Origin of the sequence: Mangrovicoccus ximenensis (assembly GCF_003056725.1) — a bacterium.
In the GTDB taxonomy this organism is placed as follows: Bacteria; Pseudomonadota; Alphaproteobacteria; order Rhodobacterales; family Rhodobacteraceae; genus Mangrovicoccus; species Mangrovicoccus ximenensis.
Genome location: NZ_QBKZ01000024.1, coordinates 223306 through 279794 on the forward strand (window position 1 = coordinate 223306; position 56489 = coordinate 279794).

Below are 56489 nucleotides of genomic sequence, written 5' to 3' on the forward strand. Positions count from 1 at the left end.
AGGGCGAGGTGATCTCCAAGCGCTACGAGACAACAGATCAGGCGATCATGCGCTTCTGCGAGCTGGGCCAGGGCCTGGCCGAGGCCGAGGCGGCCGGCGAGTTCGCCCGGCCGGCAGTGCATTTCGTCAACGTCATGGAGGGAATGTCCGCGGCCGCCTTCCGCCGCTACCGCTCGCTGACCACGGCGGACCGCTTCCTGACCTATTTCCGCGAAGCGACGGTGATCGACCATATCGCGTCTCTCAACATGGGATCCCGGCCGGTCTCGCGCTCGACGCTGGACAAGCTCTCGGACCTGCGGGCGATCCCTTGGGTGTTCTCCTGGGCGCAGACCCGGCATAACCTGCCGGGCTGGTTCGGCTTCGGCACGGCGGTGCGCGAGGCGGGTGGTTCGATGGCGCAGCTCGAAGAGATGTACCGCAGCTGGACGACCTTCCGCAGCCTGGTCGACAGCGTGGTGATGGTGCTGGCCAAGGCTGATATCGAGATCGCCGGTGCCTATGCCGAACTGGTCGGGGACAAGGACCTGAAGGCGCGGATCTTCGGGCTGATCCGCGAGGAATGGCAAATCACGACGGAGATGGCAGAGGCCATCACCGGTACGCGTCCCGCCGATACCGATCCGGATTTCATGGCGCGCAAGGCGTATCTGGACCCGCTGCATTTCGGTCAGATCGATCTGCTGTCCCGCATCCGGCAGGACCCGCAGAATGCCGTGCTGCAGGATGCGCTGAAGATCTCCGTCAACGGCATCGCCTCGGGGCTTCAGAGCACCGGCTGACGACGCCTGATCCGGGATGCCGTGCGCCGGAGCGGCCGGGCGGTCGTTTCGGCTGTTCCGGGCGAGGCTCCCTTGTCAGGTTGCTGCATCGCGGGATGCAAGGCTCTGCCAAGTTGACGATCGTTCGGCATGGGCAATGGCTCTGCTCGTGCCGAACCTCGAAGTCTCGTCTTGACCGAAAACTTCCGTTCCCGCAGCCCGTCACCCGCTACGCGGGTGACTGACCTATCGGTTCTCTCCGGTGCCTTCGCTCTGTTGAGGGTGCCCTTGCCGAGCGCGGTGTCACGGTTTCCCGCGAAACGATCCATGGCTGGGCAGGACGCTACTCGAGGGTGGCGCGGCTATCTGCGCCCCTGACCATTCGGAACCGTGCAGGTTGGGCAGGACGGTACCGGTCGCGCGATGGGACCCGCCTGGTTCCCGGGCGGCGACCCCCGAGGCCAGCCCGCAGAGCAGCCCCGCAGCGAACTGGTCGCCCGCGCCGGTCGCATCCAGCGGCACCACCTTGGTGACCGGCACTTCGGCCCGCTCGGTGCCGCGGATCAGCCAGACCGGATCGCCCGAGCGGGTGCAGATCACCGTGCCGCAGACCGCGGCCGCCTCGGCCAGCGCCGCGTCGAGATCCTCGGTCTCGTAGAGCGCGCACCATTCATGGGAATTGCCGATCACGTAATCCATCTGGCCCGCGATCAGCGCCTTGAAATCGGCGCGGTGGCGGTTGACGCAGAACGGGTCCGAAAGCGCGATCCCGGCCTTGCCGCCGCCCTTGTGGCAGAGCTCGGCCGCCTTCAGGAAGGCCGCTTTCCCCGGATCCTTGTCGAAGAGATAGCCCTCGAGGAACAGGAAGCCGCAATCGCCCGCCACGTCCTCGGGGACATGCTCGGGGCCGACCTCGGCGGAGACGCCCAGATAGGTGTTCATCGAGCGCTCGCCATCCGGCGAAACGAAGATCATCGAGCGCGAGGTCGGCAGGTCAGCGGGCGCAGGCGCCACGGCGAAATCGGTGCCGCCATCGGTCATCGACTGCGCATAGCCCTTGCCGAGGCTGTCGTCGCGGACGCGGCCCATGAAGGCGGTCTTCAGCCCCAGCGCGCCGATCCCGGCCAGGGTGTTGGCGACCGAGCCGCCGGGGGCTTCGGTGCGGTCCTTCATCGCGGCATAGAGCAGCTCGGCGCGGTCGCGCTCGACGAGCTGCATGATGCCCTTCTCGATGCCCATCAGGTCGAGGAAATGGTCGTCGACCGGGGACAGGACATCGACAATGGCATTGCCGATCCCGGCGACGGCGTAACGGTGGCTCATGCGGTCTTCTCCTCGAACGCGCAGTATTCCCGGATGATGCAGCGCGCGCAGTCAGGCTTGCGCGCCTTGCAGATGTAGCGCCCATGCAGGATCATCCAGTGATGGGCGTGTTGCTGGTACTCTGCCGGGATGTTGTCCTCAATGGCCCGTTCCACCGCATCGACATCGCGCCCCGGGCAGAGGCCCGACCGGTTGCCGAGCCGGAAGATATGGGTGTCGACCGCCTGGGCGGGGATGTGCCACCACATGTTCAGCACGACATTGGCGGTCTTGCGCCCGACCCCGGGCAGAGATTGCAGCGCCGCGCGCGAACTCGGGACCTCGCCGCCGTACTCCTCGACCAGGATGCGGCTGAGCTTGATGACGTTCTTGGCCTTGTTGCGGTAGAGCCCGATCGTCTTGATATGCTCGACCAGCCCCTCCTCGCCCAGCTCCAGCATCTTCTGCGGGGTGTCGACCTTGGCGAAGAGCGCGCGTGTGGCGCGGTTCACGCCCACATCCGTGGCCTGCGCCGAGAGCGCGACGGCGACCAGAAGCGTATAGGCGTTGACGTGGTCCAGCTCGCCCTTCGGCTCGGGCTCGGACTGGCGGAAGGCCTCGAAGGCCGCGCGGACGGTGTTGTAGTCCGCCTGCGGCGCCATCGGCACGACGGAGGGAGCAGAGGCGGAAACCGTCGCGGCGGTCCTGCGGGGCTTGGCTGGGGTTCTGGCCATGGGTCCTGCTCGAAAACGGTGTCGCCTGCGTTCCTAGCCGCCAGAGCTGCAGGATGCCAGCCCGTCGCAGCGCCGCAGCGGGCGGTTCCTGCCCGGCCCGGGGAAATGGCTTGGCCGATCATGCCATTGCCTGGGCTGGGCCGTGCCCGGTTCTCCGAAACAAGCCAGATGAAATTTGTCCCCATCCGATTTCGCCGTCACGGATTCGCCGCTCGAGCGGCTGAGCCTCCGGCCGGCGGCGCCGCGCTCCTGGACGATTGCGGTCTGCCCGCGTCGGCCGGTGGCGTCCCCGGCCAGTGCCTGACCACCGGGACCGGCGGAAGCTCGGTGATGCGCGTTCCGGCCAGCGTCGTCCCTGCCATGCCACAGCGGCCGCGCTTTCGGGAGGTCGACTTCTCCGTCATTTGCAACAGCCACAATTCCGAGGCGGGACTGGTCCCCGGCCTTGCCTTCAGCGCAGTCGCACCGCCGCGGCGGCGGTGATCGGCAGCTCCTCCGGGAAGATTTGGAGCACTGCCGATATCGAGGCGCTGTCGACCCGCCGGTTTGCCTTGCCCGGCCCCCGAGCACCAACGGCGCTTTCGGCAACGGCAATGACCGCCATGGCACCTGCGGGCGGGTTGCCGACGCCGAGGGAACGCCGGCCGGCAGCAGCTTCGCGATCGACACGCCGGACGGCGCTGGCGGCAGCCTCTTCGATGTCGAAGCGCTTGCCGACGTTTCCTTCCTTGCGACTTGCCCAAAACGCGCCCCGGGCCGGATCAACGGCAGCGGGCCCGATTCCAATGTCCGTGCCCGGCTCTTCGATGCAAGCGGCAATGCCATTGGCGCGGAGACATCCATCCCGGACGGCCGGGTTCTGGACCCGGCTTGCGACGAGGACATGATCAAGCGGATTGCGGCCAGCCCGGAAGACGGCGGTACGAAGACGGTTCCCTGGATGTCCTTGGCGCATTGCGCGCGCTTCCGCGATGCAGAGGGCGGCCTGCCGGACCATCTCCTGCTCGGCGCCTTCACCGGTCCGGAGGCGCGGACCAACGGGAAGGCCGGCGACGTCACCATCGCCGCGCTGAGCGACGCCCCCTATCTGACAGCCCAGACGCAGTTCGATGTCGATGAGGACGGAAACATCGTCATTTCGCGGATCATGGGCCAGCACTTCTCGGCTGATTGTCACCGGGCGGCGGTGCCTGGGCGCTGGCCAAGGGCAGCTATGGCGACCAAGGAGGGCAATATCTTCCCGTACACCAATCCCGAAATCACGGCACTGGCCGATGGCGGCGCCGCGCGGAGCCGCATCGCCCCGATCCACGATGGCGAACCGGCTTTCCTCTTCACCGAGGACGACACCGGAATCACCGGCACTCCCGGGAGATGACGTGATCGAGGGCAACGGCGGAGCCCAGACGGTCTGCGGTCTCGCGGACGACGACCTGATCGCGGCGAGGCTAAAGTCCGGGGCGGGCGCGGCGGCGACACGATCTTCGCCGACAGCGGCGGTGACGTGGTGGCCGGCGATACCGGCGATGGCGACGACCTTTTGATCGACAATGGCAAGACCGGCGTCTCGGGACGAGACACCATCTTTGGCGGGGATGGCGACAGATTCGTCATGGACGGCCAGGGCGCCGACAGGATCCCCGGCGAGGCGGGCAACGGCACCCTGTTCGGCGGCAATGGCCGGGATGTGGAGCGGGGCCGCTGCGAGGCCCGCCGCGCGGGTCCGGGTGCAGGCCATGGCCGCTTCATTGACAATGCCGACGCAGCCCGCCGGGCAGCGGCGCGGGCAACCGCATCATCGAGACAGCGGCGGCAACGACCTGCTGACCGGTGGCGCCGGGGCCGGCCGTTCTCGCGAACATCGCGAACAGCGTGAGGGTTCTGCGACAGCTTGGGGCGGCTGGGCTTCATTGCGGGATCTCCTGCGGCAAACGGAGCCGGATCTATCCGCAAATCCGGCCGCTTGGCCACAGGAGAATGCGCCGCGCGGATCAGAGCGGCAAGGGCGGGGTCAGGCCGCTGGTCTCCAGATCCCAGCGCGCGCTCCAGGCGCCGCCGGTCCGTTCCAGGAGCAGCCAGTTGCGCTCGGCGGCGTAGCGGCGGCGCTGGCCGGGCAGCGGGCGGATGCGGATCGGATGGCCCTCGAGCGGTGCATCGCCGGACGGCCAGCGCCGCCCGTCGGCAGCGACTGGCCGCAAGGACACGGGGATCGGGCTCCGCCGCCCCCTGCGACCGGCATGGACCAAGGGAACGGATCAGGGTCGGGAAGCGGGCCCCGCTGCCCCGCCCTGTCCGGTCCATGCGGGCATGGCCCCCGAATGCCCGGACTGCGGCGGCCTGGCCTGCGCGCCCCACCGGGATAGGCAGCAAGCACCGTGGCAGCGATCCGGCCGGCATGAACGGAGCAGACATGCCGGCCGGAGACAGGATCGAAGACCGCGCAGCCTTGATCCGGAACAGGCCTGGCTTGCCCGCGCAGCTCGCGAGGCCGGAACCCGCGCGGACACCCGGCTCCCGCCGGATCAAGGCGCTGCTCCTGGATCGCGATGGGCTGGACCGCAGCGATGCGGCTGTCGCCACGCAGCGGCCCACCCGCCGCACGGAGGAAGACGCTCCGAAACTGCCGGGAGACCGGAGTTCTGGGGCGGTCCGGCGGCGGCCGACACATGCGACGATGGACGCAGCCGGCCCGGACCTCTTCCGGCACCGCGAAGGCCGGATGCGTCCAGCCGAGAAGTGCCTCCGCCTCCGCCCGGTCCGAAGGCACCAGCGGCGCGCTATGGCCGCCGCGCTGTCCCTGCAGCCGGGGAATGCCACGGGCGATGGTGGTGCGGCAGGCGATCAGCGACGGCCGCTCCTCGACTTTCGCCGCCGCGAGCGCAGCGTCGATCGCACCGATGTCATGGCCGTCGATTTCCGCGACATGCCAGCCCGCGGCGCGGAACCGCGCTGGCACGTCCTCGCTGATCGACAGGGCCGTGTCGCCGTCATCGGTGATGTGGTTGTCGTCCCACAGGAAGGTCAACTTGCCCAGCCGCAGGTGGCCGGCGAGGCTGACCGCCTCCTGGCCGACCCCCTCCTGCAGGCAGCCGTCGCCGACGAAGGCCCAGGTGCGGTGATCGGCAAGCTGCGGAAACTGTGCCGCCAGCCGCGCCTCGGCCACGGCCATGCCGACCGCGCAGGCGATGCCCTGTCCGAGCATCCCGGAGGTGATCTCGATCCCGGCGGCCTGCTCGATCTCCGGATGGCCCGCACAGACAGAGCCGAGCTTGCGGAAGCTCTTCAGCGCCTCGATGCCGAGATGCTCGTAGCCGGAGAGGTGGAGGAGCGCGTAGAGCAGCATCGAGCCGTGGCCGTTCGACAGCACCACCCGGTCGCGGTCGGGCCAGAGCGGGTCGGACGGATCGGCCTTCAGGTGGTTCGCGCAAAGCGTTGCCGCGATTTCGGCCATGCCGAGCGGCACGCCCTGGTGGCCCTCGCCGGCCTCCAGGATGGAGTCGATGGCGAGGAAGCGGATGGCATTGGCCATGGCCTGGATGTCGGGCATGAAGGTCTCCTCCGTCGCGGGCCATCTGGCGCGGCCCGTCCGGTTTCCGTGGTAGACCGGGCCAGGGGCAGGGCGCAAACGACGAAACCTCATTGATTGATGAGCTGGATTCACGCATCTAGGGGCATGATCGGCGGTGTCACCCTTTCCATGCTGCGCACCTTCGAGGCGGCGGCGCGCCATGGCAGCTTCCGCGGGGCGGCGGACGAACTGGGGCTGAGCCCCAGCGCGATCAGCCATTCCGTGCGCCAGCTGGAGGATGCGCTGCGCGTGCGGCTGTTCGAGCGGACCGGGCGCAGGGTACATCCGACGCTGGAGGGGCTGGCGCTTCTGGCGCGGCTGACATCGGCCTTCGCCGAGATCCGCGAGGGGCTGGAGGATGTCGGCCAGCGCGGCGCGACGCTCCTCAGGCTGCATTCGGCACCGAGCTTTGCCGCGCTCTGGCTGGTCCCGCGGCTGAAGGAGTTCACCACCCGCCATCCTGGGATCGAGCTGCGCCTCGCGGCGGACACGCATTACGCGCGCTTCGCCCCGGACGATTTCGACATCGACATCGTCTATGGCCCGATCCGCACCGAAGCCGTTGTTTCCATTCCGCTTGGCGAGGAGGTCGTGACCCCGCTATGCGCGCCGGAACTGGCGGAGCGGCTGCGCAACCCGGAGGATCTGGCGCATCTGCCACTGATCCAGAGCGACCAGAAGCAGGTGCGGTGGGATGATTGGCAGCATGCCAATGGCCTGACCGCGCCGCTGCGCCGTCCGCTGCGCTTCGACCGCAGCTTCCTGGCGCTGTCGGCGGCGGCCGGGGGGCTCGGGGTGGCGCTGGACAGCTTGCGGCTGGCCGAGGCCGATCTTGCCGCCGGGCGGCTGGTCGCGCCCTTCGCCGGCTCGCCCGCCAATATCCGCTATACCGGCCACCATCTTGTGCTGCCGCGCGCCCGGCCGATGCGCAGCCCGGTCCGCGCCTTCGTGACCTGGATTCTCGGGGCGCTCGGCCTGCCCGAGGCCTGACTCCCGGTCCGGCGAAGACTTTTCCGGCTAATGTGAACCCAGCTCACCTGCAGGAAGTCGTGACTTCTCCACTACTTGCCGCGCTGCCGCATCAAGTTGTGAAGCCTAGCTTACAAGGTATTTCAAAAAACTTAAAATACATGCGCCTCCGGGCTTGCTACCCGTTCGGCAACGAGGACGACCAAGCGGTCCCGGGAGGACATCCATGACAGAACAGAGCCGCGTGGCGGCGCTCTCCAACGTGTCGCTGGAGAGGCGGGCCTGGAACATCCGGCGCAAGGCGCTGCTGATGGGCGAAGTGCAGGGGCAGGGCTATATCGGCCAGGCGCTCGGCATCGCGGACGTGCTGGCGGCGAGCTATTTCCATGCGCTCGACTACCGCGCCGAGGATCCCGAATGGGAGGGACGCGACCGGTACCTGCTTTCGATCGGGCACTATGCCATCGCGCTCTATGCCGTGCTGATGGAGGCGGGCATCCTTCCCGAGGAGGAGCTGGAAACCTACGGCATGGATGACAGCCGCATGCCGATGTCGGGCATGGCCTCCTACACGCCGGGGATGGAGATCACCGGCGGCAGCCTCGGCCAGGGGCTGGGCATCGCGGTCGGCATGGCGCTGGGGCTGAAGCGCAAGCGCAACCCGGCCTTCGTCTACAACCTGATGTCAGATGGCGAGCTGGGCGAGGGATCGACTTGGGAGGCGGCGATGTCCGGCGCCCACCACAAGCTCGACAACCTGATCTGCCTCGTCGATTTCAACGACCAGCAGGCGGACGGGAAGTCCACCGAGATGCTGTGCTCGGAGCCGCTGGGCGACAAGTGGGCGGCCTTCGGCTGGCATGTCCAGCGCGTGGACGGCAACGATCTGGCCGCAGTGGTGGAGGCCTTCGACGCCGCGCGCGCCGCCGATCACGTCGGCCCGCGCGTCATCATCTTCGACACCACGATGTGCAAGGGCGTGCCCTTCCTCGAGGCCCGCGAAATCACCCATTTCGTCCGCGTCGAGGCCGACGAGTGGAGCAAGGCCCTGGCCGTTCTGGACGAAGGAAAGCCGGCATGACGATGAATTCCCTCGCCCGCAAGCACGAGCCGCGCAGGGTGATCCCGAAGGAGGAGCGCGCCGCGACCTCTGCCATGATCGCCTCGCTGGCCGCCGAGGGCTATGACACCGTTTCCGCGCCCTTCGGCCATGCGCTGGCCGAGGCGGCGCGCAAGGACGACCGGATCGTCGGGCTGACCGCCGATCTGGGGAAATATACCGACCTGCACATCTTCGCCCAGGCGATGCCCGAACGGTTCTACCAGATGGGCATGGCGGAGCAGGTCCTTGTCTCGGCCGCCGCCGGGATGGCGCGCGAAGGCTTTCTTCCCTTCGCCACGACCTACGCGGTCTTCGCCGCGCGCCGGGCCTATGATTTCATCGCAATGGCCATCGCGGAAGAGAACCTTCCGGTCAAGATCGTCTGTGCCCTCCCCGGCCTGACGACCGGCTACGGTCCGAGCCACCAGGCCACAGAGGACCTGGCGATCTTCCGCGGCCTGCCGAACATGACCATCATCGACCCCTGCGACGCGTGCGACATCGCCGGCATGGTGCCTCAGCTGGTCGCGCATCCGGGTCCGGTCTATTCGCGGCTCCTGCGCGGCAAGGTGCCTTCGGTGCTGACCCGCCACAAGCCGGACTACAAGTTCCAGCTGGGCAAGGCGCAGCTGATCCGGGAAGGGGCCGACGTCCTGGTGGTCTCGACCGGCTTCATGACCATGCGCGCGCTCGATGCAGCCGTGGCGCTGGAGAGGGACGGGATCGGCGTGGCGGTGCTGCATTGCCCGACGATCAAGCCGCTCGACACGGCGACGATCCTCGCGGAGGCCGGCAAGAGCGGGCGGCTCGTCGTGACCGCCGAGAACCACACGAAGGTCGGCGGCCTGGGCGAGGCGGTGGCGGGCACGCTCCTGAGCAATGGCGTGACGCCCAGCTTCCGCATGATCGGCCTGCCGGACGATTTCCTCGAGGCCGGCGCGCTGCCGACGCTGCATGACATGTACGGGCTTTCGGTCGCGAAGGTCGCCGAGCAGATCCGGGGCTGGCTGTGAGCCGCCCCGCCACATCCTGAACACGAGAAGGGAGGAGAAGGTCCGATGGGTCTTCTGAAGGACAAGTATGCCGTGATCACCGGGGCGGCCTCGCCGCGCGGCCTCGGCAAGTCGATGGCGGCGCTCTTTGCCGAGCACGGCGCGACGGTTGCGATCCTCGACCTCGACGCAGGTGCGGCCGAGGCCGCTGCGGCAGAGCTGGGCGGGAACCATGTCGGCATGGCCTGCAACGTCACCGACAAGGCCGCCTGCGAGGCGGTGGCGGCGGCGCTGGTTGAAAAGTGGGGCCGGATCGACATCCTGGTGAACAATGCCGGCATCACCCAGCCGCTGAAGCTCCTGGAAATCGGCCCGTCCAACTACGACGCGGTGATGGACGTCAACCTGCGGGGCACGCTCTACATGTCCCAGGCAGTGATCCCGGGCATGCGCGCGCAGAAGTCCGGCTCCATCGTCAACATCTCGTCGGTCTCGGCGCAGCGCGGCGGCGGCATCTTCGGCGGCCCGCACTATTCGGCGGCCAAGGCCGGCGTGCTCGGCCTGACCAAGGCGACCGCGCGCGAATGCGCCCCGGACAATGTCCGCGCGAACGCGATCTGCCCGGGCTTCATCGCCACCGACATCACCGGCGGCAAGCTGACCCCCGAGATGATGGAGCAGATCCTCTCGGGCATCCCGATGGGCCGCGCGGGCCAGGCTTCGGACGTCGCGGGCTGCGCGCTGTTCCTGGCGTCGGAGCTGGCGGCCTATGTCACCGGCAGCGAGGTTGACGTGAACGGCGGCTCGCTGATCCACTGACCGCGCGGCTGAACAGGTCCTGACGGAGCGGCGGGCAGGGAGGCCGGCCGCCGGGCAGGATCGGCAAGACCCGTCCGCAATGTCGGGCACATGATTTCAAGGAGGAGGAAAATCATGAGACTCTCGATCTGCGCCGCACTTGCGGCAGGCACCATGCTGGCAGGCCCCGTCTCGGCCGACGAGGTGATCTTCGGTCACGGCGCCAACCCGGGCAATCCGCGCTATGTCGCGGCGGAGAAATGGGCGGAGCTCTATGCCGCCTGCTCGGGCGACACCGTCAATCTCGCGCCCTCGGCCACCATGGGCAACGATGTCGAGATGCTGACCTCGGCCAGCGCCGGCATCATGCAGGTCACCGCCAACAGCCAGGGAGCAATGAGCCAGATCGTGCCCGAGATGGGCCTTCTGGGCCTGCCCTTCCTGTTCGAGGATCTGCCGACCGCCTGGAAGGTTCTCGACGGCGATGTCGGCACGATGCTCGACGAGCGGGCGCAGAATGCCGGGCTGAAGATCCTCGGCTTCTGGGACAACGGCATCCGCCACATCACGCATCTGTCGAAGACAGTTCCGGAACCCGCCGACCTCGAGGGCATGAAGATCCGCACGCCGCCGGACCAGATGACGGTCGACATCTTCGAGGCGCTTGGCGCGGCCCCGGCACCGCTCGCGTGGTCAGAGCTGCCGACGGCGCTGCAATCCGGCGTCTTCGACGGGCAGGAGAACCCGCTGACCAACATCTATTCGGCCAAGCTGCACGAGATCACTCCCCATGTCACGCTGACCGGGCACAAGTACGAGTCGACCCCGGTCGTCGCGGGCATGGTCTGGTGGTCCTCGCTCGATCAGGCGCATCAGGACTGCGCGCTTTCGGCCACGGCAGAGGCCGGCAAGCTGCAGCGCGAGCTGAGCCTCGAGGGCGACCAAACGCTGCGCCCGAAAATGGAGGCCGAAGGCGCGACTTTCGCCGAGGCCGACAAGGACGCCTACCGCAGCGCGACGGCTTCGGTCTACGACAAGTACGGCGACGACTACCCCGATCTGGTCGAGGCGCTGAGGAAGGCGACGGGCCGGGAATGATGGCACGGATTGGCCTGCCGACCCATGGACAGGGGCGCGCCCGCGCCCTGTCCCTCCTTGGACTGGCCATCGACGGGCTCGGGCTGAGCGGCAAGATCGTCGCCGCGGCGGCCATCGCCTTCATGTTCGCGGCGCTCCTCGTCAACGTGGTGCTGCGCTATGCCTTTGGCTCCGGCATCGCCTGGGCCTACGAAATCCACGCGATCTTGCTGCCCTGGCTGGTCGCGGGCGGCCTGCTGGTGGCGGCCAGCCAAGGACGCAACATCGCCATCTCGCTCCTGCCGGACCTGCTGGGCGAAGGGCCACGGCGCGGGCTGTTGATCCTGATCGAACTTCTCGTGCTGGTCATCGCCCTCTCGGTGCTCGATTCCAGCCAGCCGATCCTGAAGGCGGCGAAGTTCCAGAAGCTCTCCACTCTCGGCATCAGCCAGATCTGGGGCTATGCCAGCCTCGTCTATGCCTTCGGCGGCATGGCGGCGATCGCCTGCCTCGACCTTCTCCGGCTCCTTCTCGGCCGGGCCGTGAGCCTTCACGCCCCCGAGCAGTCGAGCCTCAGCTGAAAGGACGCGCATCATGACCGCACCGATGATTTGGATCTTCTTCGGGCTGTTGGCGCTGTCGGTGCCGGTGGCCCATGCCATGCTGGGGGGCGTCGCGGCGGCGCTGTGGCTGGCCGACAAGCCAATGGCGGTGATCGCCCAGCGGCTCTATTCGCCAACCCAGAGCTTCCCGATGCTCGCCATTCCGTTCTTCATTCTGGCGGGCAACCTGATGATGTCGGGCCGGTTCGGCATCTATCTGGTCAATATCGCGCGGCTGCTGGTCGGCAACTTCAAGGGCGGGCTCGGCCAGGTGTCGATCATCGGCTCGGTGATGTTCGGCGGCGTCTCGGGCTCGGCAGTGGCGGATGCCTCCGCCCTCGGCAACGCGCTGATCCCGGTGCAGCAGAAGGAGGGCTATCCTTCGGGCCTGGCCGCCGCGATCAACTCGGCGTCCTCGACCGTGTCGGTGCTGATCCCGCCCTCGATCCCGCTGATCCTCTACGGGCTGGTCTCGAACGTCTCGATCGTCGACCTGTTCGTCGCGGGCATCCTGCCGGGGCTGATGCTGGGGATCGGCATGTTTGCCACCGTCTGGGTCGTGGCCAACCGCCGGAACCTGCCGCGCGCGCCGCTGGCCGGGGGCTTCCGTGCCTTCCGCGGACAGATCGTCTCGGCGATCCCGGCGCTGCTGATGCCCGTCTTCGTCATCGGCACGCTGCGCTTCGGCATCGCCACGCCCACCGAGGTCAGCGTCATGGCCGTGGCCTATGCGCTGCTGGTCAGCGGCGCGATATACCGGGATTTGACGCTGAAGGGCTTGTGGGACGCGCTGGCAGGCACGGCCATGATGACGGGCGCGGTGATGATCATCATCATGGCCTCCTCGACAATCCAGTGGGTGCTGACCGCCGAGCAGGTGCCGCAGAACCTGGCCGCCTGGGTGCAGTCCAGCTTCCATGCGGGCTGGATGGTGATCCTGATGCTGAATCTGGTGATGCTGGTCGTCGGCGCCTTCCTCGACCTGCCCGCGGCGGTGCTGCTGCTGGGACCGCTCTTCGTCATCATCGGCAACGCCATCGGGCTCGACCTCGTCCAGCTCGGGTTGATGATGGTGGTCAACCTCGCCGTCGGGCTCTACACGCCGCCGGTCGGCACCACGCTCTTCATCTCGGCTGCGATCGCCCGCTGCGGCATCGGCGAGGTGGTGAAGGCTCTCCTGCCCTTCTACCTGGTGGCCATCGTCATACTGCTGCTGATCTCCTTCGTCCCGGCCCTGACGATCTACTGACGGATCACAGCCCCCAGGACTTGCGGTCGATCAGCTCGGCGGCTGCGCCTTCGCGGAAGGTGCAGCCGTGTCCGGTCAGCGCGGCGCGCGCGGCGCGGTCATGGGCCTCGGCCGCGGCGGCCAGCCAGTCGGCGAAGCGCTTGACGATGCGGCGGCTGAAATGGCGCGGCGGGCAGACCAGCCAGTAGGCCGAGAAGTCGAGCACCGGAAAATCCGGGAAGAACGGGACCAGCTCGCCGCGCTCCATCTCGCCAAGGCAGAGCGAGACGCTTTCGAGGCAGATGCCGCCGCCCTGCTTGGCCATCTCGATCGACATCGACGAGCGGTCGAAGCGCAGCGGATAGGCGACATGCGGCAGCTGGATCCGGTTCGCCGCCAGCCAGAGGTCCCAGCGGAACAGCGTCTTGACGGAGTCGATCAGCCGCGCCCGGCCCAGCTGTTCGGCAGGGTCCGGAGACTGTGCCTGCAGCATCTTCAGGTAGTCCGGGCTGCAGAGTGGCAGCACCAAGTCGTGCATGATGTCGGAATTGCTCAGTCCGCTCCAGGCGCCGAGGCCGTAGCGCAGATCCAGATCGACGGTCTCGGTCTCGAAGGAGGAGAAATCCGGCGTCGCGTCGATGCGGATCGCCCAGTCGGGGTTTTCGGCCGCAAAGGCGCCGACCCTCGGTCCCAGCCAGCGCACGCCGAAACTGGGCGAGACCCGGATGGTCAGCGTGCGCAGGTCGCGCTGGTGGGCGATGGCGCTGCGGGCATTGCGGATCGCGCCGAAGGCCTGCGTGGTGGTCTGGAACAGCCGGTCGCCGTCGAGCGTCAGCACCAGCCGCCGCTTCTCCCGCCGGAAGAGCTTGACCCCCAGCTGGGTCTCCAGCCCGGAGAGCTGCTGGCTGACAGCGGAGGGCGAGACGGCCAGCTCCTCCGCCGCCTTGGTGACGGTGCCGAGCCGGGCGACGGCTTCGAAGTATTCTGTGGCCTTGAGGTTCAGGTCTCGCATGGTCCCACGCTATCCGGCCGCCGGAGCGCGGTCCATGCAAAGGACGATCCCGGGGCTAGAGGGATGACCGGCCTTCCCGCCAAACCGCGGCGATCGTTGCGGGCATAGGTGGAGAGAAGAGCGTCTGATGGGGAGTTGTCACGTTGACCAGCGCTGACTGCCAGGCAGACGATTTGGACATGCCCGTCTCTGATGAAGACCGTGTCCGGCCTCAGCTGCCAGCGCTTCCCGCCCGCCATCGCCCACGCGGCCTGGCTCTGCGTCCGGTTCGATCTCGGCCTGCGCACGGCGGAGGAGATGCTGCCGGAGCGCGGCGTGGACATATCCTATGAAACCATCCGGCGCTGGCCCGCCAAATTCGGCCCGCAGATCGCGCGGAACCTGGGGCGCAGGCAATGTCGTCCCGGCGATGTCTGGCAGCTGGACGACGTCGCGGCGAAAATCGCGGGCAGACCCGTCCGTCTCTGGCACGCCGTCGATCAGCATGGCGGCGTGCGCGACGGGGGCTCCAAGCGAGACGGGACAAGGCGGCCGCGAAACGGCTTCTGGCCGCGCTTTTGAAACGGACCTGGGGCGTCCCGAAGCGGATCGTCGCCGGCAAGCTCCTTGGGCGCGGCGAAGCGCGAGGCTGCACCCGGTCTCGGCCACTGGTCGCAGAAAAGGCTCAGCAACCGGGCCGAGAACAGCCATCTGCCACTCCGGAAGCGGGAGCGCACCGTGCAGGGATGTCGATTGCCCGGTGCCGTGCAACGGTTCGCCTCCGTCCGCTCCGCCATCCGCGATAGCTTCTCCGTTCCGGCACGCCGCCGCACCGCACTGGCCATCCGCTGCCACCGGATGGAAGCCGTCGATGCCTGGAAATCGGCAGCCGGCATCGCCTGAACCGATCTGCCAGACCCTCGTGCCAACGCGCACGAGTTGACGTGGCAACTCCCTCCAAGGTTCGACATCATCGACGGATCCGGCCGTGCCGAACACCTTCCAATCAGGCAGAGCCCGTCAATCCCGGGTTGAAGTCCCCGCCGCAAGCGGATCCGTTGCCTCGACGGCGGCCCGCAGCTCGGCCATGAAGCTCAGGAGCAGCCCTGAATGTGGCACGCCGCGGCGGGTGTACATTACCGCATTGATGTCGCAGGCGGGCAGGAACGGACAGCAGGCCAGCCCCTCGCCGCTGTGGATCGAAGCGGAGTAGGGATCCACGACGGTGACGCCGAGGTGGCGCGCCGCCAGAGCGGTGGCAGTGGCGCAGTAGCGCACCTCGATCCGTGGCGCATAGGCCGCGCCCGCCGCCGCGTAGGCTCCGCGAACCAGCTGGCCCAGATTGGAGGCGGCCTCGAGACCGATCATCGGATATGGTTCCAAATCGCGCGCGCTGACATGCGGCTGACCGGCCAGGGGGCTGTCCTTCGGCACCAGCGCGACCATGCGGCTGCGCTGGAGGATGTCGCTGTTCAGCGCGGCGTGGCGGCCGCGGTCGATGGCCAGCCCGATATCCGCCTGGCCTGTCTGGACCGCGTCGCGCACCTGCTCCAGCCGACGCACGTCGAAGGCGACCGAGACATCCGGGCGGGCATCGAGGAAATTCCGCAGCGCGACCGGCGCGATCGAGTAGCCGAGCGGCGGAGTGGCGATGATCTTCAATCGGCCGGCCATGCCGAGCTTCATGTCGCGGGCCCGCTGCGCGACGCTGCGCATGATGCCGAAGACGGGGCGGATTTCGGCATGGAGCGCCCTTGCCTCGGCGGTGGGCACCAGCCGCCGGCCCGTCCGTTCGAAAAGCGTCAGGCCGAGCTGGGTTTCCAGCTGGCGCAGCCCCGCGGAAACGGCAGGCTGGGAAATGCGCAGCTGCTCGGCGGCCTCCACCGTGGTGGCACAGCGCATCATCGCCGCGAAGATCTCCAGCAGCCGCAGGGAGATCTCGGGCAGGCCGTCGCCGCCGTTCATTGCGGCGGGCCTGCGAGGCCGAGCGCCATGGCCGCGGCCGCCTGAACCGGGTCGATGACCGCAAGCCCGGCATCCTGTTCCAGACGTGCCCGCACCGGCGCCATGCCCGCGCAGCCCAGAACGACCGCTCCGGCCCCGGCGTCTCCCAGCGGCGCGCCGCCGCCGCGAAACAGGCGGCGCGCCGGGCAGCCAGCGAGCGCCTCCTGCGGATGATCCGGGAGGTTTTCGAACCCAGCCACCGGCGCTGCGGCGCCCCGCGCAGTCGCCATTGATGCGCCATCGCCCATCGGGCTCGAACCGATGGCGCCGCGATGGGCTTCTCCGGGCGCCAATGGCGGAGCAGAGCTGCGGGACCGGGGCATCCGGGTGGCCAGGAAGACGGTGGCCAAGCTCATGAAACAGCGGCCTTTGTCCGCTACCGGTCCGAGGAGTTGCCATCATTTGCGCCACCGGTCCCAGCAGCGATGGCGACGTCGAGCGGATTCCATCCGCCGCGACGTGGCCGCGGCGTTCCCTGCACGATAGATGGTCGGCAAAGTCTGGGAATCGCGCGGACCCTGCCGACGCGGAATTTCGAGGCTGCGAAGCCGGACCGGATCTGACTGGCCGATATCAGCGTCGCCAATGGTTGCCCGGACCGATGGCGCAAGCGATGGCTACTCCGAAGCCGAAGCCGAAGCCGAAGCCGAAGCCGAANTACGCCGGCGGCGATTGCCGACGGATTCTCGATGCCTTGAAGGCCGAAGACGCGATGGGCAGGACGGGCGATTGTCTCGAGTTCAAGCTGATCCGCGCCAGCGGATCGCACGGTCCGGGGCACCGTACGAAGGCGCGGAATGCCCCATGAAGAGCGTCTCGAGATCCTGAATAACGAACTGGTCTACCGCGTCAGGGTCCGGACGCGCCAAAAGGCGAAGGCTGCACCGTTCGAAGGAATCGCCATCTCCTGCAACCGGTGCCGCCGCTCCGGCAACGGCGACCGGCCCCCTGCGCAGGCAAGGAGCGACATGGCCGCCAAGATGGCCGCATCCTGAATGTCGGCCCGGTCCGGGAGCCGGGGCAAGCTCAGCCGGGCGTGCCCGGATCGATCCCCCAAACCCTTGATGTCCATCAGATCCTGCTCTCTCCCCGCATGCCCGCGAAGATAGCCGCGGATCAGCGCAAAGGCAGGCCATCCGGTTGGTGCAGGGATGCAGCGGAGGGGGCGGCTGGGGGCAATCCGCCAAGGCCGGAACCGAACGTGCGGCCCGAGCGGGCCGCGCGCCAGGATCAGGAATTGCCGCTGGAGAACCGGCCGGCTTCGGCGGCGGCCTTGCGGATTGCAGCCGACTTGTTGACCGTCTCCTGCCATTCGGCCTCGGGGTCGCTGTCATAGACGACGCCGCCGCCGGCCTGGATATAGAGCTTGCGGTCCTTCACCACCGCCGTCCGGAGCGCGATGCACATGTCCATGTCGCCATTGGCGGCGAAATAGCCGACGCCCCCCGCATACACGCCGCGCTTCTCCGGCTCGAGCTCGTCGATGATCTCCATGGCGCGGATCTTCGGCGCGCCCGAGACCGTGCCCGCGGGCATGCCGGCCAGGAGCGCCGAGAGCGCGTCCTGGTCATCGGCCAGTTCGCCCACCACGTTCGACACGATGTGCATGACGTGGGAATAGCGTTCGATGGTGAATTCCTCGGTGGGCCGCACCGTGCCGATCTTCGAAACCCGGCCGGTATCGTTGCGGCCGAGATCGAGAAGCATCAGGTGCTCGGCCAGCTCCTTCTGGTCCGACAGCAGGTCCTGCTCCAGCGCCTTGTCTTCCTCGGGGGTCTCGCCGCGCGGGCGGGTGCCTGCGATCGGCCGGATCGTCACCTGCCGCCCGAAGACCCGCACGAGGATCTCGGGGGAGGCGCCGACGACCTGGAAGCCGCCGAAATTGAAGAAGAACATGAAGGGCGAGGGGTTGGTGCGCCGCAGCGAGCGGTAGAGCGCGAAGGGCGGCAGCTCGAAATCCTGCGTCCAGCGCTGCGAGGGCACGACCTGGAAGATGTCGCCCGCGGTGATGTAGTCCTTCGCCTTGCGGACGGCTGCCATATAGGCGTCCTTGGTGAAGTTCGACACCGGCTCCGCCTGCGGGGCGGCATCGCCGAGGCCGCGGGTTTCGGTCACCGCCTGGCGGTCGAGATCGCGCAGCGCGTCCGAGACGCGCTCGGCAGCCTGGGCATAGGCAGCGCGCGCCGACAGGCCGGAGCCCGCCCAGGCGGGGGCGACGAGGATCACCTCGCCCTTGACGCCGTCGAGCACGGCGACCACCGAGGGGCGCATCAGCCGCGCATCGGGCAGGCCTAGCGGATCGGGGTTCTGCTCCGGCAGGCGCTCGACCAGGCGGATCATGTCGTAGCCGAGATAGCCGAAGAGGCCGGCCGAGGCCGCGGGCAGGTCCTCGGGCATGTCGACCCGGGTTTCGGCGATCAGCGCGCGGAGGCTGTCCAGCGCCGGGCGGTCGTCCTCCACCCAGGCGGTGTCGTCGAAGCGCGCCTCGCGATTGATGCGGGCCTGCTGGCCGCGGCATTCCCAGACCAGATCCGGTTTCAGCCCGACCATCGAATAGCGGCCGCGCACCTCGCCGCCGGTGACGGATTCCAGCATGAAGCTGTCGCGCCCGGCCTGGGCGAGCTTCAGCATCAGCGAGACCGGCGTGTCGAGATCGGCCGCCAGGCGGGCATAGACCAGCTGCGAGCGTCCGGCCTCGTAGCCTGCGCGGAAGGTTTCGAAATCGGGAGTGATCTGCATCTTCGGGCCTTATCTCAGCGAGCCGTGGATCGCGTTCAGCGCGGTCTGGTTCAGTTCCAGCCCGGCCTCCTGCGTCACTTCGCGGCTCAGCTCGGCCAGCACGTCATCGGCGATGGCCAGCGCGGTTTCGCGGTTCACCTGGGCCAGCACGCCGCGGACCTGGTTGCTGTTCATGTCCGGCGGGGTCACGCGGTCGACGCGGAGCAGCCAGGCGCCCTCGGGACCCGACACGACGGCGGCGTCGCCGCCCTTCATGTCGTAGACCGCTTCGAGCAGCGGGCGCGGCAGGTCGTAGGCCGGGGCCTGGCGGGTCAGCGCGTTGCGGCTCTGCGGGCCCCGGCCAGTCGCCATAGACCCGGCCGCCCCGCACCGCGCCCCCGGCCATCAGCATCGCGCCGCCGGTGCCGTGATCGGTGCCCTTGGTGCCGTTCTCCCGCGCCGTGCGGCCGAATTCGGTCATCGCCACCACCGCCGTGCGGTCCCAGACCGGGCCGAGGCTCGCCTGCAGGTGCAGGATCGTCTCGCAGAGCTGCATCAGCGGGCGCTTCAACGCCAACGCCTGGCTGCCATGGGTGTCCCATCCGGTGATCGAGAAGGCCGCCAGCCGGGTCTCGCCCAGGAGCTGCCGCGCCAGGTAGTCCGCCACCTGGACATGCTGCGGCTGCGAGCGGTCGGCGGCCTCGGCCTCTTCCTCGGCCAGCTCGAACATCCGCGCCGCCTGGTCGCGGAACAGCGGATCGTCGTGGAACACCATCTCGGCCAGCCGCCTGGCCTGCGGGCTGAGAGCAGCGGCGGGCTGCGGATACCAGCTGCTGGCCGGCGCCGCGCCGCGCAGGATCAGGTCAGACTCGCGCCCCACGGCGAAGGCGGTGCGCGCCGTCGCGCCGGGGATCGTCGCTGCCAGCCGGTTCAGCCAGCCCGAGTCCCGGCTCCCGGCCCCTTCGATCGCTGGCAGCCCGGCCTCGAGGATGTCCTGCCCCTCGAAATGGCTGCGCTTGTCGCGGTAGGGCGTCGAGACCGCATGGGCGAAGCCGAGCTGCCCGGCCTGCCAGAGCGGCATCAGATCGGCCAGCCCGGGATGCAGCGCGAAAAACCCGTCGAGCGGCAGCGGCGCAGCCCCCCCGGCAAGGCCCGGGCGCAGCGCGGCATACTCCGGATCGCCGACCGGCCGCAGCACGTCGAGCCCGTCCATCGCGCCGCGAAGCACGATCACCACCAGCCGGTTCTCCGAGGGCGCCGAGGCCAGCGTGACCGGCGTCACCAGCGGGCTCGCCGCCAGGCAGCAGCCGGTGAAGCCGCGCAGGAGCGTGCGGCGGCCGTCTCTGGAACCCGGGCGAGATCAGCACAAGCGCGATCCCCTCGCCCCGCGTCTCTGCCGCACCGGCGGCAAAGCGCAGCCGCTCGCCCGCCAGCGGCCCGAGCGCCGCGTTCTGCGCTGTTGCCGCTGGTGCGATCCGGCCCTCCCGCCCGGGCCTTGAGGCGGGCGGCCATCTGGCAGGGGCAACTCCGGCCCGGAGGCCGGCCGGAGCAAGCCGGGGAGAAGGTGATGACAGGCATGGATGGGCTTCCAGTCCCGATGGCCATGCCCTGTCGTCCCGGGACGCTCCTGTCAGGTCCCCAAACCGACCTGCGGATAGGCATGGCCGCTCCTGGCAGATCCTGGCCCGTGATACCGGTGATCAATGCACGCTTCATACTGAGCTACCTTTTGAACCTGCTAGCAAACTGCCGACTTTGGGAGAGTTCAGCGAAATTCCTCCCCCCTTCAACTACTATATGTCTTCCCGAACAGGCTTGCTTCCTTAGGACGCACAATGCATCAGGCGGAACAGTCAGGACAGGCGGACGACCTCCATCCGGACAACGGTTCCTACCAAAAACTGCCCCTGCGGCTCGAGACGCAACCGGCGATCCTGGCCGACGGAAAGCCCGAGCGCCGGGGTGTCCGGGTCAGCTGGAAACAGCTCCAGCCTTCGACAGGAACCGCCACCGGGACGAATGCAGGCACGCCATTCAAGGTAGGCCGTGCTCTCCCCCGTTTCGATCCGTGCCGTGACCGAGAATAGGCCCTCGCCCACCCCGGGCAATATCATCCCGTCCAGAGAGCCCACATCCAACGTCACGACGAAATTTAGGCGGCTACCGGTCCTCAGCATTCGCCCCAACAGTATATGTCCCGCAGCATGCAGATTGCCGCCTCCCGGAAAACTCCCCTGGGTCCCCGAATGTAGCGACAGCCATTCATCTGGCGCCGGTCCGTCGATGCGGTTCGCATCATAGGACTGCTCGCAGTCCCCAAGCGGTGCATCGTTGTACACGAGAGCGGGCTGCCGCCGCTTGAGCACGATGCGGTTGTCGGCAAACTGGAAGACAGGGGCCGACCAGACCAGAGCCGGAGCCACATCGCACTCGATGAAGTTTCCACTAACCAGCGACGCCGCCCTGCAGCCCTGCAGCCATAAGGCTGCGCCATGGCAGTAGAAAGCCATGCTCCCAGCGCGCGGCAGCAGAGAATTTCCCAAGATACGCACCCGACCGTTCTGGGCGGCAATGCCACAGCTGCGGTAGTAGATCGTCACGCCGGAAATCACGGGACCTTCGGTTTCCCCGCTCTCAACGATGGAGCTTTCCGGCACAAAAATGCCGCACGGCGCATCAATGCTGCCACCGGAGATGGAGCCTTCCACGAGCTCACCAGTGCAGACGATTCCGAACAGATCGCCATTGATCGGATGTAGTGCCCGGATGTCGTTTGCTGTCAGGCGATACTGCCGGTTGATCCAAGCGATCTCGATTCCACGAGTGGCGGTGCCCCCCTGCAGCAGGATCGTGTTACGGGAGACAATGTTGCCCTCTCCCCCATGCATGGAAATCCCGCAATACTCCGCCTCCACATGATTCCCTTCAATGGTCCAGCCAAACAACGCATCTTCTTGGAACACTTCCATGCCCCATGACGCACCAAGCAGGATGTTGTCCTGAATCCGGGCCGCATTGGAACGCGTCCCAGAAATGGCGCGCATCCGCCACGCCTTGAGATTGACCCTTGCGCCCCCCATCTTCTGGCGCAGGTCGATCACGTTTTGCGTCGCCACTGCCTGATGGCTGTCGGTGATGTTGAGGCCGGAGAGGCAGCGCTCCACCCGATTGTTCCGCCATGTCGGGCGTTCACAACCGGAAAACAGGGTAGCGGACGCATCAATACCACGGAAGCAGCAGGACTCGATCAAAGGATCGCTTGCAGAGCGCACGACAAGCGGGCTGAAATTTCCGGGCGAAGTATCCAGGTCGATCTCGGCTCCCCGTCCTGAGAGCCGCAGCAGAGACAGGGCCGACAGGTCGATTTCCGTGTCTGGACCGCGGGCCATCTTCTCCCAGTTACGGATCTCGAACCGCACCCGCACTTGCGCCGCTCCGGAAACAAAACTGTGCCAGCCGGAGGTGTCTTGTGGCACGTAGCGGCGCAGGAAACCTCCCGCCGCGTCATATAGTAGGAATTCCAGCCGGGAGAGGCCTCCGTAACGGCGGACCGAGCCGACGGCGTCCTGATGGAAGACATAGCGGCCGCCGGGATCGACAGGAAGCGGCCCCGACACGATGCCCCGTGTGGCCCGCCCCCGCAAATCCCCCGCTCCGAGCAGCAGCCGCGTGCCGGTCAGTTCGACTGAAAAATCCCTAGGGGCCTCATCACGGCCATCGTCGAAACTCGCCGAGCGGAACGCCTCGGCAATCTCCGCTCCCGAAATGCCGACTGCATACTCGTCACCCGTCATCTCGCCTTCGAAGGTGACACCGCGAACATCCACAGCTCCCGGTCCGCAGACGAAGCCCGCTCCTTCCGAGAAACGGACCACAGCTCCTTGATCCGAAAACATCCGTAGGGAAGTCGCCGAAATCTTCCGGGATACCAAGTAGGGACCTGGGCCTAGCTTTATTGGTCGACCGGCCGTTAAGGCGGCCTCGAAAATGGCGCCATCATCGGTTAAGCCATCCGACGCGGGTCCGAAAGCATCAATCGACACCACGCCATCCTGCGGTTCCACAGCCAGACGCAAGCCTCCGGCCGTAACGACATCCACCCCAGCGGCATCAACCGCTAGAAGCCGGTAGCCCGCGCCTTCGGCCAAGGCGTACAACCTGCTACCGGGTTCCAAGCCGAGATCATATCCCAGGGAGCGGTCAGCCAACAGTGAAGCCAGATCGCTGAAAACCCACCCTTCTTCGCTGCCTACCTGCAGACCGACAGCTGCCGTCATCCCCGTCGGAAGCGAAGAAGGCAGCGTGGCCAGTCCGGCCAAAACCTTGCGCCGAGTCGCTGTCATGTTCCAGCCACCGCGCCGCATCCAGTGGGGCCTGGGTAGCGGTTGCCAATGGCGAGCACTTCGTTTCCTAGCTTGGACACAACCACTCTTCGTCGCTTCACATCACTGCCACCTTGCAGAATTCAGGAAAAATTGCCTAATCACGAAGCTAGCAGGCTGCAGGAAAAACGCTAGGAATCTCGGTACAAAGCCGCATCCCAAAGAACACCCCGACCCATGGTCGGCACCTTTCCGCCCCCCCAAACATAGGCCACCGCCATGACGCAACCTCTGCCTCCCAAGATTGGCCCCGCTCTGTCGCGCCGCTTCTTCGTCCGCGGGATCGCCAGCGTAGCATCCATTTTAAGCGCCAAGGCGCTCCATGCAGGCCAATCTCCCGACGGTTTCCCCGGACAAGCGCGAGCACCGGTCGTTCTCCATGGCGACAGCATGGCTGCCCAGCTTTTTCCCAAAAAAAAAAAAAAAAGCAATAACCGTATCATTGCTTCAACCGCCNCAAGCAGGAAAAAAGCAATAACCGTATCATTGCTTCAACCGCCGTTGGCGGTACGAACTCCCTGAGCATCGCCATACGCCAGGGAGGACGACCATTTCCCATGACCCTGACCGGCCCAGTACCGTCTGACGGCTCCGAAGTCGATGTCACCGATTTCGGCATGCAAGATGCATATAACAATCAAAGACCACAAACTGCCCGGGGAACCGTCGCGGGAGTTCCGATGATATTGACCCGGCATGCAAAGCCGGAGTCCGCGGCCCAAACGAAGAAATGGACCCTGCGCCTAGCGACACCCGGCCCAGCGGTTGAAGTTCCGGACCGAACCCCATTTATCTTCGACGAAGCCCTCTTGTACAAGTCCTATGTCAACATGATATGGGCCGGCCGGAATGACGGACGTCACTCGTTTGAGCGCATGCATGCCACAAGAGACAATATTTTAATGATGGCCGATTATGCGACAAACGAAGGAAGCCCATTTCTCGTAATATCGATCTGCAATGGAGCGGGAGAAACCAAAGAAACAGAAGAGTACGCCAGAATCTCCGAAGTCAACCACATGTTGGCAGACGTCTTCGGCCCAAATTTTGTCGATCTCCGCAGCTATATGGTTCGCGACGGGATCAAAGATGCAAAATTCTACGGACGATTTTCCGAACAAGTTCTCCCGCCAACGCTCCAAGACGTTATCGACATGGAAGGAGATACCATTCCACAGTCTCTGAGACGGGACAAGGTTCACTTCAGCCAAGCAGGCGTCCACACTGCGGCGGACTACCTTCTGAGGCAACTTCGAGGCCGCGGCCTATAGAGCATAGAAACTCTATCCGAACCTCTCCCTGAAACGGATATTGAACAAACCAGACGATACTTTCGGAGACACTCGTCCTCCATTGAACAGGAACCTAAGAACTCGGCTCCGCCGCACAATCTCAAAGGTCAATACTACAGCAAAAAACACAATGAGGTTCAGTGCCAGAATTTCCATCCAAGCTGGCCATTCAAGGAATGTGAACGCGTACCCCGCCACCAGAAGAAACGGCAAGTGGAAAAGATACATGACCAATGATCCTGATACAAAATAAGAAACGAACGCATTGTATCCACTAGAGCACCTGTAAACAATGCCATAAAATGTAATGGACACGAAGAAGCCGGATAGCATTGCCAAAATTCGATCTACTACCTTAAAATAAGATCCGCAGGCTTCCTGAGTCACACAATATTCTACTTCGTAAATATGAAGCGCTACAAAAGCCACCATGACAGCACCGCCTAGCACCATCATGATCGTATCCGGCCTGAATACCGCATCAAAAACTCCATTGACCCGATACGATACAAATCCAATCAAAAAGAAAGGCAGATAGTATGAGAAAACATATAGCTGATCTCCGATAAAATTCTTTCCTATAACACGGGTCACGACAGATGGAACAAATCCCCAAATGATTAAGAAGATAGTTGCACAAGCAAATGACATCACCATGGATCGCCTACATATAACTCGGAGACGAAATCCATTGTCCATTCCAGAACCCGAGATACCGGCTTAAAAAATACAGAAACGAACACACAGAAAAGAAACAACGTGTTCAGAAACCAAACATGGAAATCAGCATCCCTCGGGAAGATGTCCAGCGTCTTCTCCAAAGCTTCACTCCGACTTCCAAAGTTACTCAAGAAAATGACGTACTGACAAAAAAAACCGATAGTCAGCGTCGTGCAAACCGCCGGAATCAAAACACGAAAAGTCCGATCTTTTAGCCACGTCCACTGATTTCTACGCGCCAGAATCATTCCCGCAAAAAAACCAGAAAGCATAAAAAACCCATACATCCTGAAAGAATGGGACATATTTGAAAACACGCTAGCCATAAATGACGGCTGCCCAGAATCCAGAAGCCACCCACCGCCGAGTTGGTACATACAGAAAATGTGGTAAGGTATTCCTATGATCAGCATGATTGCCCGTGCGTAATCTAAAGCATAATTTCTTTCCACGACCGAAAACTCCACTCTTTACTTAGTTTAGCACAGGACAAGAGACGCGCACTAACGCGTTGCACACCCAATTGGAATACGTAACACAAACAACACCAGAAAATTTTTCATGACGAAAACTCAAATTTTACGTATAAAACGCGCAGGATTTCCCGCCCAAATTTCGTTGGGAGGAACCGACTTTGTAACAACACTACCCGCACCAACGACGCTATTTCTTCCGACACTCACCCCTTTCAAAATAATGCTATGCGCACCAATAAATGCACCATCTTCAATAGAAATCTTTCTTGTGATGCCGTGAAAAATACCCGCTACTTCATTTCTCCGCTGAACCGGGTCAATGTTATGAAAATCCGTATCGTAAATCTTTACTCCACCGCCAATATTTACATTCTCGCCGATGTAAATCTCTGAGTCGGAAACAAGCGTACAATTCGACAAGCCAGAATTTTTGCCAACGAAAATTTTTCCGCCTCTTAGCGTGAAGCAAGTACGCACATCGCCGCCGATCGGGTTGTAAGCCTGGCCCGAATTTATACGTACCCCGCTTTCAATTACGACTGATCCTCGCCCCCTGACTTGCAATCTCCCACGTATCAAGTTCGGGTCATCACACCGAACTTTCTTGTATGAGAAAACAACCTTATTCCAAAGATTGTCGATTTTCTTGGATAGCTTGCCGAAGGACTTTATCATTATTGCGCTCGAACCTTTTTGAAAAGAAAAGACTTTGCGTTGTCAAACAAAATCCCGCCCCCTCTCCAAGGGAAAATCAATGCGGCAAAAATCATCACAAACATTTCACGAGTTTTCCGCGTGAGCAGCAGAGATACAAATGCCACAAATGCATATGAGATCACCGTAGCAATTGCAGCCCCGATAATTCCCAGAAGAGGAATCAAGGCAAAGTTCAAGACAACATTCAAGATAACACCGCAAAAATCCGCACACAGGCCGAACATGGTTTGTCGTTCGATCAGTATCCAGCGACTAAGTGCATAGTGCAGGAACATGAAAGGCGTTGACATCATATAGACGAATACGACGCCGACTGACTCTTGGTATTCGTTCCCAAAAATCGGAACAAGAAGAATTTCTGCAAATCCCCACATCGCAATCATGATCGCCAATCCAGAAAAAGACAAAATATACAGAAGGGCTTGAAGCTTATTTTTGTACTCTCCCTCGCTACGGCCTTTTGCAGCCATGATTGAGGGAAATGTCGCCACGACAAGTGCCGAAGGAAAAACATATGTCATTTCCGCCAAACGTGCGGAAATTGCGTATTTACCGACAACCTCAGGACTTGATAGTTGTCTCAATATCATCATATCAATACGCAAATACACGATCCAAAGCAGCGCACTAAGGAATACGCGCCAGCTTTCAGACAGAAGAACACGCGCGCGCAACCAACTTATTGTCCACACGCGAATTTTCGGCCCCCCTTTGCTTCCGTAAAAAAAGAACATTCCTGAGGAAACTAAAAGCAATCCCAAGAGATGAATGATCGAGACAAGGATTACTCCCCCACCGGAAAGAAGGACAAAAATCTTTAATATTCCACCAATTATAGAGCCGATGATCCTAGCCTTAGAAGCAGACCTAGCCTCATGCATGGTCTTTAGCCAGTTCTCCGGAATGGCGTTGAAAACATTTGAAAATACAAAGAGTGCAGCAATACAAAATAGTGTTTGCTCCAGGTCGCTATGGCTAGGCATTGCAAATCCATAGCCCAAAGTCAAAAGGGCCCCGATGGCATATCCAAAAAATCGGAGCATGCAGGCAGTTCCGAGAATGACAGGCTGATTTTCTTTTTCTTCAATCAGCTCCCTACTCAAAAGTCCATCCAAGCCCATTTGTCCGACCATCGCAAATAGGGAAGCAATGGCAAAAACATAGCTGAACGAACCAAAGTCTGTCGCACCCAAGTATCTTGCAATAAATATAAAAACAACGAAATTGACTCCGTTGTTGATAAGGCTGCTCGACATCATCCATACGGAATTGGAAATAATTCTGTTAGAACTCACTTCACAAACCCCCGTAAGGCATTGTTAGGCATCTTCTTCTTACGTCCGCCCCAGATCACGTCAACGTAGCTCCATTTTCACAGCTCTCTGATGTAGAGTCGTATTGTAAATCAGAACCAACAAGGCGATCAAAGTTACCTTATCAAAGGCCAAAAAGCTTCCATTTTGCATCAGCAAAACAAACAGAACAAACTTCAACAAAAACCCCTTAGCCGACCAGAACATGAATCCCAGCATACACACACCCACAAAACCGTAGTTAATTACCACATTAAATATCGAATTGTGAGTGAACGATTTGTTCGGAACATTCACGCCAGGAAGAAACCCCATATCCGAAAATATCCGCAACGGTATACCAAAAGGGTTTACTGAAAGAATATCCGGAAGAGACATTAGAGGAATGAAAATTCTGGAACTGGCAGAGACATCTTCACCGCGGGCAATCGCTCCGATGCGATCAAGAATTTCACTATTGATCGAAAAAATTGCTAGGACCGAAACTCCCGAAGCCAAGAGCACCAAAAAAACGATCACCCAGTGCTTGTCAGATTGGACAAGCCTTAGGCAAAGCAAGACCGAAATAGCAAGGACGCCTAGCATAGAGAGCGACATATAAGTTACGGCAACAAGCACCAAAAACAGGACTTGAGCTTTCCTTGATGTAGACCAAAGTGGAGAAATTGCCGCGGCGAGCGTAACGCAAAATGCAGCAAGATAAGATGGTTCTCCGAAAGTACCTGACGGACGAAGACGCGAATAAATCAAGTCCAGTTCATCCGGCAATGTTCCAGAATTGATCACGAACAAATCTTGCGGCAGACCGAAGTAAATCCCTCGACTCAAGAACACCCCCTGTGCAGCAACAAGGAACAGCAATCCGATCGCAATGACTGCGATTATGCGAAAATAACTCTTTCCATTCTCAAGATCCAAAGACATACTTGAACCCAAGGCGGAAACGACAAGCAATAAACATATCGCTTCCCTGCCAGCTTTCAATATGTCCCCTGTACCCGCCCCGGGATACAGGGCTGTCGAGGCAACCATCCCATAGGCCAAGAATACGCAAAGCAATGTCCGCGTATTAAGTAGTTCTCGCATTTTTTCGGGGGACGCAAAGCACAACGCCATCGTAAAGGTCTGTATCGCCAAGTAGTACGACAGACCAATCTGCATGAAAGGCGCGAGGCAAAGGGCGATCAAGACAGTCATCTTAGATCATTTCAGGGGAGGTTGACTTTGAACACGCTTCTGTCGGATCGCTGTGATTAAAGGGCGTACTGGCTTCAGAAGTTTCCTCTTTGCGCGATAGTAGATGAGCACAAATTTAGATAGCCAAGGCTTTCCAAAGTGCTCAATCCGTGCTTCATGATACGCTTCGAAGGTTTTTTCTGCATTTGATACGCTCACTCCACCAGGTTCCATGATGGAAATAAGGTCCGGGACAAATTTTATTTCAGACCAAACTGGACGAAGCCGGAGGGACCATTCAAAATCCATACCGAGACGGCGTCTCTCATCGTAGAAACCGACAGCGTCAAACAGATCACGACGTATCAGCATCGCTTGATGAGGTAAATGATTACGCATGTATTGCCGCCAAAACGGAACCGCTTTTCCATGGCGACGACCCGACATTTCTATTCTGCCCAAAATTGCTGGGGCACCCCGATGCTGCGTCGCAATCCTATTCAGGATTTCGGCCGCGCCAAGGGCAAGGCAATCTCCAGCGTTTAGGAAGAGAACATATTCTCCAGACGCGAGTCGAGCGCCCTTGTTAAAGGCATCCGCAATGCCGCGATCTTTTTCGCTTATCCATCTACTAACATTGCGTTCAACATTTTGAATTTCTTCAACGGTGCCATCAGTGGAGGCACCGTCGACAACAACCCATTCAGCATCCGGAACCTGCTCGCGGATCACGCTCGCGGCCGTTTTCTTGAAAGAAGAGCGGCCGTTCCACACAATTGTCACGATGGACAGGAAGGGCGGGGGGGACGACATCTCAGACATCCCGCCGAACCACGACCCCGACCGCAAGCCCCCCCAGGCCGCCGGAGAGCGGCGGGGCGCGCCCGGACCGGCGGCGCGCAGCGGCAGGCGATCAGGCCAACTCATAGCGGCCATGGTATGCATTGCATCAAGGAAACAATTAGTCCCTGCGGCAATATCGAGGCATGTAGGGCCCCGCATTCGGCCCGCCATGACGCTGGGCCTGGTTTCGGGAGGACCACATCATGCGCACTGCAATCCTTGCCGCCGCTATCGGGCTGGCCGCCAGCGCCGCCGCCGCGGAAGACTTCAAGTTCGCCAGCTTCTTCGCGCCGACCCACCCCTATGTGACGGGCGCCTTCGAGCCCTTCGCCAAGATGGTCGGGGAGAAGTCCGGCGGCGATCTGACCGTCACGATCTACAATGGCGGCGAGCTGGGCCCGGGCCCGGCCGAACAGTATACCCGCGTGCTCGACGGCGTCGCCGAGCTGGGCGTGTCGCTGGCGGGCTACACCGCCTCGACCTTTCCGCTGACGCTCGTCGCGGAACTGCCCGGCGTGATCAATGCCGAGACCGGAACCCGGGACATCTGGAACAACATCGAGCTGTTCCAGCCGGAATACCGCCGCGCGATCCTCGTATCGCTGTGGTCCTCGGCGCCGAACGTGCTCTACACCCGCGACAAGGCGGTCCGCTCGCCCGACGACATCAAGGGCATGAAGATCCGCGTGCCGTCGCGCAACACCGGCCTCTTGGTCGAAGCCTGGGGCGCGACGCCGGTGTCGATGCCGGTTTCCGAGATCTACAACTCGCTGCAGACCGGCGTGATCGACGGCGCGATGATCGACACCACCGCGACCCGCGCCTTCCGGCTGGGCGAGGTGGCGAACTATCTCACGGTGGGCATGGACACGACCAACTCGCCCTTCTTCATCCTCGCCAACCGACAGGCCTTCAACGGTCTCTCCGAGTCGGACCAGGCTGCGCTGCTCGAGGCCGGGAAGGAAGCTTCCATTCTCGCCAACGAGACCCAGCTGAAGGTCGCGGCCGACGGCGTCACCGCCTTCGCGGAGCTCGAGGGCCATGAGCTGATCGAGCTGACCGCGGAAGAGGCCGCCGCCTTCAACGCGGCCGCGGCCGAGGTCACCGCGCAGGTCGTGGCCGAGACGGGCGGCTCCGCCCAGGCCATCGTCGACGCGCTGAAGCACTGAGATGGTGCGCAAGGCTGCCAATGTCCTGTCGGTCGTCACCGGCAGGGCCACGGCGGTCCTGGCCGTGATCGGCGGGATCGCCCTGATGTCCCTGGTCCTGCTGATCGTCGCCGGCGTCGTCATGCGCTACGCCTTCGGCCAGCCCATCCTGGGATCGAACGAGATCATCCAGCTTGCCGCCGTGGCGCTGGTGATGTCCGCCCTGCCCTACTGCACCTCGCTGAACGGCCATGTCGGCGTCGATGTCTTCGACCGCTTCCTCGGCTATTTCGGCCGCCGGGCGGGCGACGTGCTGGCGCGCTGCCTGTCGGGCTGGGTGCTGGCGGTGCTGTGCCACCGCGCGGTGCTCAAGGCGCTGGACGCCGCCGAGTTCGGCGACGCCACCAACATGCTGGGCCTGCCGCTATGGCCCTTCTACGCGATCCTCGCCGCGGGCACCGGGCTGGTCGTCGTGATCTTCGTGATCCAGTGCCTCGACGTGATCCTGAACGGGGTTGAGCAATGACCGACGTGACTGCTGGCCTCTTCGGCATCCTCGCCCTGTTCCTGCTGATGATCCTGCGCACGCCGGTGGCCTTCGCCATGCTGCTCGTGGGGTTCTTCGGCTACTGGGCGCTTTCGGGCTATCGCTCCGCCTCCGCCATGCTCCTGACCGAGAGCTATTCGGCGGTCTCCTCCTATTCGCTGATCGTCGTGCCGATGTTCGTCCTGCTGGGCAACATCGCCTCTGCGGCCGGCTATTCGCGCGGGCTCTTCGACGCGGCCAATGCCTGGGTCGGGCGGATGCGGGGCGGGCTGGCCTCGGCCTCGGTGCTGGGCTGCGCCGCCTTCTCGGCGGTCTCGGGCTCTTCGGTCGCCACCGCGGTGACGCTGGGCAAGGTCGCCCTGCCGGAGATGAAGCGCCTCGGCTATGCCGACAGCCTCGCCACCGGCTCGGTCGCGGCGGGCGGCACGCTCGGTTTCCTGATCCCGCCCTCGACCGGCTTCGTGCTCTACGCGATCCTGACCGAGGAATCGATCGGGCGGCTGTTCATGGCGGGCATCCTGCCGGGGATCCTGCTGGCCGCGCTTTTCATGGGCGTCATCTGGCTGGTCGCCACGCTGAACCCGGCGGCCGGGCCGCAAGGGCCGGTCTTCACCTGGGCCGAGCGCATCCGCGTCTCCTCCGAGGCCTGGCCGCTCTTCGGCGTGATCCTCGTGTCGATCGGCGGCATCTATCTCGGCGTTTTCACGCCGGTCGAGGCCTCGGGCATCGGCGCGGGCCTGGTGATCCTGATGGCGCTGATCCAGCGGCGGCTGGGCTGGGCGGGCTTCAAGGCCGCCGTGCTCGACACGCTGAAGACCTCCGCCATGCTCTACATGGTGGTGATCGGCGCCAATGTGCTGAACCCGTTCCTGGCGATCACCCATATCCCGGCGACGCTGGGCGAGGAACTGCAGACGCTGGGCCTCGGACCCTACGGCACGCTCGTGGTGATCCTGCTGGCCTATGTGGTGCTGGGCATGTTCATGGACGGTCTCAGCATGCTGGTCATCACCATCCCGATCGTCTTCCCGGTGATCACCGGCTTCGGCTTCGATCCGATCTGGTTCGGCGTGGTGGCGGTGATCGTGATCGAGATGGGGATGATCACCCCGCCGGTGGGCATGAACGTCTTCGTCGTGCGCGGCGTGGCGGGGCGCGACGTGGCGCTGTCGACGGTGTTCCGCGGCGTGACGCCCTTCCTGATCGCGATGCTCCTCGGGCTGCTGCTGATCATCGCCTTCCCGCCGATCGCCACCTTCATCCCGGACACGATGTTCGGCTGACGGCACCCCGGCAGGTGCGGAAACCTCCGGAGATGCGCGCCCCGCCCGGGAAACCCGGCGGGGCGCTTCCGTTCCGGGACTGCCGCCGCGATGCGCCCGCCGACCGCAGGCACCGGCGAACGGAAGGGCGACCGGGCATGGCGGCAGCCCGATGCGGCACCAGGGCAGCGCGCGCGGCAGCTCGCCGGAACCTCCGGCACCGGGACGGTTCGGGTGCCGGGCGACCGGCTCTTCAGCGTCACCCGGCTCGATCCGCCGCAATGGAAACCTGCGGGGACGACCAACGCGACAGAGCCCCTGAACGAGGCGTTCCGCCGCCGGATCCAGCCCCGGACCGCGCTGCCCTGCGCCGGGCCCGTGCCGATGCTGCTCTGGGCGCTGCTGGCCTCCGGGCAGATCCCCCTCTCGCGGTTCGCAGGCAAACCGCTGCCGGGCAGCGGATGCGCAAGTCCGGCGGCTGGGAGACCCTCTCGCAGCCCCTCGAGCCGATGTCCCTTGGCCCCGCCGCCTGAACGGAGCCAGGTTCACATGCCCGCAGCACGCCGATCGGCATTTTCCAACACATTCGCGACACGACCGTTTGGGGAAGGACCGGGCGGAGCCCCTGAGTGCCGGACGGGCGGAGCCCTGCCCGGCGAATGCCATCCAGGCCTGCCTCACCCTCAAGGTCTTCCTCGGACTGCCGCTCCGCCAGGGTGAGCCAGTGAGGCGCCATCGGTCCGAGCCCGCTGGCGAACGGGGGTCGTGGCGAGCCTGCTCGACCTGTCCGGGCTGGGCTGGTCCCTGCCGGACTTCAGCACGCTGCCGCGCCGCCGGAGCGAGACGGGACCGTGGCGCCAGTGGCGCCCCGAAAGCCCGTCGAGCGCTGGACGTCACCATCCCGTATCGCGGATCCAAAGGGCCGCTGCACCTGCTCGTCCCCTCTCGGGCAGCGGACAGCACCGGCATCAAGGTCGAAGGCGAAGGGTGCGGAGCGACCGTGGCCCCGGCTGTATTTTTATATTTTATGTATTTAATATAATATATATTTGATGTAATTTTATATTTTATGTATAGTATATAATGTATAGTTTGGGTATTTTGATATTTTATGTATATTATAGAATATATATTTGGTGTATTTTGATATTTTATGTATAGAATAAAATATATATTTGATGTATTTTTATATTTTATGTATAGTATATAATATATGTTTTGGGTATTTTGATATTTTTTGTATAGTATAGAATATATATTTTGGGTATTTTGATATTTTATGTATAGTATATAATGCCGCCGCCGCCGCCGATCGACTGGGCCAGGATGCCGGTCGATCCGGCGCCTGCGGTGACGATGGTGCCGGCATGATCGACCGTCACCGTTCCGGCATTGCCGCCGGTGCCGCCGAGCGCGCCGACCTTGAGGCTGAGATCGCTCTTGAGCGAGTTGTCGACGGCGCGGTCTTCGGTGACAGGGGTCCGGATCTTCTTGTCGAGCCCGCCGATCAGCGTCATGCCGCTGCCCGAGGCGATGCCGCCGCCGCCGCCGACCGACTGGACGACCAGTCCGCGGGAATTGGCACCTGCCGTCTCGATCAGACCGTTGGCGCCGGTCGTGGCCTGCGCCCCGAGGCCGGTGCCGCCGGTGCCGCCCTCGCTGCCCAGCGTCATGGCCATCTGGGTCTTGGCGCCGCTGAAATAGGTGCTCGACGAGGTCGAGCCGATCCCGCCATTGCCGCCGCCGCCACCGATCGACTGGACGACCACCGCATTGGCGAGGTCGCCCTGCGTCGCGATCCGGCTGGCCGCTGCTCCGTCATCGCCCAGCGAGAAGGCGGCACTGCCGCCCGAGCCGCCGCCGCAGCTCTCGCTGCCGCTGACATTGCTGCAATTGCCGCCCACGGCGAGCGAGAAGTTCAGGTTGTTCGGCGCGGGCGTGCCGGGGATGCGCTTGGCGCCGAAGCCGACCGAGGCATAGGCCGCCGACGAGTCTCCGCCATTGCCGCCGCCGCCGCCGATCGACTGGCAAATTGCGGGCATCGGATTTCACGCAGGTGCCACCCGGGTCGGGGACCGCCGATGGCGCCTCAATGGCGCGCGGATCGATGGGATCGCACGGCGGACCGTCGGGTGGCGCGTCCCGGCCTCGAGGACGGCCCGGGTCGCGCCCGATGCGCCGGAGCAGGCGATCCGGCAGGGAAAGCCGCTTGGAAACAATGGCTTGACCCAGCACTCGGAGCGCGGATCGCTGTCTTTGTCCCTCAAGTACACCGGGCGCCCGGCCGGCGCGGACGCCGACCCGTCCGCAGGACGCGGTTCCTGCGAGGACGCGCTGGCCGGGAGCGTCACCGGCCTCTTCGGGACTGAGGCCATCGAGCAGCCCGGGCTTTGGAAGCCCATGCAGGACGCCGCGCGGGAGACCATGCACCGGTTGGCACGACAGCGGGCGCCGCACCGGATCGCTCGGGGACATTCCGCCGGCCGAGGCCGAACGCCGGCATCTTGACCGGATGCAGCCGATGGACAAGCTCGCATGACACCTTGAACGGAATGCCCTCCGGGCAAGCCGGGGCGTGAGACACGCCCCCATGGAGAGCTTCTTCGCTTCTGTGAAGACCGAGCTCGTCCTCCGCACCAGGTTCCGGTCCCGCCGCGAGGCCAAAGCGGCCCTGTTCGAATGCATCGCCATCTTCTGCAACCGGAAGCGCCGCCACTCGAGCATCGGCTGCCGCTCGCCCGACCAGGCATGGATCGACATGGCTGCCGCGATGGCCGCATAGTGAATATCGCCCCAGTCCGGGAACCGGGGGCAAGGTCAGTTCGCCCATGGGCGCTGGGTCGAACTGGTGCGGAGCCTTGAATTCCGGAACTGCCGACCTGCGTCCGCACCGGGGACGCCCTGCGCCGATGGCGCAGGGCGGAGGCTCAGAGCGCCGGGCGGCGGTGATGCGTGGCCTGCTCATAGGCATGGGCGCATTTGATCAGCCCGGCCTCGCTCCATTGCAGCCCGAGGAAGATCAGCTCGAACGGCGCGCCGGACGCGTAGTAGCCCGCGGGCACGGTGACCCCGGGGATGCCCGCGATGTTCAGCTCGCCAACCGTGGTCTCGAGGATCGCATCGCCCGAATGCAGCCCCGGCAGCTCGCAGAGCATCTGCGGATAGGCCAGCGCGTCGAGGGCGTGGCGCTCGAAGACCTCGGCGAGCAGCTCCAGATAGCGGGCCTTCAGCGCGGTGAATTCCGGCATTGCCGGCGGGGTTTCCGGCGATTTCATCGCTTCCGTGAAATCCGGCAGCTCGTGCAGGTAGCCGAGGATCGCGCCCGGCGCGAAGGGGTCTTCGGCCTTGGTGGCCGCGACGAACCCGTCCCAGGTCTTGATCGCGGCATCCGGGCCGAGGCGGCGCAGGTAGCAGGTCATGTCCCAGGCGATCGACTCGAGACCGCGCCCGTCGAAGAACGGCGTGCCCGGAGTCACCTGGCGCAGCGACGCGAAATCGGTGCCGACGAACGGATCCTCGACCAGGATGGCGCCTGCGGCCTCCAGCTCGGATTTCGCCCGCCCGTAGAGCGCGGCGGTCTCGTCGGACAGCGCGTCGGGACGCCAGCCGGGACCGTAGAGGCCGATCCGCTTGCCCTTCAGCCCGTCGGCCGAGAGCCCGGCCGCATAGCCGCCCGCCGGGATGCGCCCGACCGAGGCCAGGGTCTTCGGATCCTCGGTGGTGAAGCCCGCCAGCACGTCGAGGCAGAGCGCGGCATCCTCCACGTTGCGCGCGATCGGGCCGACCACGTCGCGGTTGCCCGACAGCGGCACGACCCCGGCATTCGGCACCAGCCCGATGGTCGGCTTGATGCCGACGAGGCCCTGGGCCGAGGCCGGGTTCTGGATCGAGCCGCCGGTTTCCTCGGCGAGGCCGACGACGCACATGTGCGATGCCACTGCGGCGGCCGTGCCGGCGCTGGAGGTCGAGGCGCTTCCGCGGCCCCGCCGGGGCCACGGCCGCCCGCCATCCGGCGGGACGCGGGCCTCCGGGGTCCCATGGGAACGTGGGTCCGGCGATGCCACGGGCCTGACTGTTGCCGCCCCTGCAGGCGAGCACGCAAGTGAGATGGCCACGCCGGAATTGCACNCGAACCAGCATCACGCCGACAGCCGCCGCGCTGGCCACGGAGCGACGCATGCACCCCGGGACCCCCTGCAGCGAGCCGACGATCCAGGGACGGAAAGCGACCTGACCTGCTGAAATCCCGCTCCGGCGGACCTGGCCGCTTGGCCGAAAACGCTTGACGAAGACGGCCTTGGGACCGAAGGCAGGCCCAGTTTTCGATGCCGGTTCACAATCTGTCCGTCCGTGACGGTCTTTCGTGTCATTGTTCGCCCGCAGTTCAGCCGGACTCCAATCAACAGTGGAAGAACAATCCCGTGGCAGGTCACACCGGCATCGCAGGCCTCTGCATTGTCATCGGCAGGCCCCGTTCCGGCACGGTGCCTCCTTCCTCGCTGATGGACAAGGGCGGTTTGACGAAAGGGCAGGGCGCCTGGCCGGAGCTGTTCAAACAGAGGGAAAATGGCCGACGCGTCGTGCAACGTGCCCGCCATCGGGATTTCGGCGGATGCGGGTCAACGCGTGGTTTCCGGAAAGCTGCTGCGGGTGCGGTTGGCGAAGGCGACGAGGCTCAGCATCACCGGTACCTCGACCAGGACGCCGACAACGGTGGCGAGCGCTGCGCCCGACCCCAGACCGAACAGCGAAATCGCCACGGCCACGGCCAGTTCGAAAAAATTCGACGTGCCGATCATCGCGCAGGGCGCGGCAACCCGGTGCGGGATCTTGAGGGCCCAGGCAGTGGCGTAGGCCAAGGCGAAGATGCCGTAGCTCTGGATCAGGATCGGCACGGCAATCAGCGCGATCACTAGCGGGCGGTCGAGGATCACCTGTCCTTGCAGCCCGAAGAGAATGGCGACGGTTGCGATCAGGCCGATCATGGAGAGCGGCTTCACCCGGGCGGAAAAGGCATTGATTGCCTCCTTGCTGCCGAGCATCCGCCGCGTGGTCAAGCCAGCGATCAGCGGCAGCACAACGTAAAGACCGGTGGCGAGGATCAGCGTGCTCCACGGCACCGCAATTTCGGTCACGCCGAGGAGAAAGGCCACGATGGGTGCGAAAGCGACGGTCATGATCAGGTCGTTTACCGATACCTGGACCAGCGTGTAGGTTGCATCGCCGCGGGTGAGCTGGCTCCAGACGAACACCATGGCGGTACAGGGCGCTGCCCCCAGCAGGATCAGTCCGGCAACGTACTGCGCCGCATCCGCCGGAGCGATCCAGGGCGCAAAGGCATGTTCGAAGAACAGCACCGCCAAGGCGGCCATGGTGAAGGGCTTGACGAGCCAGTTCACCGCCAGCGTAACCAAGAGCCCCTTGGGCTGCCGTGCCACGCCTGCGGCGGCGGCGAAATCGACGCCCACCATCATCGGGTAGACCATGGCCCAGATCAGCACTGCAACAACCAGGTTGATGGACGCGATTTCGGCGCCGGCGATGGCCGCGACCAAGCCGGGTGCGACAACCCCCAGCGCGATGCCGCCTGCCATGGCCAAGGTCACCCAAAGCGTCAAAAGGCGTTCGAAGCGCCCGAGCGGGGCGGGGTCGGAGAGATGTGTCATGTGTCCCGGCTCGTGGTCAGAAGCTTGAAATCATCATTTCGAGTTTTCATGAAGTAATTGCCGTGTAACGGCGCTGCTCCCGTCATGTCAATGTTCTCTGTTGCGGATTTTCCGAAGTGTATAGTGGCTGCTTGCCTTGGAGACGGTTGGCGCCCTGTGCCATTCAAGGCGGCGTGCTGTGTTCCTTGCGGCGATGTGGGGCGTGTCGTGGAAGGGGCGCGGTCGTTTGAACAGGTGATCTCTGCGCTTTCCCGCGACCAGCGGGACCCCAAGCATGCCGGACCGACGACTGCAACCGGCCGCTATTGTCGGATCATCAACTCAGCCTTCGGGCTGGACTTGTCGATTTTTGCGGCAGCAGGTTTCTTTGCGCAGGGGAATAGTTTGCGCCTAGTGAGTCCGGCAGCGTTGCGCAGGCTTCCGGATACCTGCATGCCACCAGCCTCGACCGGCATTGATCTTGGTCCGGTTTCCGGCCCGGGGAAGCGCCCTCCGGGGCGCTTTTGCATGCCCGGTAGGCGGTGAACGAAAAGGTTCGATAATCCAAGGTTACCGGACATTGTCGGGACCGGCGCGAGGCGGCGCTGGACCTCCAGCATGCGCTTCTGCGCCGCATCCGGCACCGAGTGGAGATTGCCGCCGACCGGGACCATCCCCTCGCGGCTGACCCGCCGCTCGATGGCCAGACCCGCGTCATAGGGGATCGCGGGCTTCTCCTCGGCCAAGGCTTGGCCGGCGATCCGCCGGGTGGTGGCCTGGACCCGCGGATTGGCGACCTCGATCCGCCAAGCATCGAACTGCGCGTTCAGGTCGTCAAGATTGCGGAAACTCCGGGCCAGGCATTCAAGCGCATGGCAAACGGTCCGGCGGACCGCTTGCAGCGCAGAACGTCCTGCCGGATGGAGCGGAACGGCCGCCCGGTTTTTCCTGTCGCCCATCGGGCTCGGACCAATGGCGCCTCAATGGGCAACTCTTCGCGCGATGGGGAAGGCAGGCCCGGGGAGTGGCGCCGTAGCGGTGCAGCAGCGCGGCCAGCGACGNCGGCAGGCCCGGGGAACGGCGCCGTAGCGGTGCAGCAGCGCGGCCAGCGACGCGTTCCAGGGCACGGTCCCCGCTTCGCCATGGATCTCGAACCATGTCGACCACATGGCTCACTCCTCGCCGGTCACCGCGGTCTTCATCCGGTCGCAGGGGATTTCCCCGGGCGCCCCGCCGGTGCGCCAATGCCGCTCGGACCATTGACGCGTATCGGCTCACCCTCGATGGCGTCGATATGGCAGCGCAGGACGGATTGCAGGTTCTGGCCGGCCACGAAACCTCCCCGGAACCGCCCATTGCCCGGCAGGCGAATGCATGCATTCGCAGGGAGCGGGCTGTGGCCGAGGACCATGCTGAACAGCCGGACTTTCCGCACGGCGCCGTTCGTCGGGCGGTCCCTCCCCCGGAAGGATCGCTTTTCCTCCTCACCTTCGGTGGATTCCGCGGTGAGCCCGCCGAAATCCACCTGTGCTTGCCGACCCGGTGGCGTCTCGAACCGCCGCCCGAACGGCTTCGGCACCGATGGCCGGACGGTGCGCAGGAAATCGGTCACGGCGGTGTAGCCGCCCTCGCAGCCCATGGCGCGGATCTCCCGCGGGCCAGCCGGACGCCGCTGAGACCGCGGAAGGCCTGCACGCGATCGGACAGGCAGGCCTCATAGGGTTCGATGGCCCGCTCGCGCGGCGCGCGCAGCCCGCAGACCGGCGCAACCAGGCCCTGATCGAGATGCCGCCGCACGGTCTTCGTCTCGCGCCGCGCCATCACGGCGAGGCCCTGCATGACGAAGGCGCGGTTGACGCCGATCAGCGGCGCGACATCCGCCACGGTGCCGAGCGCCACGAGGTCGAGATAGGCCATCAGGTTCGGCCCGGCCTCTCCGGCCTCGCGCAGCTGCCGGTTGGCCTCGACCAGCGCCAGGAAGACGACGCCGGCCGCGCAGAGATGCGCCAGGTCGCCGGTCTCGTCCTGGCGGTTGGGGTTCACCACCGCCAGCGCGCGGGGCAGGGTCTCGCCGCCGAGATGGTGGTCGAGCACCACGACATCGACGGTGGCCGCCTCCAGCGCCTCGTGGCTGAGCGTGCCGCAATCGACGCAGAAGATCGCGTCATGGGCCGCCGACAGCTCGGCCATCGCCTGGGGGTTCGGCCCGTAGCCCTCGTCGATCCGGTCCGGCACGTAGAGCGTCGCGGCGATGCCGAAATGCCGCAGCCAGCGGATCATCAGCGCCGCCGAGGTGCCGCCGTCGACATCGTAATCGGCAAAGACCGCGACGCGTTCCTTCGCCGTTGCGGCGGCGACCAGCCGCGCGGCGGCCTTTTCCATGTCCTTCAGGACGCGCGGATCGGGCAGCAGGTCGCGCAGCCGCGGCGCGAGGAAGCTTTCGGTCTCGGCGGCGGCGACTCCGCGCCGGGCAAGGATCTGGCAGACCGCCTCGGGTCGCCCGGTCATCTGCGCCAGCCCTTCGGCGGCGCGCATCCGCTCCGCATCCGGTCCGATCCAGCGCCGCCCCGTGGCCGAAGCCGTGACCCCCAGAAATGCCGTTCCCGTCATGTCGTCCGTCCTTCGCTGCGAAGCGCCGGGATACCTGCCGCGGCCGGAAAGGAAAAGCCCCGGCCGCCAGGGGCGCCGGGGCTTCTGTCCGTCAGTCGGGCCGGATCAGGAGAACTGGACCGGGTTGCGGTAGAACATGCGCCGCACCGAACCGGTCTTCGAGCGCATCAGGATCGTCTCGGTGGTGAAGAAGCCCGGTTCGCGCTTGATGCCCGAGACCAGCGAGCCGTCGGTCACGCCGGTGGCGGCGAAGATCACGTCCTCGGTGACCAGCTCGTCGCGGTCGTAGATCTTGTCGAAATCGGTGACGCCGGCCTTGGTGGCGCGGCCGCGCTCGTCATCGTTGCGGAACAGGAGCTTGCCCCAGAACTGGCCGCCCATGCATTTCAGCGCGGAGGCTGCCAGGACGCCTTCCGGCGCGCCGCCCGAGCCCATGTAGATGTCGATGCCGGTCTTGTAGGTCTCGGCGCAGTGGATCACGCCCGCCACGTCGCCATCGGTGATCAGACGGATCGAGGCGCCGGTGGAGCGCAGCTGGTCGATCAGGTCGTCATGGCGCGGACGCTCCAGCACGCAGCAGGAGATTTCCGGCGTGTCGACGCCCTTGGCCTTGGCCAGCGCCTGGATGCGCTCGACCGGGGTCATGTCCAGGCTGACCACGTCCTTGTCGTAGCCCGGGCCGATCGCCAGCTTTTCCATGTAGACGTCGGGGGCGTGCAGCATCGAGCCGCGCGGGCCCATCGCGATCACGGTCAGGGCGTTCGGCATGTCCTTGGCGGTCAGCGTGGTGCCCTCGAGCGGGTCGAGCGCGATGTCCACGGCCGGGCCGTTGCCGGTGCCGACTTCCTCGCCGATATAGAGCATCGGCGCTTCGTCGCGCTCGCCTTCGCCGATCACGACGACGCCGTTGATGTCCAGCATGTTCAGCTGGGTGCGCATGGCATTCACCGCGACCTGGTCCGCGGCCTTCTCGTCGCCGCGCCCGATCAGCTTGGCCGAGGCCAGCGCCGCGGCTTCGGAAACACGCGCGAGGCCGAGGGACAGCATGCGGTCATTGAAATCAACTGGGGTGGCCATCAACGCACTCCTTAACTTTTCCGTCTTTCCGGCGCGCCAACACGGCGCCGCCGCTCAGAGACGTTCGATCCGGATCGCAACCGGTTCGCCCGCCAGGACGCCCGTTCCGGGCATCTGCGACAGCGCCGCATCGAGATCCGCCCGAGTCGTCCTGTGCGTGACAATAAGGACAGGCGCCTTGGACTCCGCGTGGCCATACTGACGCATCCGGTCGATCGAGATGCCGTTATTGCCCAGGATGGTCGCAATCTTGGCCAGCGCGCCCGGCTTGTCGTCCAGGATGAAGCGCAGGTAGTAGGGCGCCGGCGTCGCCGAGACTGCCGGCGGCAGCTCGACGAGGGTCGAGGCCGGCTGTCCGAAGGTCGGCAGGCGCAGGCCGCGCGCGATGTCCATGATGTCCGACATGACGGCCGAGGCGGTCGGGCCTTCGCCCGCGCCCGCGCCCTGCAGCACGATCCGCCCCGAGGCGTCGCCCTCGATCACCACCATGTTGGTGGCGTTCTCGAGCTGGCCGAGCGGCGAATTGGCGGGCACGAGGCAGGGGGTCATGCGCTGTTCCAGCCCGCGGCCGGTCATCTGGGCGACGCCCAGCAGCTTGACGCGGTAGCCCATGTCGGCGGCGCGGTTGATGTCCTCGATGGTGATCCGCTCGATCCCCTCGAGATGGACGCCCTCGAAATTGACCTTCGCGCCGAAGGCGATCGAGGCCAGGATCGCCAGCTTGTGCCCGGCGTCGATGCCGCCCACATCGAGCGTCGGGTCGGCTTCGAGATAGCCGAGCTTCGCGGCTTCGGCGAAGACCTCGTCATAGCTGAGCCCGGCCGACTGCATCCGCGTCAGGATGTAGTTGCAGGTCCCGTTCATGACGCCGAGCACCCGCTCGATCTCGTTGGCGGCAAGCGCCTCGGTCAGCGCCTTGATGGCCGGGATGGCGCCCGCGACGCCTGCCTCGTAGCGCAGGCAGGCCCCCTTGGCCTCGGCGATCTCGGCGAGTTCGTGGCCGTGCAGCGCCATCATCGCCTTGTTGGCGGTGACGACATCCTTGCCGGCCTCCAGCGCGGCGCGGGTCGCGTCGAGCGGGGCGCCCTCGGAGCCGCCCATCAGTTCGACGAACAGATCGACGTCGTCGCGCTGCGCCAGCGCGACCGGGTCGGTTTCCCAGGCGTAGGCCGAGAGGTCGATGCCGCGGTCCCGGTCCGGGTCGCGGGCGCAGACGGCGGAGATCTCGACGGGCCGGCCGGCGCGCCGCTGTCGAAAAACGCCGGCGCCACCGCCATGGCCGCAAGCGCCGCCGTCCCCGCCTCGGCCGACGGCGGCGCGGCCGCGGATAGCGTGACGTCCTGGCTCTCGACCTGGTTTCCTCCCGAAGTCACAGCAACCTTCAGGACCGCTCCCGCGGCTTCCCCCGACGTGTCGTAGAGTGTGGAGGTGGCTCCGGAAATGGCCGTGCCATTGCGGTACCATTGCACGTCATAGGTGATTGGACTGCTCCCGGCGACTTCAATCCCCGCCGCCCGCAGCGTCGTCCCGATCGTGGCGCTTCCCACGATCAAGAGCGAAGGTGCCGCCCCGACACCAAGTGTGATCATCAATCCCATCAGCCAAATTCCCTTGCGGATCCAGTGCACCAATGCATTCCGGGTCCGCATGCTAGTCGGCACCTGGCTGGGGTTGCCGCCCGTGCCCGGGCACCGAACGTTGCGCAGGCGGCGGAAATGGCGACCGCGGGCATCTGAAAACTTCAACATTCTTCGGGGCGCTCCTCCGTAGGGAACCGGGACATGAACGGGACAGGGGCGGATCGGACGTATCCTAGCCGAATGCCCGGGACTTGGCAGGGGCAGGCCCATATGTCCCACTGCCGCAGGCACGCATTCCGGCCTAGAATAGTGTCCGTGCCGCACCCTTCCCGGGGAGCGCGGCCTTGTCCAGATTTGTTTCCAGAGTCCCCGCACGTGCCCCATCCGGTTCTCTCCCAGCGGCTTGCCTGGTGGCGTGGGCTGCTGGCCCTGCCCGCCCTGTTCGGTGCCGTCACCGTGGCCAGTGCCGCATACTGGCCCAATCTTCCCTTCATCGGGACCATCGCCCGCATGATCGAAAGCGCGGCACCCCATATCGCAGTGCCGACCTTGGCGCTCAGCCTCGCCATTGCCTTACTGGGCGGGCGCCGCTTCGGCTTTGCCGTGGCATTTCTGGCCGTTGCAGGCCTCGCCGGAGTGGCCCTGCGCCATGTCCAGCGCTCCGACCCGCTCCATCCCGAGGCGCAACCCGTCCTGCGGGTGCTGTGGTACAACATGCTCAATACCAATCCGGTGCCGCCTGCCGACCTGGTCGCCGCGCTGGAAGCCAGCCCCGCGGACGTGATCCTGCTGACCGAGAGCTTCCCGCTCAGGAGCGCGCGCGACCTCTTGGCCGAGACCTTTCCCGTGATCGAGGGCTGCGCGGGACGGCGCTGCGACATCATGGTTCTCGCCCGAGATCCGGCGATCCGGGCCAGGCTCGTCAAAATGCCCAATACCGGCAACGAGCGGATCGGAGTCGTCCAGCTGGATCTGGCGGACGGACGGCAGCTGCGGCTGGTGGCGGCGCATCTGCTCAAGCCCTGGTTCGACGGGCTCAGCGCCTCGGACGAGTGGATGGTCGCGCATCAGGCGTCGACCGCCCCCGGCCCCGTAGTCATCGTCGGCGACTTCAACGCCGCCCCCTGGAGCAAGCGGCTGAGCGAACTGACGGCGCATTGCGGTCTACGGACCCAGCGGTGGCCGATACCAACCTGGCCAGCCGCGGCCGGACGGTTCGGCATTCCAATCGACCTGATCCTGACCCGCGGCGGCGCCGTGCTGCGGGAGGCACAGCCCTGGGGGGGCGCCGATCTGGGATCGAACCACCGCGGATTGCTGTTCGAGATCGGCACGCTACCCGGCAGCAGCATCGGAGCCCCGTCGGCATGCGCCGTTCCCCACGACGCGAAAGACCAGATGGACCTCACCGCGGAATAGGAACGGCACGGCCTCAGCCGCCTGCTGACAAATGGTCTCAACATCAGCCAGATCCGCTGGCGGCGGCACCATAGAACAGATTTTAAAAGACCAATTTAATTGCGGGGCACGATGAAATATTGCGCAGATCTCGTCGGCTTGCAGACCATCGCGGTCGTTCCGGTTCTCGTGTTCCATGCAGGGCTGGGCCTGCCGGGCGGATTCATCGGCGTCGACGTGTTCTTCGTCATCTCGGGCTTCCTGATCACCACCATCCTGTGGGAGGAGATGAAGGCCGGGACCTATTCGATCGCGACCTTTTGCGAACGGCGGATCCGGTGGATCTTTCCGGCGCTCTTCGCGATGCTGGCGCTGACCACGCTGGCCGCGGCAGCCATGATGCTGCCCTATCACCTCGACGACTATGGCAAGAGCCTCGCCGGCGCGACGGTGTTCCTGTCCAATGTCTGGTTCTATCTCTCGACCGGCTATTTCAACGAATCCGCGGAAATCAAGCCGCTCCTGCACACCTGGTCGCTGGCGATCGAGGAACAGTATTACGTGGTCTTCCCAGTGCTCCTGTGGGCGATGTTCCGGGTCCTGGGACGCAGGGCGATCTGGGGGGCTGGCGGCGCTGGCGCTGCTGTCGCTGGCCCTGTCGGTCCGGGCGGTGGGAGCCGATCCCGAAGCAGCCTTCTACCTGCCGCAATTCCGGGCCTGGGAGCTGCTCACGGGATCGCTTCTGGCAATCGCGCTGGCCGAGGGGTGGCTCGACGGCGTTCTGGCGCGCCGGGCCGTGGCCCTGCCCCTGGCGCTTGCAGGGGCCGCCGCGATCTTCTGGGCAATGCTGACCTACCGGCCGGAAACGCCGTTTCCGGGGCTCGCAGCGATAATGTCCGCGGTGCTGGTGTAATTTCACTGCCGCCAGCGGTGCGATCCCGGGTGGCCATCGAGGTGTAGGATCGAGGTGGAGTTTCGACGCTTCAACCTGAACCATACGGAGACCCCGATGACCAAAACGGACATGGAACTGTCCGAGCTCATGGCCAAGCACGAGTGAGCCAGCATGTCGCCACCGGGCCGAGACTGCTGGCGAACGGCGACTTGCTGCGCAGCATCGCAGAGGCGGTGCTGCAACTGATCATGGAGACCGACGTCGAAGGCCTGATCGGCGCTGGCCGCCATGAACGCAACGGCGAACGCACGACCTGGCGCAACCGTTGCCGACAGGCGAATGCATGCATTCGCCGAGAGGGGCTACCGCGACCGGTCGCTGGACACGCGCCTCGGGACGCTGAACCTGCGCGTGCCCAAGCTCCGCCAGGGCAGCTATTTCCCGGGCTTCCTTGAAGCAAGGAAGACCTCCGAACAAGCGCTGGTGGCACTCGCCATTGTCACTCGGACCAATGGCGTGACATGGCTCGTTCCAGGAGGCTTGGATCGGCGGCGTCTCCACCCCGCGCGTCGACGAGCTGGTGCAGGCGATGGGCCTGAGCGGCATCTCCAAGAGCACGGTGTCCAAGCTGTGCAAGGAATGAGCCAATGAGCGCCAATGATGGAGTGGATGGCTCCCGCTCCCGGCATCGCAATGTGCCACATTGGGTGCTGTCAACGTCACCACTGAGGGGAGCCATCCATGACGGAGATTGCCACGGTCGGCGTCGATCTCGCCAAGTCCGTTTTCCAGGTCCACGGCATCGATGCCGAAGGCACGGTCGTGCTGCGGCGACAGCTGCGTCGGAACCAGATGCTCGAGTTCTTCCAGCGGCTCGGGCCCTGCCTGGTCGGCATGGAGGGTCGCCAAGGTTGCGCCATCGGTTCGAGCAACCGCTGGCGGCGCCGGGGCGCACCGCTGGGCCCGCGAACTCGCCAGGCTCGGCCATGACGTCCGGCTGATGCCGCCGTCTTGCGTCAAGCCCTACGTCCGGCGGGGAAAGACCGACCAGGCGGACGCCGAAGCGATCTGCGAGGGTCAGCAGCCGCTCGCGCAGCGATCCATCGATCCGGGGGATCGATGGAAGGCGCAAGACGACCCGGCCGTCGATGCGCTTCGTGCCGGTGAAGAGCGAAGAAATCCAGGCCCTCCCGATGACCCGCAAGGCCCGGGAATTCCTGGTCCGCCAGCTCACCCAGGTCACCAACGCGATCCGCGCCCACTTGGGCGAGTTCGGCATTGTGGCGCCGAAGGGGGCCATAATGTCGGGCGCCTGCTCGAGGCCGGGGAGCGCGCCAAGCTGCCGGCCGCGGCCCGGGTGCCGCTGCGCCTGCTGGCGGATCAGTTCTCCGGGACCCGCGCCAATATCGGCGCGCTCACCAAGGACATCCGCCGCGAAGCAGAGACCAGCGACGCTGCGAAGAGGCTGCGGAGCATTCCGGGCATCGGCCCGATCACCGCGACGGCGCTGGCGGCGACGCTGCCGGATGTGACCGGCTTCCGGACGTCGCGCGACCTGTCAGCCTGGCTGGGGCTGACGCCGAAGCCGCACTCGGGCGGCGGCGGGAAATCATCGGCCTGCGGCTGGGGCCCTCGGAGGCCGAGACCTTCTCGACCGAGTTCCTGCGCTCGCTGAAGGCCCGCGGCCTGGATGGCGTGCGGCTGGTGATCAGCGACGCCCATACCGGCCTGAAGGCCGCCATCTCGCGGATCTTCGAGGCCACGTGGCAGCGCTGTCGGGTCCATTGGATGCGCAACGCCCTGGCGCATGTGTCCCGCGGCCAGCACACGGTGGTCGCGGCCACTCGCCATTGTCCTCGGACCAATGGCGGACAAAGGCTCGTTACGGCAGGCCTTCGACCAGCCGGACCGCCCCATGCGGGCGAGACTTGGCGCAAGGTGGCGGAGCAGTTGCGGTCCAGATGGACGAAACTCGCGGACCTGATGGACGCCAGCGAACATGACGTGTTGGCCTACATGACCTTTCCACGGCAGCACCGCACGAAACTGCACTCGACGGATGAGATCGACAAGATTTTTGCTCGGAGATCGGTTATTCTTTCTGCGTGCGATCGACCTCGTGGCGAAGCGTGGCGTGTCGGCTGGAAGCGCCACCGGGCAGCCCATGCAGTCCCTGCCGGGGTGAGGCGGCCGCACACTTGTTTCCTGATGGTGGTCGGGCGCGCCAGGCGGCAACGAAGTGCTCGTAGCTCTCCTGCGCTTTCTCGGCGATCTGCATCTCTTGGTGCCGCATTTTCTTGACATGGTAGGCGTAGCTCGCCCCACGCTTGTTGCCCTTCTTCTGCGGCTGGCCAGCGGCCAGTTCCATTGACCGACGCTTGTGGGCAACCAGGCTTGGCCGGGCCCACCGGTAGTCCTCGCCTCTCGTGAGCATGTGCCAGCAGAGAGTGGCGAGCTAGCGTGCCACCACGACAGCGGCGATCTGGTGTCCGCGCTTTGCACGGATGCGGATAAAGAAGGCGCGCAGGGGACCCGGAGCCTTGGCCGCGGCCCATGCCGCCTCGACCAGCATGGCGCGGGCATGGCTGCGCCCGGCTTTGCTGATGCGCCCGTGATGGGCGGCGCCGAGGCCGGACTGTCGAGCTCACGGCTCATCGAATGCATCGGCCTGCCCGCACTTTCGTGCTCCCGGTGCCTCTGTCCCGGATGCTCGCAGCATACACCCCGATCAAGAAATCGGAGCCGAACACCGGCACCGGGATCATCATACCCGTTACCAATCCCATCGAACGGTAGAACAAAGAGGTGAAGCGCCGAGCCGACGTCGTTGGAATTTTCCCGAATGAAGCCTCCATAAAGCGCCTCATCGGCGCCGCCCTGTTCGAGCAGAACGACGAATGGCAGACTGCCAGCCGCTACATGATGGTCGAGGCCTTCGCGCAGATCGACAAGGAGGAGATCGACCCAATTCCCGGCATAACCACGAAAGCCGCCTGACCATGACCTCAGGACATCCGGGAAAGTACACCAGCTTGATGAGGTGGATGCCTCCTGCTTGGCGGCATCGCCGTGCCATGCCTTGGCGTGGCAGTGCTTGCAGCGCTCGACAACAGAGAAGAGACCGGAATGGAAATTGCCACGATTGGGCTGGTTCTGGCCAGGAACGTGTTCCAGGCGCACGGAGTCGGCGCCGACGGGACGGCCGTGCTGCGGAAGGAGCTGCGACGGGCGGAATTGCTCGCCTTCTTCGCGGACCTGCCGCCGTTGCCGATCGGCATGGAGGCTTGCGGCGGGGCCCGTCACTGGGCGCGTGAACGCGCCGCGTTCGGACATGAGGTGCGCTCATGCCGCCGACCTGCGTCAAGCCATACGTCAAACGGGGCAAGAGCGACGGTGAGGAGGACCGTGGCCGCAGTGCGGCCGCGCAAGCCGACGNCTGAAGGTGCGGCAGCGTCTGATCCGGCAGCGCACGCGCACCGTCAATGCCTTGCGCGGCCATCTCGCGGAGTTCGGAACCGTCGCGCCGGCGGCGTGCCTTCGGCGCGACGCGAAGGGCATCGGACGGCTGGACGACCTCGCCGCGATCGTCCGCGACCCCGAGGACAGCCGTTTGCCGGAAACCATGCGGGACGTGCCCGAAGACCTCGTCCGGGACATCGGGGCACTGAACGGGCGGATCAAGAGGACCGGCCAGCGCCTTGCCCGGCATTGCAGGGAAGACGGGACGGCCCGCCGCCCGGGCCGGCAATCCCCGGCGCCGGACCCGTCACCGCCTGCGCGCTGCACGCCATGGTGGCCGCTCCGCGGTCCTTCGGATCGGGCCGCCACTTTGCGGCATGGCTGGGGCTGACCCCGCGACCCAATTCCAGCGGCGGCAAGGAACGGCCCGGGCCCATTTCGAAACAGGGGCACAAGAATTTGCGCGCGTTCCCCGTTCTCGGCGCAATCGCAAGACTGGGGAAAATCGGGCCGGGCTCCGCCACCGGCGGGTGGATGGCGGCTCTGCGGGCCCGGCGCCCATGCAAGGTCGCCGCGGGCGCGGTCGCCAACAAGCCCGCCCGGATGGCATGGGCGCTCATGGTCCGGGGAGGGACGTGCCGGGAGGCCGCCACGATCTGATCCGAAACGCGGAATTCGCCGGGACCGCCACCGGCGGAGGCCGAGGTGCAACACAATGATGAACGCAGAGAACCGGCACCCCGGCAGCGAGCCGGCCCGCGTCCGTCAATGCGCCCCGGGCGCGCCGCTTTGATCCGGCACTCGCTTCCGCGCATCTCATCAAGGCCCGCAGCGAGAAAGCTGCAAATGGAGGCCGGACACATGACCGCACCGTTCAAACGCAGACATCAACAACGCGCGCCTTGACCCGCAGGGGGCATCCACACATGACGGACGCTATCGCGCAGAGCGCTGCCGCCCTGCTTGGGCGCCGCAGCACTGATCGCTGCCGGAGCGCGGGTGCAGACACCGGCATCGCGGGTCCTGGCGGCAGCGCCCATGGTCTTCGTCGGCAAGATTTCCTACTCGCTCTACCTGTGGCACTGGCCGATCATCGTCTTCGCCGTCTACGCCAATGTGGAGGAGCTGGATGCATGGCAGGGGATCGGCTGCCTAGCGCTGTCCTTCGCCTTCGCCTGGGGCTCCTATCTGTGGATCGAGCAACCGGTGCGCCGGAACGGCCATGGCAAGCGGCCGCTGCTGTTCGGCGCCGCTGCCGCGGCGATGGCCGCGGCCGTGGGCATCGGCGGGGTCTTCGTGCTCAGCGACGGGATTCCCGGACGGCTCTCGCCGGTTTCAGTGGCCCTGCTCGACAGGGATCAAACCGGCCCGATGGCAAGCTGCCACCGCGTGACGCCCGCGCGCGCCGCCGCCGGCGTGGGCGACGATCAGCCGGTGCCCGGCGAATTCCGCTTCGGCGAGGCCGTCAGCGTCGAAGGCAAGTCCCTGGAATGTTTCGGCGGTGGTTTTCAAGGTTGTTGTGACCGGTGTCTATTTTCAGGCTGCGCACTCTCCCGTTCCGGCCATGGGGCCGCCGCCGACTGCTTCCCTTGGGAGCGCGTCGGCGGCCCCATGGCCTCGCGGATCTCGTGAGGCCGTTCCGGGTTGAGCCAGACGGAGCCGATCGGCGTCCAGCAGCGTGTGCTGCCTGACCAGCGTTCCGGCCGCGCTGCGCGGGCCAGCTCGTAGACCCTGCTGCGTTTCTCCAGAAGAGACCGCTCTTCGCCGCGGTGGCGCTGCTCGGGCGTCACGAAGCGGATCGCGCTGTGGCGGTGCTCGTGGTTGTACCAGGTGACGAAGCCCTGGACCCAGGTCTGCGCGGCCTCGATGCTGGCAAAGCCGCGCGGCGGCCAGCCGGGGCGGTACTTGCAGGTCCGGAACAGGGCCTCCGAAAAGGCATTGTCGTTCGATCCGCGTGGTCGGCTGAAGGAGGCCGTGATCCCGAGCCGGTCCATTGTCGCCTTCATCGTCGCGCCCCTCATCGGGCTGCCGTTGTCGGAGTGCAATACCAGCGGGCTGGTGACGCATTTCTCGGCCCAGACCGCGCGTTGCAGGAGGGCTGCCGCATTCTCCGACGTCTCGCGCTCGTGGACCTCCCACCCGGTGATTTTCCGGCTCCAGATGTCGGTGATGATGTAGAGGTAGAAAAACTTGCCCGCGACCGGCCCCGGAAGCCACGTGTTCGGCACTTCAAACCGTCCCCCGGACGGTTTGATCCCGGCTTTGCCGGGCCGGGCCTCACTCCCAGGTCCACACCTGGCAAGGACCAGCAGCCTCGAAGCTGGCCGGCGCCTTGCGGCGGACCGGCGCCCGGGCACGGCCCCGGCGATGGTTCTGGCCATGCTCGCGCAAGACCCTGTAAAAGCTGGATTCCGACGCGATGTAGGTCCCCTCGTCGGCCAGAAGGGGCACGACGGCAGGCGCCGCCGCCGGACCGCCCTGGACGTGACCGGTCGCTGTCCCGGTCTCCGGAACCGCCTGCCCGTCGGCAGCACCGGCCTCAAGGCGGAAGGCGAAGGTGCTTGGCAAACCCGCAGGCATGGCGTCTCGAAACGCCAGGCCTGACGCCAGCGATGCCCGGACCGGGGAGGCAGCCCCCGGCAAGGCTGCGGACCAATGGCGGACGGGGCCCGCGGCGGCAAATCCCTCCGGGGACGGCGTGGCGCGGGGAGGATCGCGAAGACGTCGGGTAGAGGGGCGCGGCGAAGGTGGGATCCGGGCGGTCGAGGCAATCTCCGGCAAGCGCCGCCGGTTCGGGCGAACCGGCAGGGGGCTGCCGGACCTGTGCGCCCAGAACCCGGCGGGCAGGGAGAACGCCTCGGTGACCGCTGAAGGGGGATGCGGCGGGTGCGTTGGCCGCGGCCAATCTTAGGGCCAGGCTCCGCCCGTCCGGCTCCCGAAAACCGTCCCCGGAGGATTTGCCGCTGGCGCGGACCGGCCAGGACTCCCCGGAGCTCTTTCCGGTGATCCTCAATTTCGCCGGAGCGGACTGCTATGCCATGGAACCCGGAGCTGGCCGGGCGCTCCGGCGCGTCCGGAGCGCGCATCGCCGCGGGAGCGGGGACGGGTTCTGGGCCGGTTCGCGAAAAAGGTCAGGGAAACCCTTTGCCGGCGATTGAATGACCTCCGGGACACTGCGCGGGCCGCGGCCGATCTCCGTTCGTCACCGTCACCGTCACCCGACAGATTGCGGCGCGACGCCTCACCCTTGACCGCCAGACCGCAAGACCGCCGAACTCCGGAACCGCGCAGCCGCGAATGCGCGGATCTGAACCTCGGCCACCTGGCGGTCGAAGTCGCGGGCCATCAGCCTCTGCCCGTGCAGCTTCACGCAGTTCATTCAATCGCCGGGGAAAAGGTCCCCCGGACATTTTCCCGGTCCGGCTCATATCTCCACCCGGCTCCCGCGGCGGTACCCGCTCCAGTTCCGCCAGAGTGCCCGGCCGAGATGCTTTGACGCGCGCAGGACCTCGGTGCGGGCCGGGGCCCCCGCCGTGTCCGGCTTCCAGGGCCTGGCGTTGCGGCGGGGCAGCGTCATGGCAGGCGCGCGTGTCATAGGTGTCGCCAGCCGTGCTCGAACCGGTGGCGCGTCAGCTGGCAACTCGGCGGTGGCGGCGGCGATCTCCTCGTCCGCGGGGATCTGGGCGAGCAGGTCCGGCGAGCATCCCTCGCCGGTCCGAGCGGCACCGCGAATGCGTCGCTTCGAGCCGCCATGCTTGCGCCTGTGCCGCGCTGCGCGCTTTCGCGGCCCTACCGGGGCCACGGTCGCTCCGCACCCTTCGCCCTCGCCCTTGATGCCGGTGCTGTCCGCTGCCCGGCAAGGCATTGCGACGCGATGCCCGAGAGGGGACACGCAGGTGAAGCGCCCCTTTGGAGCTGCGATGCGGGATGGTGACATCCAGCGCTCGACGGGCTTTCGCGGCGCCACTGGCGCCACGGTCCCGTCTCGCTCTGGCGGCGCGACGGGGTGCTGAAGTCCGGCACGGACCAGCCGAGCCCGGATAGTTCCAGCAGGGTCGCCACGGCCCCCGTTCGCCAGTGGGATCGAACCAGTGGCGCCACACTGGCTCACTCTGTCGGAGGGGCAGTCCGGGGAGGACCTTGAGAGGCAGGCAGGCCTGGATGGGATTCGCTGGGCAGGGCTCCGCCCGTCCGGCCCCCAGGAGTTCCGCCCGGTCCTTCCCCGAACTGTCCGCAGGGACAGTTTGCCTCCTGCGGAGGACCGGAGCGACCCTCGCCGGAGGATTTGCCGCTGGCGCGGACCGGCCCGGACTCCCCCGGACGATTTCCTGGGCCTCCTCATCCGCCATAGGCCTGCTGGTGGCCGCGGCGCCCCGATGGGATGGCCTCCCATTGCATCGAAGGATCGGACCAGACGGTCAGCGATCCGCGCTGCCTCAGCGCCTGATTGCAGCTGCGCCAGTTGGTCGTCTTGTAGGTCGGCTTCGAAGGTTTGCTCATGCTGCCCGGCTAGCATGCTGGATTCACGAGATGAATCTTTCTGGATTTGCGCGACAACGCCCTGCACAACGCTCCGGGTCCGGCGCGACGGCGCCGCGGCGCAATTCCCCGGACCAGGCGCGCGGCGGGTCAGAGCAGGATGCCCGGCTCCTGCGGCGCGGCGGCTTCCAGCGGCATCCAGGGATTGAGCCCCAGCACGGCGTCGCGCATCGCCTCGGCCTCCGGCGCCGCGCCACGGATGGCGCCGGCTTGGGCGGCCGCCGCGGATGTGCCGGGAAAAGCCGCTCTGCCCGGCCCTGCGCGGCAAGCCGGGGCTTTCCCTCGGCCCCGACCCTGCTAAGAGAGGGGCAAGACCCCGGGGAGCCCGACCATGACCGCCACATTCCGCCTGACCCTCGCGCAGCTGAACCCGACGCTGGGCGACCTTTCCGGAAATGCCGCCAAGGCCCGCGCCGCCTGGGCCGAGGCGAAGGCCGCCGGATCGCAGATGATCGCCTTCACGGAGATGTTCATCACCGGATACCAGGCGCAGGACCTGATCCGCCGCCGCTCCTTCGTCGCCGCCGCCGAGGACGCGATCCGCAAGCTCGCCGAGGATTGCGCCGACGGTCCGGCGATCGGCATCGGCGGTCCCTGGCGCGGCGAGGACGGACTCTACAATGCCTTCTGGATCCTGGAGGGCGGCAAGGTCACGGCCCGCGTGCTGAAGCACAACCTGCCCAACAACGACGTCTTCGACGAGGTCCGGCTCTACCAGCGCGGCCCGATCCACGGCCCCTATTCGGTCGGCCCGCTGCGGATCGGCTCGCCGATCTGCGAGGACAGCTGGTCGCCGGACGTGGCCGAAGCCCAGGCCGAAAGCGGCGCGCAGATCCTGCTGGTGCCGAACGGCTCGCCCTATCACCGCGGCAAGCAGGGCGACCGGATCGGCATCATGGTCTCGCGCGTGGTCGAAACCGGCCTGCCGCTGGTCTATCTCAACATGGTCGGCGGCCAGGACGACCAGGTCTTCGACGGCGGCAGCTTCGTGCTGAACCCCGGCGGCCGCCTGATGGCGCAGCTTCCGGTCTTCGACGAGGCGCTGGCGCATGTCGATTTCGAGGAGACCGAGGAAGGCTGGCGCGCGAAGAAGACCGATCTGGCAACCCATCCCGATGCCTGGGAGCAGGACTACCGGGTGATGGTCGAGGGGCTGCGCGACTATCTCGGCAAGACCGGCTTCTCCAAGGTGGTGCTGGGCCTGTCGGGCGGCATCGACTCGGCGCTGGTCGCCGCCATCGCCGCCGATGCGATCGGGCCGGAGAACGTGCATTGCGTGATGCTGCCCTCGGAATACACTTCCGCGCATTCTCTGGAGGATGCCGCCGCGGTGGCTGAACGGCTGGGCACCCGGATCGACACGCTGCCGATCGCCGGGCCGAAACATGCCGTCGAGGAGGTCCTGGCGCCGCTCTTCGCGGGCCGCGCCCCCGACATCACCGAGGAGAACATCCAGTCGCGGCTGCGCGGGCTCCTCCTGATGGCGCTGTCGAACAAGTTCGGCGAGATGCTGCTGACCACCGGCAACAAGTCCGAGGTCGCGGTCGGCTATGCCACGATCTACGGCGACATGAACGGCGGCTACAATCCGATCAAGGATCTCTACAAGACCCGCGTCTTCGAGACCTGCCGCTGGCGCAACGCCAACTGGCGCGACTGGATGAAGGCGCCCGAGGGCGAGGTGATCCCGGTGCGGGTGATCGAGAAGGCGCCCTCGGCCGAGCTGCGCCCCGACCAGAAGGACGAAGACAGCCTGCCGCCCTATCCGGTTCTGGACGCGATCCTCGAAGGGCTGGTCGACGACGAGAAGAGCATCGCCGATCTGGTCGCCGAAGGCTTCGACGCGGAGACGGTGAAACGGGTCGAGCACCTGATCTTCATCAGCGAATACAAGCGCTACCAGGCCGCGCCGGGCGCGAGGCTGACCAAGCGCGCCTTCTGGCTCGACCGCCGCTATCCGATCGCCAACCGCTGGCGCGACTCGCTCTAGGACCCGGCCCCGGCCTGCTGCGGAGGCAGGCCGAACAGCGCCAGGAGCTGCGGCCAGGCCTCGTCCAGCGTCTCCTCGGCGCTCTTGCCATGCAGCAGCGCGCGGCGCAGGGCGTAGTGATAGATGGCGAAGCCGCCGCCGCGCAGCACCTCCGCGTCCCATCCCGGCGGCAGCTCGCCCGAGGCGCGGCCCTCCTCGACCAGCCGCAGCACCGCCGTGCCGAAGATGTCCAGGTCCGCCTCGTTGCGCGCCGCCTCCTCGCGGCTCCAGGTCCAGGCGAATCCCTGCAGCACCTGGAGCATCCTGCGGTCCGCCAGATCCGTCTCGAACATCGTCCGGGCGAGGCACCTGATCTTGTCCAGAACGCCGCCGGACCCGTCGAGCACCTGTGCAACCACTGATTCGCGATCAGCCTGCAAGTCGCGCATGATCGCCCAGGCCAAGCCCGCCTTGCCGTCGAAATAGGCGTTGATCAACGTATGGGAGACCCCGGCACGGCGGCCGATCTCGGTGACCGAGGCCCCGTCATACCCGCATTCCGAGAACAGGTGGCGCGCCGCCTCAACCAGCGCGC

Annotated in this window: 48 protein-coding genes and 13 pseudogenes (2 of these 61 only partly in view); 30 read left to right on the forward strand and 31 right to left on the reverse strand. The window is 65.3% G+C overall.

The window, feature by feature from the left end; translation table 11 throughout:
* A protein-coding gene (locus C7T91_RS27040) for a phosphoenolpyruvate carboxylase (protein ID WP_108262926.1) crosses the window boundary here: on the forward strand, window positions 1-782 show its end. 1795 nt of this gene lie to the left of the window's left edge; the window shows 782 of its 2577 coding nt (coding positions 1796-2577); its start codon lies beyond the left edge, outside the window; its stop codon occupies window positions 780-782.
* Window positions 783-1064: 282 nt separating this feature from the next.
* Here the strand turns inward: C7T91_RS27040 and C7T91_RS27045 are convergent, their stop codons facing one another.
* The 3 genes from C7T91_RS27045 to C7T91_RS40060 form a co-directional block, all read right to left on the reverse strand.
* Window positions 1065-2084, reverse strand: coding sequence for an adenosine kinase (locus C7T91_RS27045; protein WP_108262928.1), 1020 nt, complete (start codon window positions 2082-2084; stop codon window positions 1065-1067).
* Complete coding sequence (gene nth, locus C7T91_RS27050) at window positions 2081-2725, reverse strand: endonuclease III (protein WP_108263129.1); 645 nt, start codon at window positions 2723-2725, stop codon at window positions 2081-2083. Before nth ends, C7T91_RS27045 begins: the two co-directional genes overlap by 4 nt.
* A gap of 523 nt (window positions 2726-3248) precedes the next feature.
* Complete coding sequence (locus tag C7T91_RS40060; RefSeq protein ID WP_407943344.1) at window positions 3249-3752, reverse strand: hypothetical protein; 504 nt, start codon at window positions 3750-3752, stop codon at window positions 3249-3251.
* Here C7T91_RS40060 and C7T91_RS40065 point away from each other — a divergent pair.
* The 3 genes from C7T91_RS40065 (at window position 3738) to C7T91_RS40075 (ending at window position 4673) form a co-directional block, all read left to right on the forward strand.
* Window positions 3738-4175, forward strand: coding sequence for a hypothetical protein (locus C7T91_RS40065; RefSeq protein ID WP_407943345.1), 438 nt, complete (start codon window positions 3738-3740; stop codon window positions 4173-4175). The two genes, C7T91_RS40060 and C7T91_RS40065, sit on opposite strands and share 15 nt — an antisense overlap.
* 1 nt (window position 4176) lies before the next feature.
* Entirely contained in the window at window positions 4177-4341 is a 165-nt protein-coding gene (locus C7T91_RS40070) for a hypothetical protein (RefSeq protein ID WP_407943346.1), read from the forward strand.
* Window positions 4342-4433: 92 nt separating this feature from the next.
* A complete protein-coding gene (locus C7T91_RS40075; protein ID WP_407943347.1) occupies window positions 4434-4673 on the forward strand; it encodes a hypothetical protein in 240 nt (79 codons plus the stop codon).
* A 135-nt stretch (window positions 4674-4808) separates the two neighbouring features.
* Here C7T91_RS40075 and C7T91_RS38755 read toward each other — a convergent pair whose 3' ends face one another.
* Window positions 4809-6344: a transketolase family protein gene (locus tag C7T91_RS38755; protein ID WP_330848898.1), complete on the reverse strand. Its 1536-nt coding sequence runs from the start codon at window positions 6342-6344 to the stop codon at window positions 4809-4811.
* A 126-nt stretch (window positions 6345-6470) separates the two neighbouring features.
* Between C7T91_RS38755 and C7T91_RS27070 the strand changes: the two genes are divergently transcribed.
* The 7 genes from C7T91_RS27070 (at window position 6471) to C7T91_RS27100 (ending at window position 13154) form a co-directional block, all read left to right on the forward strand.
* Window positions 6471-7355 (forward strand): LysR substrate-binding domain-containing protein, encoded by an 885-nt coding sequence (locus tag C7T91_RS27070; RefSeq protein WP_108262934.1) that lies wholly within the window; start codon window positions 6471-6473, stop codon window positions 7353-7355.
* 205 nt (window positions 7356-7560) lie between these two features.
* Window positions 7561-8415, forward strand: a complete 855-nt coding sequence (locus tag C7T91_RS27075; protein WP_108262936.1) for a transketolase — start codon at window positions 7561-7563, stop codon at window positions 8413-8415.
* The gene (locus C7T91_RS27080; RefSeq protein WP_108262938.1) at window positions 8412-9449 is read left to right on the forward strand and encodes a transketolase family protein; all 1038 of its coding nucleotides are present in this window, start codon (window positions 8412-8414) and stop codon (window positions 9447-9449) included. The genes C7T91_RS27075 and C7T91_RS27080 overlap by 4 nt, the downstream gene beginning before the upstream one ends.
* A 45-nt stretch (window positions 9450-9494) precedes the next feature.
* Window positions 9495-10247: an SDR family NAD(P)-dependent oxidoreductase gene (locus C7T91_RS27085; RefSeq protein WP_108262940.1), complete on the forward strand. Its 753-nt coding sequence runs from the start codon at window positions 9495-9497 to the stop codon at window positions 10245-10247.
* A gap of 114 nt (window positions 10248-10361) precedes the next feature.
* On the forward strand, window positions 10362-11324 hold the full coding sequence (locus C7T91_RS27090; RefSeq protein WP_108262942.1) for a TRAP transporter substrate-binding protein: 963 nt from the start codon (window positions 10362-10364) through the stop codon (window positions 11322-11324).
* Complete coding sequence (locus C7T91_RS27095) at window positions 11321-11884, forward strand: TRAP transporter small permease (protein WP_108262944.1); 564 nt, start codon at window positions 11321-11323, stop codon at window positions 11882-11884. The genes C7T91_RS27090 and C7T91_RS27095 overlap by 4 nt, the downstream gene beginning before the upstream one ends.
* A 13-nt stretch (window positions 11885-11897) precedes the next feature.
* Window positions 11898-13154 (forward strand): TRAP transporter large permease, encoded by a 1257-nt coding sequence (locus C7T91_RS27100; protein WP_108262946.1) that lies wholly within the window; start codon window positions 11898-11900, stop codon window positions 13152-13154.
* A 4-nt stretch (window positions 13155-13158) separates the two neighbouring features.
* On the opposite strand, the gene C7T91_RS27105 is transcribed toward C7T91_RS27100, so the two are convergent.
* Window positions 13159-14145, reverse strand: a complete 987-nt coding sequence (locus tag C7T91_RS27105) for a LysR substrate-binding domain-containing protein (protein WP_108262948.1) — start codon at window positions 14143-14145, stop codon at window positions 13159-13161.
* 192 nt (window positions 14146-14337) lie between these two features.
* On the opposite strand from C7T91_RS27105, the pseudogene C7T91_RS40495 reads away from it, so the two are divergent.
* A pseudogene (locus C7T91_RS40495) lies at window positions 14338-15027 on the forward strand (IS6 family transposase).
* 117 nt (window positions 15028-15144) lie between these two features.
* Here the strand turns inward: C7T91_RS40495 and C7T91_RS27115 are convergent.
* Window positions 15145-16089: a LysR family transcriptional regulator gene (locus C7T91_RS27115; RefSeq protein WP_108262950.1), complete on the reverse strand. Its 945-nt coding sequence runs from the start codon at window positions 16087-16089 to the stop codon at window positions 15145-15147.
* Complete coding sequence (locus C7T91_RS37155) at window positions 16086-16376, reverse strand: aspartate/glutamate racemase family protein (RefSeq protein WP_108262952.1); 291 nt, start codon at window positions 16374-16376, stop codon at window positions 16086-16088. Before C7T91_RS37155 ends, C7T91_RS27115 begins: the two co-directional genes overlap by 4 nt.
* 549 nt (window positions 16377-16925) lie before the next feature.
* Here C7T91_RS37155 and C7T91_RS31905 point away from each other — a divergent pair.
* A complete protein-coding gene (locus tag C7T91_RS31905; RefSeq protein WP_145963036.1) occupies window positions 16926-17123 on the forward strand; it encodes a hypothetical protein in 198 nt (65 codons plus the stop codon).
* Between the two features lie 235 nt (window positions 17124-17358).
* Here C7T91_RS31905 and trpE read toward each other — a convergent pair whose 3' ends face one another.
* The 4 genes from trpE to C7T91_RS27140 form a co-directional block, all read right to left on the reverse strand.
* Window positions 17359-18867: an anthranilate synthase component I gene (trpE, locus tag C7T91_RS27130; protein WP_108262956.1), complete on the reverse strand. Its 1509-nt coding sequence runs from the start codon at window positions 18865-18867 to the stop codon at window positions 17359-17361.
* A 9-nt stretch (window positions 18868-18876) separates the two neighbouring features.
* Entirely contained in the window at window positions 18877-19017 is a 141-nt protein-coding gene (locus C7T91_RS32955; RefSeq protein WP_161556130.1) for a hypothetical protein, read from the reverse strand.
* Window positions 18971-20128: a DUF1501 domain-containing protein gene (locus C7T91_RS27135; protein ID WP_236638530.1), complete on the reverse strand. Its 1158-nt coding sequence runs from the start codon at window positions 20126-20128 to the stop codon at window positions 18971-18973. The genes C7T91_RS32955 and C7T91_RS27135 overlap by 47 nt, the downstream gene beginning before the upstream one ends.
* A gap of 571 nt (window positions 20129-20699) precedes the next feature.
* The gene (locus tag C7T91_RS27140) at window positions 20700-23210 is read right to left on the reverse strand and encodes a right-handed parallel beta-helix repeat-containing protein (RefSeq protein WP_145963037.1); all 2511 of its coding nucleotides are present in this window, start codon (window positions 23208-23210) and stop codon (window positions 20700-20702) included.
* Window positions 23211-23785: 575 nt separating this feature from the next.
* On the opposite strand from C7T91_RS27140, the gene C7T91_RS31915 reads away from it, so the two are divergent.
* Window positions 23786-24499 carry a hypothetical protein gene (locus tag C7T91_RS31915; RefSeq protein WP_145963039.1) on the forward strand — a complete coding sequence of 238 codons (714 nt, stop codon included), beginning with the start codon at window positions 23786-23788 and terminating at the stop codon, window positions 24497-24499.
* A gap of 12 nt (window positions 24500-24511) precedes the next feature.
* Here the strand turns inward: C7T91_RS31915 and C7T91_RS31920 are convergent, their stop codons facing one another.
* From C7T91_RS31920 to C7T91_RS27165, 6 genes are all read right to left on the reverse strand, one after another.
* A complete protein-coding gene (locus tag C7T91_RS31920; RefSeq protein WP_145963040.1) occupies window positions 24512-25177 on the reverse strand; it encodes an acyltransferase family protein in 666 nt (221 codons plus the stop codon).
* The gene (locus C7T91_RS27145; RefSeq protein ID WP_145963041.1) at window positions 25171-25692 is read right to left on the reverse strand and encodes an acyltransferase family protein; all 522 of its coding nucleotides are present in this window, start codon (window positions 25690-25692) and stop codon (window positions 25171-25173) included. The genes C7T91_RS31920 and C7T91_RS27145 overlap by 7 nt, the downstream gene beginning before the upstream one ends.
* 120 nt (window positions 25693-25812) lie before the next feature.
* Window positions 25813-26391, reverse strand: coding sequence for an acyltransferase (locus C7T91_RS27150; protein WP_108262964.1), 579 nt, complete (start codon window positions 26389-26391; stop codon window positions 25813-25815).
* Window positions 26391-27728 carry a flippase gene (locus C7T91_RS27155; protein ID WP_145963042.1) on the reverse strand — a complete coding sequence of 446 codons (1338 nt, stop codon included), beginning with the start codon at window positions 27726-27728 and terminating at the stop codon, window positions 26391-26393. The genes C7T91_RS27150 and C7T91_RS27155 overlap by 1 nt, the downstream gene beginning before the upstream one ends.
* 60 nt (window positions 27729-27788) lie before the next feature.
* Window positions 27789-28943: an O-antigen ligase family protein gene (locus tag C7T91_RS27160; RefSeq protein ID WP_108262968.1), complete on the reverse strand. Its 1155-nt coding sequence runs from the start codon at window positions 28941-28943 to the stop codon at window positions 27789-27791.
* A gap of 6 nt (window positions 28944-28949) precedes the next feature.
* Window positions 28950-29936, reverse strand: a complete 987-nt coding sequence (locus tag C7T91_RS27165; RefSeq protein WP_108262971.1) for a glycosyltransferase family 2 protein — start codon at window positions 29934-29936, stop codon at window positions 28950-28952.
* Between the two features lie 32 nt (window positions 29937-29968).
* On the opposite strand from C7T91_RS27165, the gene C7T91_RS27170 reads away from it, so the two are divergent.
* From C7T91_RS27170 to C7T91_RS27190, 5 genes and pseudogenes are all read left to right on the forward strand, one after another.
* Window positions 29969-30934: a TRAP transporter substrate-binding protein gene (locus C7T91_RS27170; RefSeq protein WP_108262973.1), complete on the forward strand. Its 966-nt coding sequence runs from the start codon at window positions 29969-29971 to the stop codon at window positions 30932-30934.
* A 1-nt stretch (window position 30935) separates the two neighbouring features.
* A complete protein-coding gene (locus tag C7T91_RS27175; RefSeq protein ID WP_108262975.1) occupies window positions 30936-31439 on the forward strand; it encodes a TRAP transporter small permease in 504 nt (167 codons plus the stop codon).
* Entirely contained in the window at window positions 31436-32743 is a 1308-nt protein-coding gene (locus tag C7T91_RS27180) for a TRAP transporter large permease (protein ID WP_108262978.1), read from the forward strand. The genes C7T91_RS27175 and C7T91_RS27180 overlap by 4 nt, the downstream gene beginning before the upstream one ends.
* A gap of 219 nt (window positions 32744-32962) precedes the next feature.
* Window positions 32963-33255, forward strand: a pseudogene (locus tag C7T91_RS27185) (hypothetical protein); the annotation flags it as partial.
* A gap of 101 nt (window positions 33256-33356) precedes the next feature.
* Window positions 33357-33710, forward strand: a pseudogene (locus C7T91_RS27190) (transposase); the annotation flags it as partial.
* Between the two features lie 289 nt (window positions 33711-33999).
* On the opposite strand, the gene C7T91_RS27195 reads toward C7T91_RS27190, so the two are convergent.
* On the reverse strand, window positions 34000-34764 hold the full coding sequence (locus tag C7T91_RS27195; RefSeq protein WP_108262980.1) for a hypothetical protein: 765 nt from the start codon (window positions 34762-34764) through the stop codon (window positions 34000-34002).
* Between the two features lie 548 nt (window positions 34765-35312).
* Between C7T91_RS27195 and C7T91_RS27205 the strand changes: the two genes are divergently transcribed.
* Window positions 35313-35504 (forward strand): IS3 family transposase, encoded by a 192-nt coding sequence (locus C7T91_RS27205; protein WP_108262984.1) that lies wholly within the window; start codon window positions 35313-35315, stop codon window positions 35502-35504.
* 145 nt (window positions 35505-35649) lie between these two features.
* Here the strand turns inward: C7T91_RS27205 and C7T91_RS27210 are convergent, their stop codons facing one another.
* The 7 genes and pseudogenes from C7T91_RS27210 to C7T91_RS27240 form a co-directional block, all read right to left on the reverse strand.
* Window positions 35650-36837, reverse strand: a complete 1188-nt coding sequence (locus tag C7T91_RS27210; protein ID WP_108262986.1) for an amidase family protein — start codon at window positions 36835-36837, stop codon at window positions 35650-35652.
* 504 nt (window positions 36838-37341) lie between these two features.
* A complete protein-coding gene (gene arsB / locus C7T91_RS27215; protein ID WP_108262988.1) occupies window positions 37342-38388 on the reverse strand; it encodes an ACR3 family arsenite efflux transporter in 1047 nt (348 codons plus the stop codon).
* Between the two features lie 302 nt (window positions 38389-38690).
* Window positions 38691-39326 (reverse strand): Mu transposase domain-containing protein, encoded by a 636-nt coding sequence (locus C7T91_RS27220; protein ID WP_108262990.1) that lies wholly within the window; start codon window positions 39324-39326, stop codon window positions 38691-38693.
* A 239-nt stretch (window positions 39327-39565) separates the two neighbouring features.
* Window positions 39566-40006 carry a hypothetical protein gene (locus tag C7T91_RS27225; RefSeq protein ID WP_108262992.1) on the reverse strand — a complete coding sequence of 147 codons (441 nt, stop codon included), beginning with the start codon at window positions 40004-40006 and terminating at the stop codon, window positions 39566-39568.
* Between the two features lie 167 nt (window positions 40007-40173).
* Window positions 40174-40977, reverse strand: a pseudogene (locus C7T91_RS27230) (DHH family phosphoesterase); the annotation flags it as partial.
* 105 nt (window positions 40978-41082) lie between these two features.
* Complete coding sequence (gene glpX / locus C7T91_RS27235; protein ID WP_108262994.1) at window positions 41083-42054, reverse strand: class II fructose-bisphosphatase; 972 nt, start codon at window positions 42052-42054, stop codon at window positions 41083-41085.
* 54 nt (window positions 42055-42108) lie between these two features.
* Window positions 42109-43383: a homoserine dehydrogenase gene (locus C7T91_RS27240; protein ID WP_407943348.1), complete on the reverse strand. Its 1275-nt coding sequence runs from the start codon at window positions 43381-43383 to the stop codon at window positions 42109-42111.
* A gap of 626 nt (window positions 43384-44009) precedes the next feature.
* On the opposite strand from C7T91_RS27240, the gene C7T91_RS27245 reads away from it, so the two are divergent.
* The 6 genes and pseudogenes from C7T91_RS27245 to C7T91_RS27265 all read left to right on the forward strand — a co-directional run.
* Window positions 44010-45053: an endonuclease/exonuclease/phosphatase family protein gene (locus C7T91_RS27245; RefSeq protein ID WP_108262998.1), complete on the forward strand. Its 1044-nt coding sequence runs from the start codon at window positions 44010-44012 to the stop codon at window positions 45051-45053.
* Between the two features lie 99 nt (window positions 45054-45152).
* Window positions 45153-45992: an acyltransferase family protein gene (locus C7T91_RS27250; protein WP_145963044.1), complete on the forward strand. Its 840-nt coding sequence runs from the start codon at window positions 45153-45155 to the stop codon at window positions 45990-45992.
* 82 nt (window positions 45993-46074) lie between these two features.
* Window positions 46075-46567 (forward strand): annotated as a pseudogene (locus C7T91_RS27255) (transposase); the annotation flags it as partial.
* A gap of 101 nt (window positions 46568-46668) precedes the next feature.
* Window positions 46669-47002, forward strand: a pseudogene (locus tag C7T91_RS32960) (hypothetical protein); the annotation flags it as partial.
* A 387-nt stretch (window positions 47003-47389) separates the two neighbouring features.
* A pseudogene (locus tag C7T91_RS40500) lies at window positions 47390-47530 on the forward strand (transposase); the annotation flags it as partial.
* Window positions 47527-48003: pseudogene (locus C7T91_RS27265) on the forward strand (transposase); the annotation flags it as partial. The pseudogenes C7T91_RS40500 and C7T91_RS27265, both read left to right, overlap by 4 nt.
* 16 nt (window positions 48004-48019) lie before the next feature.
* On the opposite strand, the gene C7T91_RS33965 reads toward C7T91_RS27265, so the two are convergent.
* Both C7T91_RS33965 and C7T91_RS40085 read right to left on the reverse strand, forming a co-directional pair.
* On the reverse strand, window positions 48020-48295 hold the full coding sequence (locus tag C7T91_RS33965; protein ID WP_201742271.1) for a hypothetical protein: 276 nt from the start codon (window positions 48293-48295) through the stop codon (window positions 48020-48022).
* A gap of 87 nt (window positions 48296-48382) precedes the next feature.
* Window positions 48383-48556: pseudogene (locus tag C7T91_RS40085) on the reverse strand (transposase); the annotation flags it as partial.
* Window positions 48557-48702: 146 nt separating this feature from the next.
* Here C7T91_RS40085 and C7T91_RS27275 point away from each other — a divergent pair.
* The 3 genes and pseudogenes from C7T91_RS27275 to C7T91_RS37165 form a co-directional block, all read left to right on the forward strand.
* Window positions 48703-48924 (forward strand): annotated as a pseudogene (locus tag C7T91_RS27275) (transposase); the annotation flags it as partial.
* 279 nt (window positions 48925-49203) lie between these two features.
* Window positions 49204-50046, forward strand: coding sequence for a transposase (locus C7T91_RS40090; protein ID WP_407943349.1), 843 nt, complete (start codon window positions 49204-49206; stop codon window positions 50044-50046).
* 378 nt (window positions 50047-50424) lie between these two features.
* A complete protein-coding gene (locus C7T91_RS37165; RefSeq protein WP_236638534.1) occupies window positions 50425-51018 on the forward strand; it encodes an acyltransferase family protein in 594 nt (197 codons plus the stop codon).
* Here the strand turns inward: C7T91_RS37165 and C7T91_RS27285 are convergent.
* From C7T91_RS27285 to C7T91_RS27295, 3 pseudogenes are all read right to left on the reverse strand, one after another.
* Window positions 50997-51840 (reverse strand): annotated as a pseudogene (locus tag C7T91_RS27285) (transposase); the annotation flags it as partial. The gene C7T91_RS37165 and the pseudogene C7T91_RS27285 overlap by 22 nt on opposite strands.
* 787 nt (window positions 51841-52627) lie before the next feature.
* Window positions 52628-53552 (reverse strand): annotated as a pseudogene (locus C7T91_RS27290) (hypothetical protein); the annotation flags it as partial.
* A 181-nt stretch (window positions 53553-53733) separates the two neighbouring features.
* Window positions 53734-53886: pseudogene (locus C7T91_RS27295) on the reverse strand (IS5/IS1182 family transposase); the annotation flags it as partial.
* A gap of 370 nt (window positions 53887-54256) precedes the next feature.
* Here C7T91_RS27295 and C7T91_RS27300 point away from each other — a divergent pair.
* The gene (locus C7T91_RS27300; protein WP_108263006.1) at window positions 54257-55915 is read left to right on the forward strand and encodes an NAD+ synthase; all 1659 of its coding nucleotides are present in this window, start codon (window positions 54257-54259) and stop codon (window positions 55913-55915) included.
* On the opposite strand, the gene C7T91_RS27305 is transcribed toward C7T91_RS27300, so the two are convergent.
* Window positions 55912-56489, reverse strand: the 3' portion of a protein-coding gene (locus C7T91_RS27305) for a TetR/AcrR family transcriptional regulator (RefSeq protein WP_161556136.1). Its footprint extends 52 nt past the window's final position; only the last 578 of its 630 coding nucleotides appear in the window; the start codon falls outside the window, past its right edge — the gene reads right to left on this strand; it ends in the stop codon at window positions 55912-55914. The genes C7T91_RS27300 and C7T91_RS27305 overlap by 4 nt on opposite strands.

Bases quoted from the DNA above. Each gene is read 5' to 3' on its own strand.
- C7T91_RS27090 (WP_108262942.1), top strand. From the start codon at position 10,362: ATGAGACTCTCGATCTGCGCCGCACTTGCGGCAGGCACCATGCTGGCA.
- C7T91_RS27115 (WP_108262950.1), bottom strand. From the start codon at position 16,089: ATGAACGGCGGCGACGGCCTGCCCGAGATCTCCCTGCGGCTGCTGGAG.
- arsB (WP_108262988.1), bottom strand. From the start codon at position 38,388: ATGACACATCTCTCCGACCCCGCCCCGCTCGGGCGCTTCGAACGCCTT.
- C7T91_RS27300 (WP_108263006.1), top strand. From the start codon at position 54,257: ATGACCGCCACATTCCGCCTGACCCTCGCGCAGCTGAACCCGACGCTG.
- nth (WP_108263129.1), bottom strand. From the start codon at position 2,725: ATGGCGCCGCAGGCGGACTACAACACCGTCCGCGCGGCCTTCGAGGCC.
- C7T91_RS40065 (WP_407943345.1), top strand. From the start codon at position 3,738: ATGTCCTTGGCGCATTGCGCGCGCTTCCGCGATGCAGAGGGCGGCCTG.
- C7T91_RS27220 (WP_108262990.1), bottom strand. From the start codon at position 39,326: ATGGGCGACAGGAAAAACCGGGCGGCCGTTCCGCTCCATCCGGCAGGA.
- C7T91_RS27180 (WP_108262978.1), top strand. From the start codon at position 31,436: ATGACCGACGTGACTGCTGGCCTCTTCGGCATCCTCGCCCTGTTCCTG.
- C7T91_RS31920 (WP_145963040.1), bottom strand. From the start codon at position 25,177: ATGGTGATGTCATTTGCTTGTGCAACTATCTTCTTAATCATTTGGGGA.
- glpX (WP_108262994.1), bottom strand. From the start codon at position 42,054: ATGGCCACCCCAGTTGATTTCAATGACCGCATGCTGTCCCTCGGCCTC.
- C7T91_RS27100 (WP_108262946.1), top strand. From the start codon at position 11,898: ATGACCGCACCGATGATTTGGATCTTCTTCGGGCTGTTGGCGCTGTCG.
- C7T91_RS27150 (WP_108262964.1), bottom strand. From the start codon at position 26,391: ATGATAAAGTCCTTCGGCAAGCTATCCAAGAAAATCGACAATCTTTGG.
- C7T91_RS37155 (WP_108262952.1), bottom strand. From the start codon at position 16,376: ATGGGCGATGGCGCATCAATGGCGACTGCGCGGGGCGCCGCAGCGCCG.
- C7T91_RS31905 (WP_145963036.1), top strand. From the start codon at position 16,926: ATGCCCCATGAAGAGCGTCTCGAGATCCTGAATAACGAACTGGTCTAC.
- C7T91_RS40060 (WP_407943344.1), bottom strand. From the start codon at position 3,752: ATGCGCCAAGGACATCCAGGGAACCGTCTTCGTACCGCCGTCTTCCGG.
- trpE (WP_108262956.1), bottom strand. From the start codon at position 18,867: ATGCAGATCACTCCCGATTTCGAAACCTTCCGCGCAGGCTACGAGGCC.
- C7T91_RS27205 (WP_108262984.1), top strand. From the start codon at position 35,313: ATGGAGAGCTTCTTCGCTTCTGTGAAGACCGAGCTCGTCCTCCGCACC.
- C7T91_RS27095 (WP_108262944.1), top strand. From the start codon at position 11,321: ATGATGGCACGGATTGGCCTGCCGACCCATGGACAGGGGCGCGCCCGC.
- C7T91_RS27165 (WP_108262971.1), bottom strand. From the start codon at position 29,936: ATGGCGGGCCGAATGCGGGGCCCTACATGCCTCGATATTGCCGCAGGG.
- C7T91_RS27160 (WP_108262968.1), bottom strand. From the start codon at position 28,943: ATGACTGTCTTGATCGCCCTTTGCCTCGCGCCTTTCATGCAGATTGGT.
- C7T91_RS31915 (WP_145963039.1), top strand. From the start codon at position 23,786: ATGACCCTGACCGGCCCAGTACCGTCTGACGGCTCCGAAGTCGATGTC.
- C7T91_RS27175 (WP_108262975.1), top strand. From the start codon at position 30,936: ATGGTGCGCAAGGCTGCCAATGTCCTGTCGGTCGTCACCGGCAGGGCC.
- C7T91_RS27080 (WP_108262938.1), top strand. From the start codon at position 8,412: ATGACGATGAATTCCCTCGCCCGCAAGCACGAGCCGCGCAGGGTGATC.
- C7T91_RS27225 (WP_108262992.1), bottom strand. From the start codon at position 40,006: ATGGGCTGCGAGGGCGGCTACACCGCCGTGACCGATTTCCTGCGCACC.
- C7T91_RS37165 (WP_236638534.1), top strand. From the start codon at position 50,425: ATGGTCTTCGTCGGCAAGATTTCCTACTCGCTCTACCTGTGGCACTGG.
- C7T91_RS27105 (WP_108262948.1), bottom strand. From the start codon at position 14,145: ATGCGAGACCTGAACCTCAAGGCCACAGAATACTTCGAAGCCGTCGCC.
- C7T91_RS27070 (WP_108262934.1), top strand. From the start codon at position 6,471: ATGATCGGCGGTGTCACCCTTTCCATGCTGCGCACCTTCGAGGCGGCG.
- C7T91_RS27170 (WP_108262973.1), top strand. From the start codon at position 29,969: ATGCGCACTGCAATCCTTGCCGCCGCTATCGGGCTGGCCGCCAGCGCC.
- C7T91_RS27085 (WP_108262940.1), top strand. From the start codon at position 9,495: ATGGGTCTTCTGAAGGACAAGTATGCCGTGATCACCGGGGCGGCCTCG.
- C7T91_RS27140 (WP_145963037.1), bottom strand. From the start codon at position 23,210: ATGCGGCGCGGTGGCTGGAACATGACAGCGACTCGGCGCAAGGTTTTG.
- C7T91_RS38755 (WP_330848898.1), bottom strand. From the start codon at position 6,344: ATGCCCGACATCCAGGCCATGGCCAATGCCATCCGCTTCCTCGCCATC.
- C7T91_RS33965 (WP_201742271.1), bottom strand. From the start codon at position 48,295: ATGGAACTGGCCGCTGGCCAGCCGCAGAAGAAGGGCAACAAGCGTGGG.
- C7T91_RS27075 (WP_108262936.1), top strand. From the start codon at position 7,561: ATGACAGAACAGAGCCGCGTGGCGGCGCTCTCCAACGTGTCGCTGGAG.
- C7T91_RS27045 (WP_108262928.1), bottom strand. From the start codon at position 2,084: ATGAGCCACCGTTACGCCGTCGCCGGGATCGGCAATGCCATTGTCGAT.
- C7T91_RS27195 (WP_108262980.1), bottom strand. From the start codon at position 34,764: ATGCCCGCAATTTGCCAGTCGATCGGCGGCGGCGGCGGCAATGGCGGA.